Annotated in this window: 55 protein-coding genes, 5 tRNA genes and 2 pseudogenes (1 of these 62 cut by a window edge); 36 read left to right on the top strand and 26 right to left on the bottom strand. The window is 51.8% G+C overall.

The window, feature by feature from the left end:
- Positions 1-23: 23 nt before the first annotated feature.
- Entirely contained in the window at positions 24-1505 is a 1482-nt protein-coding gene (dtpD, locus tag OGX83_RS10745) for a dipeptide permease DtpD (RefSeq protein WP_125362511.1), read from the bottom strand.
- Positions 1506-1794: 289 nt separating this feature from the next.
- On the opposite strand from dtpD, the gene ybgI reads away from it, so the two are divergent.
- From ybgI to nei, 8 genes are read left to right on the top strand one after another with little or no spacing between them, the layout of a single operon-like run.
- Positions 1795-2538, top strand: coding sequence for a radiation resistance protein YbgI (ybgI, locus tag OGX83_RS10740; protein ID WP_003831390.1), 744 nt, complete (start codon positions 1795-1797; stop codon positions 2536-2538).
- A gap of 15 nt (positions 2539-2553) precedes the next feature.
- A complete protein-coding gene (gene pxpB / locus OGX83_RS10735) occupies positions 2554-3210 on the top strand; it encodes a 5-oxoprolinase subunit PxpB (protein WP_234692300.1) in 657 nt (218 codons plus the stop codon).
- The gene (gene pxpC, locus OGX83_RS10730) at positions 3204-4136 is read left to right on the top strand and encodes a 5-oxoprolinase subunit PxpC (RefSeq protein ID WP_048214672.1); all 933 of its coding nucleotides are present in this window, start codon (positions 3204-3206) and stop codon (positions 4134-4136) included. The genes pxpB and pxpC overlap by 7 nt, the downstream gene beginning before the upstream one ends.
- On the top strand, positions 4126-4860 hold the full coding sequence (gene pxpA / locus OGX83_RS10725) for a 5-oxoprolinase subunit PxpA (RefSeq protein WP_057067724.1): 735 nt from the start codon (positions 4126-4128) through the stop codon (positions 4858-4860). Before pxpC ends, pxpA begins: the two co-directional genes overlap by 11 nt.
- A 55-nt stretch (positions 4861-4915) precedes the next feature.
- The gene (locus OGX83_RS10720) at positions 4916-5638 is read left to right on the top strand and encodes a DUF969 domain-containing protein (RefSeq protein WP_003831395.1); all 723 of its coding nucleotides are present in this window, start codon (positions 4916-4918) and stop codon (positions 5636-5638) included.
- Complete coding sequence (locus OGX83_RS10715; RefSeq protein WP_032942722.1) at positions 5635-6630, top strand: DUF979 domain-containing protein; 996 nt, start codon at positions 5635-5637, stop codon at positions 6628-6630. Before OGX83_RS10720 ends, OGX83_RS10715 begins: the two co-directional genes overlap by 4 nt.
- A gap of 9 nt (positions 6631-6639) precedes the next feature.
- On the top strand, positions 6640-7284 hold the full coding sequence (gene pcp, locus OGX83_RS10710) for a pyroglutamyl-peptidase I (RefSeq protein ID WP_286588014.1): 645 nt from the start codon (positions 6640-6642) through the stop codon (positions 7282-7284).
- Positions 7285-7298: 14 nt separating this feature from the next.
- Complete coding sequence (gene nei / locus OGX83_RS10705; RefSeq protein WP_048214670.1) at positions 7299-8090, top strand: endonuclease VIII; 792 nt, start codon at positions 7299-7301, stop codon at positions 8088-8090.
- On the opposite strand, the gene OGX83_RS10700 is transcribed toward nei, so the two are convergent.
- The 6 genes and pseudogenes from OGX83_RS10700 to OGX83_RS10675 all read right to left on the bottom strand — a co-directional run bounded on the left by OGX83_RS10700 (position 8087) and on the right by OGX83_RS10675 (position 13585).
- The gene (locus OGX83_RS10700) at positions 8087-9133 is read right to left on the bottom strand and encodes an AbrB family transcriptional regulator (protein WP_008784134.1); all 1047 of its coding nucleotides are present in this window, start codon (positions 9131-9133) and stop codon (positions 8087-8089) included. The two genes, nei and OGX83_RS10700, sit on opposite strands and share 4 nt — an antisense overlap.
- 122 nt (positions 9134-9255) lie before the next feature.
- Positions 9256-9660, bottom strand: coding sequence for a DUF2251 domain-containing protein (locus OGX83_RS10695; protein WP_071445729.1), 405 nt, complete (start codon positions 9658-9660; stop codon positions 9256-9258).
- Between the two features lie 75 nt (positions 9661-9735).
- Entirely contained in the window at positions 9736-10014 is a 279-nt protein-coding gene (locus OGX83_RS10690; RefSeq protein ID WP_071445727.1) for a bacteriocin immunity protein, read from the bottom strand.
- 11 nt (positions 10015-10025) lie between these two features.
- Positions 10026-11759: a type VI secretion system tube protein TssD gene (tssD, locus tag OGX83_RS10685; protein WP_286574360.1), complete on the bottom strand. Its 1734-nt coding sequence runs from the start codon at positions 11757-11759 to the stop codon at positions 10026-10028.
- Positions 11760-11987: 228 nt separating this feature from the next.
- Entirely contained in the window at positions 11988-13271 is a 1284-nt protein-coding gene (locus tag OGX83_RS10680) for a citrate synthase (RefSeq protein ID WP_003831404.1), read from the bottom strand.
- Positions 13272-13474: 203 nt separating this feature from the next.
- Positions 13475-13585 (bottom strand): annotated as a pseudogene (locus OGX83_RS10675) (hypothetical protein).
- A gap of 383 nt (positions 13586-13968) precedes the next feature.
- On the opposite strand from OGX83_RS10675, the gene sdhC reads away from it, so the two are divergent.
- The 8 genes from sdhC to sucD all read left to right on the top strand — a co-directional run bounded on the left by sdhC (position 13969) and on the right by sucD (position 23728).
- A complete protein-coding gene (sdhC, locus tag OGX83_RS10670) occupies positions 13969-14373 on the top strand; it encodes a succinate dehydrogenase cytochrome b556 subunit (RefSeq protein ID WP_003831406.1) in 405 nt (134 codons plus the stop codon).
- Positions 14367-14714 (top strand): succinate dehydrogenase membrane anchor subunit, encoded by a 348-nt coding sequence (gene sdhD, locus OGX83_RS10665; protein ID WP_003831408.1) that lies wholly within the window; start codon positions 14367-14369, stop codon positions 14712-14714. The genes sdhC and sdhD overlap by 7 nt, the downstream gene beginning before the upstream one ends.
- Positions 14714-16480 (top strand): succinate dehydrogenase flavoprotein subunit, encoded by a 1767-nt coding sequence (gene sdhA / locus OGX83_RS10660; RefSeq protein WP_003831409.1) that lies wholly within the window; start codon positions 14714-14716, stop codon positions 16478-16480. The genes sdhD and sdhA overlap by 1 nt, the downstream gene beginning before the upstream one ends.
- Before the next feature lie 15 nt (positions 16481-16495).
- Positions 16496-17212, top strand: coding sequence for a succinate dehydrogenase iron-sulfur subunit SdhB (gene sdhB / locus OGX83_RS10655; RefSeq protein ID WP_003022921.1), 717 nt, complete (start codon positions 16496-16498; stop codon positions 17210-17212).
- Positions 17213-17562: 350 nt separating this feature from the next.
- Entirely contained in the window at positions 17563-20364 is a 2802-nt protein-coding gene (gene sucA / locus OGX83_RS10650) for a 2-oxoglutarate dehydrogenase E1 component (RefSeq protein WP_003831411.1), read from the top strand.
- Positions 20365-20378: 14 nt separating this feature from the next.
- A complete protein-coding gene (gene odhB, locus OGX83_RS10645; protein ID WP_003022925.1) occupies positions 20379-21602 on the top strand; it encodes a 2-oxoglutarate dehydrogenase complex dihydrolipoyllysine-residue succinyltransferase in 1224 nt (407 codons plus the stop codon).
- A gap of 90 nt (positions 21603-21692) precedes the next feature.
- The gene (sucC, locus tag OGX83_RS10640) at positions 21693-22859 is read left to right on the top strand and encodes an ADP-forming succinate--CoA ligase subunit beta (protein ID WP_003022927.1); all 1167 of its coding nucleotides are present in this window, start codon (positions 21693-21695) and stop codon (positions 22857-22859) included.
- Positions 22859-23728, top strand: coding sequence for a succinate--CoA ligase subunit alpha (gene sucD / locus OGX83_RS10635; RefSeq protein WP_003022929.1), 870 nt, complete (start codon positions 22859-22861; stop codon positions 23726-23728). Before sucC ends, sucD begins: the two co-directional genes overlap by 1 nt.
- 97 nt (positions 23729-23825) lie before the next feature.
- Here sucD and OGX83_RS10630 read toward each other — a convergent pair whose 3' ends face one another.
- The 8 genes from OGX83_RS10630 to otnK are packed head-to-tail and all read right to left on the bottom strand — an operon-like array spanning position 23826 to position 30580.
- Positions 23826-24479, bottom strand: coding sequence for an aspartate/glutamate racemase family protein (locus tag OGX83_RS10630; RefSeq protein WP_032942725.1), 654 nt, complete (start codon positions 24477-24479; stop codon positions 23826-23828).
- Positions 24476-24895 (bottom strand): GlcG/HbpS family heme-binding protein, encoded by a 420-nt coding sequence (locus tag OGX83_RS10625; protein ID WP_060682564.1) that lies wholly within the window; start codon positions 24893-24895, stop codon positions 24476-24478. The genes OGX83_RS10630 and OGX83_RS10625 overlap by 4 nt, the downstream gene beginning before the upstream one ends.
- Before the next feature lie 5 nt (positions 24896-24900).
- Positions 24901-26247 carry a bile acid:sodium symporter family protein gene (locus tag OGX83_RS10620; protein ID WP_286588013.1) on the bottom strand — a complete coding sequence of 449 codons (1347 nt, stop codon included), beginning with the start codon at positions 26245-26247 and terminating at the stop codon, positions 24901-24903.
- Positions 26248-26268: 21 nt separating this feature from the next.
- Complete coding sequence (locus OGX83_RS10615; RefSeq protein ID WP_234692222.1) at positions 26269-27081, bottom strand: beta-keto acid cleavage family enzyme; 813 nt, start codon at positions 27079-27081, stop codon at positions 26269-26271.
- A gap of 28 nt (positions 27082-27109) precedes the next feature.
- On the bottom strand, positions 27110-27886 hold the full coding sequence (locus tag OGX83_RS10610) for a hydroxypyruvate isomerase family protein (RefSeq protein WP_032942728.1): 777 nt from the start codon (positions 27884-27886) through the stop codon (positions 27110-27112).
- A complete protein-coding gene (locus OGX83_RS10605) occupies positions 27867-28676 on the bottom strand; it encodes a DeoR/GlpR family DNA-binding transcription regulator (protein WP_172313033.1) in 810 nt (269 codons plus the stop codon). The genes OGX83_RS10610 and OGX83_RS10605 overlap by 20 nt, the downstream gene beginning before the upstream one ends.
- Positions 28677-28682: 6 nt before the next feature.
- The gene (gene otnC / locus OGX83_RS10600) at positions 28683-29327 is read right to left on the bottom strand and encodes a 3-oxo-tetronate 4-phosphate decarboxylase (RefSeq protein ID WP_008784146.1); all 645 of its coding nucleotides are present in this window, start codon (positions 29325-29327) and stop codon (positions 28683-28685) included.
- A complete protein-coding gene (otnK, locus tag OGX83_RS10595; RefSeq protein ID WP_234692225.1) occupies positions 29324-30580 on the bottom strand; it encodes a 3-oxo-tetronate kinase in 1257 nt (418 codons plus the stop codon). Before otnK ends, otnC begins: the two co-directional genes overlap by 4 nt.
- 372 nt (positions 30581-30952) lie before the next feature.
- Between otnK and OGX83_RS10590 the strand changes: the two genes are divergently transcribed.
- Entirely contained in the window at positions 30953-31846 is an 894-nt protein-coding gene (locus tag OGX83_RS10590; protein WP_234692226.1) for a PocR ligand-binding domain-containing protein, read from the top strand.
- On the opposite strand, the gene cobA is transcribed toward OGX83_RS10590, so the two are convergent.
- Entirely contained in the window at positions 31825-32613 is a 789-nt protein-coding gene (gene cobA, locus OGX83_RS10585; RefSeq protein WP_234692227.1) for a uroporphyrinogen-III C-methyltransferase, read from the bottom strand. The genes OGX83_RS10590 and cobA overlap by 22 nt on opposite strands.
- Before the next feature lie 405 nt (positions 32614-33018).
- Between cobA and OGX83_RS10580 the strand changes: the two genes are divergently transcribed.
- On the top strand, positions 33019-33921 hold the full coding sequence (locus tag OGX83_RS10580; protein WP_003022936.1) for a LysR substrate-binding domain-containing protein: 903 nt from the start codon (positions 33019-33021) through the stop codon (positions 33919-33921).
- An 82-nt stretch (positions 33922-34003) separates the two neighbouring features.
- Here the strand turns inward: OGX83_RS10580 and cobO are convergent, their stop codons facing one another.
- From cobO to glmS, 10 genes and pseudogenes are all read right to left on the bottom strand, one after another.
- On the bottom strand, positions 34004-34606 hold the full coding sequence (gene cobO, locus OGX83_RS10575) for a cob(I)yrinic acid a,c-diamide adenosyltransferase (RefSeq protein WP_063940686.1): 603 nt from the start codon (positions 34604-34606) through the stop codon (positions 34004-34006).
- 9 nt (positions 34607-34615) lie between these two features.
- Positions 34616-36268 carry a class I fumarate hydratase gene (locus tag OGX83_RS10570; RefSeq protein ID WP_060682560.1) on the bottom strand — a complete coding sequence of 551 codons (1653 nt, stop codon included), beginning with the start codon at positions 36266-36268 and terminating at the stop codon, positions 34616-34618.
- 109 nt (positions 36269-36377) lie between these two features.
- Entirely contained in the window at positions 36378-37379 is a 1002-nt protein-coding gene (gene glsA / locus OGX83_RS10565; protein WP_286588009.1) for a glutaminase A, read from the bottom strand.
- Between the two features lie 151 nt (positions 37380-37530).
- A pseudogene (locus OGX83_RS10560) lies at positions 37531-38812 on the bottom strand (dicarboxylate/amino acid:cation symporter); the annotation flags it as partial.
- A gap of 169 nt (positions 38813-38981) precedes the next feature.
- Complete coding sequence (locus OGX83_RS10555) at positions 38982-39299, bottom strand: DUF4387 domain-containing protein (RefSeq protein ID WP_003831425.1); 318 nt, start codon at positions 39297-39299, stop codon at positions 38982-38984.
- The gene (locus OGX83_RS10550; RefSeq protein WP_003022951.1) at positions 39296-40666 is read right to left on the bottom strand and encodes an acyclic terpene utilization AtuA family protein; all 1371 of its coding nucleotides are present in this window, start codon (positions 40664-40666) and stop codon (positions 39296-39298) included. Before OGX83_RS10550 ends, OGX83_RS10555 begins: the two co-directional genes overlap by 4 nt.
- Positions 40667-40669: 3 nt before the next feature.
- A complete protein-coding gene (locus tag OGX83_RS10545) occupies positions 40670-41911 on the bottom strand; it encodes a methylaspartate ammonia-lyase (protein ID WP_032942736.1) in 1242 nt (413 codons plus the stop codon).
- Positions 41911-43356: a methylaspartate mutase subunit E gene (locus tag OGX83_RS10540; RefSeq protein ID WP_003831428.1), complete on the bottom strand. Its 1446-nt coding sequence runs from the start codon at positions 43354-43356 to the stop codon at positions 41911-41913. The genes OGX83_RS10545 and OGX83_RS10540 overlap by 1 nt, the downstream gene beginning before the upstream one ends.
- Before the next feature lie 18 nt (positions 43357-43374).
- Positions 43375-44763, bottom strand: coding sequence for a methylaspartate mutase accessory protein GlmL (gene glmL, locus OGX83_RS10535; protein ID WP_003831429.1), 1389 nt, complete (start codon positions 44761-44763; stop codon positions 43375-43377).
- A complete protein-coding gene (gene glmS / locus OGX83_RS10530; RefSeq protein ID WP_286588007.1) occupies positions 44763-45212 on the bottom strand; it encodes a methylaspartate mutase subunit S in 450 nt (149 codons plus the stop codon). Before glmS ends, glmL begins: the two co-directional genes overlap by 1 nt.
- Before the next feature lie 1216 nt (positions 45213-46428).
- Between glmS and cydA the strand changes: the two genes are divergently transcribed.
- The 18 genes from cydA to pnuC form a co-directional block, all read left to right on the top strand.
- Positions 46429-47997 (top strand): cytochrome ubiquinol oxidase subunit I, encoded by a 1569-nt coding sequence (gene cydA / locus OGX83_RS10525; protein ID WP_008784156.1) that lies wholly within the window; start codon positions 46429-46431, stop codon positions 47995-47997.
- A 15-nt stretch (positions 47998-48012) separates the two neighbouring features.
- A complete protein-coding gene (gene cydB / locus OGX83_RS10520; protein WP_003831431.1) occupies positions 48013-49152 on the top strand; it encodes a cytochrome d ubiquinol oxidase subunit II in 1140 nt (379 codons plus the stop codon).
- Between the two features lie 14 nt (positions 49153-49166).
- A complete protein-coding gene (gene cydX / locus OGX83_RS10515) occupies positions 49167-49280 on the top strand; it encodes a cytochrome bd-I oxidase subunit CydX (protein WP_003022970.1) in 114 nt (37 codons plus the stop codon).
- On the top strand, positions 49280-49573 hold the full coding sequence (ybgE, locus tag OGX83_RS10510) for a cyd operon protein YbgE (RefSeq protein WP_003831434.1): 294 nt from the start codon (positions 49280-49282) through the stop codon (positions 49571-49573). Before cydX ends, ybgE begins: the two co-directional genes overlap by 1 nt.
- A 275-nt stretch (positions 49574-49848) precedes the next feature.
- A complete protein-coding gene (ybgC, locus tag OGX83_RS10505; protein WP_003831439.1) occupies positions 49849-50253 on the top strand; it encodes a tol-pal system-associated acyl-CoA thioesterase in 405 nt (134 codons plus the stop codon).
- Positions 50250-50942 carry a Tol-Pal system protein TolQ gene (gene tolQ, locus OGX83_RS10500; protein ID WP_003022976.1) on the top strand — a complete coding sequence of 231 codons (693 nt, stop codon included), beginning with the start codon at positions 50250-50252 and terminating at the stop codon, positions 50940-50942. Before ybgC ends, tolQ begins: the two co-directional genes overlap by 4 nt.
- 3 nt (positions 50943-50945) lie before the next feature.
- A complete protein-coding gene (gene tolR / locus OGX83_RS10495; protein WP_003022978.1) occupies positions 50946-51374 on the top strand; it encodes a colicin uptake protein TolR in 429 nt (142 codons plus the stop codon).
- A gap of 64 nt (positions 51375-51438) precedes the next feature.
- Complete coding sequence (tolA, locus tag OGX83_RS10490; RefSeq protein WP_008784157.1) at positions 51439-52695, top strand: cell envelope integrity protein TolA; 1257 nt, start codon at positions 51439-51441, stop codon at positions 52693-52695.
- 128 nt (positions 52696-52823) lie between these two features.
- On the top strand, positions 52824-54116 hold the full coding sequence (tolB, locus tag OGX83_RS10485; protein WP_003022981.1) for a Tol-Pal system beta propeller repeat protein TolB: 1293 nt from the start codon (positions 52824-52826) through the stop codon (positions 54114-54116).
- A gap of 34 nt (positions 54117-54150) precedes the next feature.
- On the top strand, positions 54151-54669 hold the full coding sequence (gene pal, locus OGX83_RS10480; protein ID WP_003022983.1) for a peptidoglycan-associated lipoprotein Pal: 519 nt from the start codon (positions 54151-54153) through the stop codon (positions 54667-54669).
- A gap of 9 nt (positions 54670-54678) precedes the next feature.
- On the top strand, positions 54679-55470 hold the full coding sequence (cpoB, locus tag OGX83_RS10475; RefSeq protein WP_003831441.1) for a cell division protein CpoB: 792 nt from the start codon (positions 54679-54681) through the stop codon (positions 55468-55470).
- A gap of 165 nt (positions 55471-55635) precedes the next feature.
- A tRNA-Lys gene (locus tag OGX83_RS10470) sits at positions 55636-55711 on the top strand.
- Positions 55712-55747: 36 nt separating this feature from the next.
- A tRNA-Val gene (locus tag OGX83_RS10465) sits at positions 55748-55823 on the top strand.
- Between the two features lie 3 nt (positions 55824-55826).
- Positions 55827-55902: transfer RNA gene (locus OGX83_RS10460), tRNA-Lys, on the top strand.
- A 45-nt stretch (positions 55903-55947) separates the two neighbouring features.
- A tRNA-Lys gene (locus OGX83_RS10455) sits at positions 55948-56023 on the top strand.
- 32 nt (positions 56024-56055) lie between these two features.
- Positions 56056-56131: transfer RNA gene (locus OGX83_RS10450), tRNA-Lys, on the top strand.
- A gap of 281 nt (positions 56132-56412) precedes the next feature.
- Positions 56413-57456: a quinolinate synthase NadA gene (nadA, locus tag OGX83_RS10445; RefSeq protein ID WP_003837113.1), complete on the top strand. Its 1044-nt coding sequence runs from the start codon at positions 56413-56415 to the stop codon at positions 57454-57456.
- A 26-nt stretch (positions 57457-57482) separates the two neighbouring features.
- A protein-coding gene (pnuC, locus tag OGX83_RS10440; RefSeq protein ID WP_008784161.1) for a nicotinamide riboside transporter PnuC crosses the window boundary here: on the top strand, positions 57483-57671 show its beginning. 531 nt of this gene lie beyond the right edge of the window; only the first 189 of its 720 coding nucleotides appear in the window; the start codon lies at positions 57483-57485; its stop codon lies off the right edge, out of view.

The following is a 57671-nucleotide window of genomic DNA, read 5'->3' as shown; positions in this document are numbered from 1 at the left end:
ATTACATCATCGGGCCCCTACACTCAGGATTCTACCGCTAGTGAACGGTTTCTGAACTTAAGCGACTGGTACAGCCAAATCAGCAGCACCAGCACCACACAGGCCAGCGCGCCCCAGGTAATTTCACTAAAGACATCAATATAGGCATTGATGGAGTAGTTGATAGCGCCCGCAGCATCAAACGAGCCTTGTGAGGTCTGATCGGCGATAACACCAGCTAGGTAGTTGGCGATGGCACCGGAAAGCAGCATATAAATGCCGGTTAACACGCCGGTTACACCAGGGATCTCAATACGCGTAATTTGCGACATTGCCACCGGGTCAATAAACAGTTCGGCAAAGCCCATGACCGCCAACCCAAGTACCATCAGCGGCATGGAAGAGTGGCCGTAAGCAGCGGACCAGCGAGCGCTCAAGGTTAGAATACAGAACCCAGCGCTCATTAAGCCGAGGCCAAGGGCAAATTTACCCCAGATACGTACGGTACGATTGCCACTCACGCTTTCTTTGACTACCCACGCCAGTACGATACCGCACAGCATAACGGCAAAAGCGTTAACCGACTGGAACATCGCGGTAGGGACGGAATACCCCAGAATATCGCGGTTAACGAAGCGGTCGATATACAGGCTGATCGAACTGCCGCCCTGTTGAGCAAAGGCCCAAAACAACAGGCTGAAGAAGGTCAGCGTGACGATAAGCCCCAGCTCTTTGCGCTGTTTCTGCGTCTGCGCCTGGCGATAAATCTTCGCCAGAACTGCCAGACCAATAATGGTGGCAACAATCAGAGCGTAAACGGACCACTCTTTCCAGAACAGCACGGTAATCAGCAGCGGTGTGGTAACTAGCAGAACTAACAGCCAGGCCCAGTTTGGCAGAATAAAGGTTTTAGCACACAGAACGGCCTTGTTGACGCCGGTGGTGTGGGCGAAATGGCGATTTCCACATAAGAAAATCACCAGCCCTGCCAGCATGCCGATGGCAGCCAGCGCAAAGCCCATCGCCCAACTGTACTCTTCCTGCACGTATCCGCAGGCAATTGGTGCGATGATCGAACCGATGTTACCGGCGGCGTAGAGCAGAGAGAATCCACCGTCGCGACGCGGGTCTTCAGGTTGATATAACTCGCCCAGCAGGCAACTGATATTTGATTTAAACAGACCGTAGCCGCAGACAATTATCGCCAGAGACAAATAGAGGAACGCCGGGGCCATTTCGCTGGCACCCAATACCAGATGTCCCACCGCCATTAAAAATGCGCCGATCATCACCGCCATTCGATTGCCGAGCACTTTATCGGCCAGGTATCCCCCGAGAATAGGGGTGACATAGACCAGCGAGCAGTAGGCGCTGAACAGTTCATATGCGTGATTATCGTCGTACTTAAGCTGGTTAGTGAGATACAGGATCAGCAGCGCACGCATGCCGTAAAAACTGAAGTATTCCCAGATTTGTAGCGCGACAACGTAGTATATCGCCCGTGGTTGAGATGCTTGTTTATTCATTATTTTCTCGAAGTAAATGCCTCGCGACTGGCTGAACGTGCTGCGCGAGTGTGTTTCCTTAAAGTTGTAACTTTGATACAGATCTGATTATTTTTGCAATATGCTGTCTGATTGCATAAATATACATGAATTAGATCGCGTAGTGGTAAGCAAATCACGTTCAAAGCGGGTGTGATTGTTTCTTTATGTGTCAGTGAAATGGCTATCGACGAACGCAGGCGGGGACGCTATTTTAACCTAAGCTGTGTTGCTGATTGGGCAGGCAGAAATGATGACTACGAGGACGATGATGAAAAACACCGAACTGGAACAACTGATCAACGACAAACTAAACAGCGCTGCTATTAGCGATTATGCGCCGAATGGTTTGCAGGTTGAGGGCAAAGAGACGGTGCATAAAATCGTGACCGGTGTGACTGCAAGCCAGGCATTGCTGGACGAGGCGGTACGCCAGCAAGCGGATGCGGTTATCGTTCACCACGGTTATTTCTGGAAAGGCGAATCTCCGGTTATTCGCGGCATGAAGCGCAATCGTCTGAAAACGCTGTTAGAAAATGATATCAACCTGTATGGCTGGCACTTGCCGCTGGATGCACACCCGGAATTGGGGAATAACGCGCAGTTGGCCGCGCTGTTGGGAATCACCGTGATGGGGGAAATTGAACCGCTGGTGCCATGGGGAGAACTCTCCATGCCGGTTCCGGGGCTGGAGCTGGCATCGTGGATTGAAGCGCGTTTAGGTCGTAAACCGTTATGGTGCGGTGATACCGGGCCGGAGAAAGTTCAGCGCGTTGCCTGGTGTACCGGGGGCGGTCAAAGTTTTATTGATAGCGCAGCCCGATTTGGTGTCGACGCTTTTATTACCGGTGAAGTCTCTGAGCAAACCATTCACTCAGCCCGCGAGCAGGGGCTGCATTTTTATGCTGCCGGTCACCATGCGACCGAACGCGGCGGCATTCGCGCATTAAGCGAATGGCTGAATGAAAATACCGATCTGGACGTAACCTTTATCGATATTCCTAATCCAGCGTAATAAAGAGGGATGAAAGTGCAGCGAGCGCGTTGTTATCTGTTAGGTGAAACGGCGGTGGTTCTTGAACTGGAGCCCCCCATCACGCTGGCGACTCAGAAACGCATCTGGCGTCTGGCTCAGCGTTTAATTGACGCCCCGAATGTGCTTGAAGCTATTCCGGGAATGAACAATATCACGGTTACTCTACGCGACCCGCAAACGCTGGCGCTGGATGCGATTGAACGCCTGCAGCGCTGGTGGGAAGAGAGCGAAGCACTGGAGCCGGATTCACGTTTTATTGAAATACCTGTGACCTATGGTGGTGAGTTTGGCCCTGATCTGGCAGAGGTCGCCCGACACAGTGGATTAAGCGACAAGCAGGTCGTCGAACTTCATGCGTCAGTTGACTATGTGGTGTGGTTTATCGGTTTTCAGCCGGGATTTCCCTATCTCGGGAGCTTACCTGAACAGCTGCATACCCCCAGACGTGCGGAACCGCGTTTGCTTGTTCCGGCAGGTTCTGTCGGTATCGGTGGATCTCAAACGGGGATCTACCCGCTTGCCACACCCGGTGGATGGCAATTGATTGGGCGTACCTCCGTTTCGTTATTTGATCCAAAACGGGAGGAGCCGATTCTGTTACGGGCTGGCGATACCGTGCGTTTTGTCCCGCAGAAGGAGGGGATATGTTAAACATCATCCGCGCTGGCATGTACACCTCAGTACAGGACGGGGGACGCCATAGTTTTCGTCAATCCGGAATTAGTCACTGTGGCGCGCTGGATAAACCGGCGCTGAACGTGGCTAACCTGCTGGTGGGTAATGATGCGAATGCCGCAGCGCTGGAAATCACGCTGGGGCAACTGGTGGTGGAGTTTGAAGCCGATGGCTGGTTTGCCCTGACCGGTGCCGGATGCGAAGCGCATCTGGATCGAACTCCCGTATGGAGCGGATGGCGGTTACCAGTAAAAGCCGGGCAGCGCCTGACGCTAAAACGACCTCTTCATGGTATGCGCAGTTATCTGGCTGTAGCGGGCGGTATTGATGTTCCCGAAGTGATGGGTTCGCGTAGTACCGATCTGAAAGTGGGCATTGGTGGGTTTGAAGGGCGTCTGCTGCGTGATGGCGATCGACTGGCGATTGGCGTATCGACCCGGCAATTCAGCGGGCCACAAGGTGTAAAACAACTGATGTGGGGTAATCTCATTCGTGCACTGCCCGGCCCTGAATATCAGGAGTTTGATGAGGTATCTCAGGCCTCTTTCTGGCGCTCGCCGTGGCAGCTTAGCCCACAAAGTAACCGTATGGGGTATCGTCTTCAGGGGCAGCCGCTGACGCGCACGACCGATCGCGAGCTGCTGTCGCATGGTTTGCTCCCCGGCGTGGTGCAGGTTCCGCATAATGGTCAGCCAATCGTGCTGATGAACGATGCTCAGACGACGGGTGGCTATCCGCGCATCGCCTGTATTATCGAGGCAGATATGTATCATCTGGCGCAGATCCCGCTCGGTCAGCCGATTCATTTTGTGCAGTGTTCGCTGGAGGAAGCGCTGAAGGCGCGGTACGACCAGCAGCGTTATCTGGAACAGTTAGCATGGCGACTTAACAATGAAAATTGATCTCAATGCAGACCTCGGTGAGGGATGTGCGAACGATGCAGCGTTGCTGCAATTGGTGTCATCGGCCAACATCGCCTGTGGGTTTCACGCCGGCGATGCGCAAACTATGCTCTCAAGCGTGCGTGATGCGTTAAAAAATGGTGTGGCGGTAGGCGCGCACCCCAGCTTTCCGGATCGGGAAAATTTTGGTCGTAGCGCCATGACCCTGCCTGCACAAACGGTGTATGCACAGACGCTGTATCAAATTGGCGCGCTGGCTGCCATCACGCGGGCAGAAGGTGGCGTGATGCGCCATGTCAAACCGCATGGCATGCTCTATAACCAGGCGGCGAAAGATCCTCAATTGGCCGATGCGATTGCGAAAGCGGTTCATGCCTGCGATCCGTCGCTGGTTCTGGTCGGGCTGGCGGGAAGCGAACTGATTCGCGCTGGAGAACACTATGGCTTGATAACGCGTCAGGAGGTTTTTGCCGATCGGGGTTATCAGGCCGATGGCAGTCTGGTACCTCGCAGCCAGCCGGGCGCACTGATTGAGGATGAAGAGCAGGCGCTGGCGCAAACGTTAGAAATGGTGCAATCCGGCAGAGTAAAAAGCCAAAGTGGAACATGGGCAAGCGTAACCGCCCAGACGGTATGCATTCATGGGGATGGCGAGCACGCACTCGCTTTTGCCCGTCGCTTGCGTAGCGCCTTTAATGCATGCAATATTGAAATTGGTGCATAAGATTTACCATACAAAACAACAATATATTACACAACAACATATACGGGAATGAATTATGGGAGAGGTAATTTCTCTCTGGCCATTGACGGGGATCGCCGTCATCGTGGTCGGATTTCTTTTACGTTTTAATCCGGTATTGGTGGTTATTATTGCCGGGATCGTCACGGGACTGGCGGCGCATATGCCGATCGCCACCATCCTCGAGAAGCTGGGTGAAGGTTTTCTTAACACCCGCAACCTGCCGTTTATCCTGCTGATCCCACTGGCGGTTATTGGCCTGCTGGAACGTCACGGACTCAAAGAGCGCGCTCAGGCGTGGATTGCGAAAATCCGCAGTGCCACCAGTGGCCGTCTGCTTATTGTCTATCTGTTCATTCGTGAAGCGACCGCTGCGTTAGGGTTGACGAGCCTGGGGGGGCATCCGCAGATGGTGCGCCCGCTGCTGGCGCCAATGGCGGAAGGGGCCGCCGAGAAAAATCACGGCGAGATACCCGGCGCGGTTCGCTATCGCCTGCGCGCAATGTCAGCGGCGACCGATAACGTCGGGCTGTTTTTCGGTGAAGATATCTTTGTTGCCTTCGGCGCGATCATATTCATGCACAACTTTATGCTGGAGTCTGGTGGGATCCAGACCGAACCGCTGCATATCGCCTTGTGGGGGATCCCGACGGCAATTTGTGCTTTCCTGATCCACGGCACGCGTTTGTGGCGTCTGGATAGCTATTTGCAACGTGAAGTGGCGAAAGCGAATGCCGCAGCGAAAGGGGAAGCGAAATGAATTTTCAACAAAGCTATCTCTACTGGCTGGCAGGTGCGGTATTACTGATTGTGGCGCTGATGTCCTGGCAGGACAAAGCGAACCCGCGTCGTTTCACCACAGGCCTGTTTTGGGGCATATATGGCGTACTGTTTCTGCTTGGTGACTGGACATACTCGCTGTTTGGCGATAAACGCGCAGTGCATATTGCCGTCGGCGTTGCGGTGGTTGTGCTGGCCCTGATCGCGGGTTTTGGTGGAGTGAAGCTGGGAAGCTACCATCAACGCACGCAGCAACAGCGCGAAGAAAGCGCCAGCCGCCTGGGCAACCGCCTGTTTTTCCCGGCATTAGCGATCCCGGTGGTAACGGTCATTGGCGTACTGATGTTCAACCATATTCCGGGCTTACAGGATGCGCTATTCGGGCCGGGTAATCACGCCACGCTGGTAACGCTCTTTTCAATGACAGCGGGCTCGTTGATTGGTCTGGCGATGGCGATAAAAATGACCCATGAGCGGGTGCATCAACCGATTCAGGAGGCACGCCGTCTGCTGGACTCCATTGGCTGGGCGTTCATTTTGCCGCAGATTCTGGCTACGCTTGGGTTGCTGTTTACAGCGGCGGGTGTCGGTAGCGGCATTTCATACCTGACGCAGGAATATCTGGCGGTGGATAGTCGCTTTATCGCGGTGGCGGTGTACACCATCGGCATGGCATTGCTGACCATGGTTATGGGTAATGCGTTTGCTGCTTTCCCGATCGTGACCGCTGGGATTGGTATTCCAATCCTCGTACTGCAACACGGCGGCAACCCAGCGGTAATGGCGGCGATTGGTATGTTCTCCGGCTATTGTGGGACGCTGATGACGCCGATGGCGGCGAACTTTAATATTGTTCCTGCAGCGTTGCTGGAACTACCGGACAAAAATGCGGTGATTAAAGCGCAGGTGCCAACCGGCATACTGCTGCTGCTGGTCAACGTGTTCCTGATGTATTTCCTGATGTTCCTGTAAGGAGGAAGGATGAAAACAGTACTCATCACGGGATTTGAACCCTTTGGCGGCGAGTCAGTTAACCCTTCCTGGGAAGTGGTCTCGAGCCTCGACAATGCTATTATCGGTGGATGCCGCGTAATAGCCCGCCAACTACCGTGTGTCTTTGGCGAGTCTCTCGCTGTACTCAATGCCGCGATTGACGCGTTGTCGCCATCACTGGTGCTGGCGGTGGGGCAGGCGGGTGGTCGCACGGATATCACCGTGGAACGTGTGGCGATTAACGTTGACGATGCGCGTATTGCGGATAACCAGGGGCAACAGCCGGTCGATGTGCCGATTGTAGTCGATGGCCCGGCGGCATGGTTTAGTACGTTGCCGATTAAAGCGATGGTTGTCTCCATGCGCAACGCGGGAATTCCGGCCTCGGTTTCCCAGACTGCGGGTACTTTCGTGTGTAACCACGTGATGTATGGCCTGCTGCATAAACTACGCGACGTACCGGCGGTGAAGGGCGGCTTGATTCATATCCCTTATTTGCCGCAACAGGCTGCACAGCATCCCGGGGCGCCAAGTATGGCGACAGAAACGGTGCGCCGTGCGCTGGAGATTGCGATTGCCACCGCCTTGCAGGTGGAAAGCGATATCGCAGTGACGGGCGGTGCAACACATTAACAAAGGAAAGTATTATGCCTGAAGGCCCGGAGATCCGCCGCGCGGCGGATAACCTGGAGGCGGCAGTCAAAGGCAAACCCCTGACGGATGTCTGGTTTGCCTTTGAGCAGTTAAAACCGTATCAATCTCAACTGATTGGGCAACGTGTTACCCAGCTTGAAACGCGGGGGAAAGCATTACTGACCCATTTTTCTAATGGCCTGACGCTGTACAGTCACAATCAGCTCTATGGCGTGTGGCGAGTGGTGGATACCGGCAAAATTCCGCAAACTTCACGGGTACTGCGTGTCAGGCTGCAGACACACGACAAAACTATCCTGCTCTATAGCGCGTCTGATATCGAAATGCTGACGCCAGAACAGCTCTCCACCCATCCGTTCCTGCAACGGGTAGGGCCAGATGTACTGGATTTACGTTTAACGCCCGATGAGGTTAAAGCGCGTCTGTTATCTCCGCGTTTTCGCAATCGCCAGTTTTCTGGTCTGCTACTGGACCAGGCATTTCTGGCGGGATTAGGTAACTACCTGCGGGTAGAGATCCTCTGGCAGGTTGGGTTGACCGGGCAGCATAAAGCGTCGCAGCTTAGTGATGAGCAACTGGATAAACTGGCACATGCGCTGCTTGATATTCCGCGGCTGTCTTATACTACCCGCGGCCTGGTCGACGAGAATAAACATCACGGTGCGTTGTTTCGCTTTAAGGTCTTTCATCGGGATGGCGAAACCTGTGAGCGTTGTGGTGGAATAATCGAGAAAACGATGCTCTCTTCGCGCCCCTTTTACTGGTGCCCGGGTTGTCAGCACTAAGCGGGTTGTTTTGGTGCGTGCACCGAAATAAAACGCGCGACTGCGGGGCCAGTTAACAAAATGCTGAACAGTCGCAGGGTTTGCATCGCCATGATGAGCGCCATATCAGCGTGGCTCCCTGCGGCGATCACCGCAACAGAATCCACTCCTCCAGGACTGGTTGCCAGATAGGCAGTGAGAAAATCGATCTGCATGTAATGCGCCAGTCCCCAGGCCATGGCTGCGCAGATCGCCATCAGTGAAAAAATAGACAACAGGATCTGTGGCAGTGGTCGTAATGCCATTAAAAAGATCTGCTTGTCAAAGCCAAGACCGATTTGCCAGCCAATTGACATATAGGCTATTGCCAGTAGCCATTCCGGCAGTTCAATCACCATCACTCCGCTTGCATTCAGCATGGCACCCACCAGCATTGGCAATAGCATAACGCCAGAGGGAATACGCAGTAGGCGTCCAGCCGTGCCGGCAACGGCGGCCAGCATCAGAGTGCTGAAAAGATTGCCGCTTAGTGGCGGAAACCAGATGATTTGTTCACTGACCGTTTGGGCCTGGTCGCCCATCACCAGCCGGGTGACCAGCGCTGCCGCGCCGACCACCAACAGTACGCGCAGATACTGCATAAACGCCACCAGCCGGATGTCGGCGCCATAATCCTGGGCCATTGCGACCATTGCCGCTGCACCGCCTGGTGACGAGCCCCACGCACCGGTATTCCCCGGTAGATTACTATAGCGAACCAGCAGCCAGCCGATTATCGCGCTGCTGATAAGGGTTGCCAGCAGGATAACAATCACCATCGGCCAGTGGGCTGCAAGGGTTGTGAAGATTGAACCGGTCAGATTTTGGGCAATCATGCAGCCGAGAATCGCCTGTGCGCCAAGAAATGTGCAGCGAGGAGGATGCAGCGAGATGCCGCGCATACTGAAAATGATGCCGACGATCATCGAACCGAGCAGCAAGGGGCCCGGAAGATGGATAAAGAGAAAGAGCAGGGAAAGAAGGAGCGATAGCACAAACAACAGGCTCCACTGCAAAACAGGCATCCCATGCTCCCTTGTTTTATGCTGCATTCAATGTCTTGATATAGCATAGAGAAAAAGTCCGCTGAAAAAAATATCAGGTATCAATAAAAACGGACTAACCGGCGATCGGGTATTGATGCCTGTTATCTGAAAAAATCGTCGACAGCATCATTCCAGGCATGCCCGAAGATAGACCACTCCTGACTGATTGTAGGTGGAAAACCGCTCCGGCAGTATCCATTTTTTGATTCAAAATCAAAGACACCGTGTGGGTAACCATTTATCAGCAACACACATTTCTTACTGTCTTCTGACCAACCGATCTTCACATCTGATGGGATATGTCCATCTGACACGTCTTCTGCATTGTAAATATGTAGTGCATCTTTGATAGGATTTCCGTCTTCAGATTCATCAAGTGCATAGAAATATCCGGTTTGACCATTATCTTCAAATACAGCAGCGTATGAACCTTCAGGGGCTAAACTTTCTATTACCTGAGTTTCACCGACGATGAGTTGAGCTTGAACCGTAACTGTTATTGTCATTTTAATTTTCCTGGATGTATAAAACTACGCTGTTCTATAATCGGTATTGATGTTTAACGACTTGATTTGAAATTTTTAGGTTGATTGTTTAAATGATGAGCGTCCCTGGGACTTACGCCATCTTTTGATTTCATCAATGACGCCTTGTGGGCTGTCTTCCCTGTCATCCGGGGGATAAAAAATCAATCCATTACTTTCCGGATGGTCCACGATTTTATCGAAATGATCGACTAATGAGTCGATGTAAGATTCACGATCCATTTCTCCCTGGTAGCGCGGGTTTGCAGAGAATTCATTTAGGAAGTCTAAGAATTCGGATTCGGTGTAGTCTTCAAGGCGTTGTTTTAGTTGCATGTGTAACCTCTTTACTTATTAGAGTGATTTTTAATATGATTTTTCACAGTATTAATTCTCATGTTATCCATATCAAAGACTTCGCCACCATTAATGATAAAATCAAGATGGTGAATTTCGAATCTTTTTCTCCTTCCAACATGTTCAGTAGGGATGCTAAATGGAGCATTTCCGAGACGAATTTCTATTTGATTTCGTTCTTTAAACTGTGACATTAGCTCAGGGCACTCTGACACCGCAAGCCAGAACTCTCTTCTGAAATGGTCAAAGTTGCGAAATGTTCTTCCTCGCAGCTTATCTGCGACCTGTGCAGGTATCGGTGCGCCCAGCCCTGAACTGGCGGCTTCAAGCCAACGATTATTTCCGGATAAAATTTCACCGTGGCCGGTTGCTGTGCCGGGTTCGTCCCGGGCTGTTTTCAGGTATACATATATCGGCTGAATGCCTGAATCGGCCGGAAAGACCAGAATATAATCGTTAAAATCGGCGACATCCGGCACAAGGAACGGTGGCGTGGTGTACTCATTTTTGCCATCCGGGATGGGTGTCACCAGAATTGTTGGCTGATCAAGCGGTGGAATATCGCTTCCAGTATGTTCAGGTACATCACCCGTCGCAGGATTTTCTGGCGTCCATGTGATTAACGGCCCGTCTACGTCGTGGGCAGGCGTAAATTCATAACGATGGTGTCCATCATTCCATAGCATATTCGCGACGCGCACGTTTTCATACGGAGTACCTTCGCCGGTATGCACGCCGTAGACTTGCGACTTACCGTGAATGTCGGTTCCCCAGAAAAAACGAACCCGGGTTGTGGCTGTGCCACCTACCAGCGCCTTTTTCCGCAGTTCTTCCTCATACCAGAACTCATCACGTCCGGGAACGCGTGCGCTGCCCGTCCCCGCAGACGGAATATACAGCGCGGAAGCTAACGCTCCGATATAAGGAACGCCGCGTGCGGCGCTGAGCATGCCACCGAGTGACCACTCGCCCCACACCTGCGTCAGCCCACCTAATATCGGCAGCGTGGTCGAGGCTTCTGCGGGTTGTGCATATCCGCAACAATCATCAACGGAAGATTGTGCGAAAACCGCCATCTGACCGAAGTTTTCAGCCGATTCTTCACGGCTCCCTGCGTCTGTACAGCCTTTCTCTTTCAGACAGGATTTGGCATAGACCGGTGTGACTGCAGGAATGAGTGGTGCTGGGGGGGGAGGTCGGTTCGCAACGGGTATTATCGAACTAGCCGGCTGATTGCGGGGCGGTATAAACAAACGATTGTACTCAGCAGGCAACGCCAGGTAGTCAAACTCCGTATTGGCAATCAGGTGCTTGCAAAGAATATAGTCATACGATACCGCAATTTCTTCGGTATCCAGCTCGTTTAGGGCCACATAGGTTTGTATGCTTTTTACCGAAGCATTTCTTAATTGAATATAATAGTAGCGTTCCCATCTGCCGAATCTGTTTATTCGCCATAAATCAATTTCAATAAACAGACGTTCATTGTTATTGATGGCGTTAATAAATAGCGGTGTGCTTTTATCAATTAATTTTTCAAATCTTAGCGCCCGGGTATTAATACCAGAACCCGTATTAACTAATCCGTTAGAGAGCGAAAAAGCAAAAATCTCATCAGGATGGTTTTCCTGCCAGCGATTTCCTATCGATGCGTCTGTACCACAACCAGAAGAGATATCGCCTTGTCGCTCACCTGTTATCTTCAGATAAATAAGGTCGCCCATGCCATTTAATCCAGTGCTGTGTTTTATGAGGCCGGATTAAATAGTTAATGAATTTAAAGATCAAATAATGCTTTGGTAATTAATGCTATATTAAACAGGGTAGGAATTGCGCTCAATTAAATATATTAAAGGGCGAGTAAACGAGAGAAAGTAATATTGAAGAGGTGAATGCAATGAACAAGACGGGAACTGAAAAAAGCCACCGGAATTATCCGGTGGCCTGAACAATTAACGCTTAATATCAGACTTAAAATCGCGCTTGTCGTAGCCGGTGTACAACTGACGCGGACGCGCGATTTTCATGCCGTCGGTGTGCATTTCGTTCCAGTGTGCAATCCAGCCAACGGTACGTGCCATGGCGAAGATCACGGTGAACATGGAGGACGGAATACCCATCGCTTTCAGGATGATGCCGGAGTAGAAGTCTACGTTCGGGTAGAGTTTCTTCTCAATGAAGTACGGGTCGTTGAGCGCAATGTGCTCAAGTTCCATCGCCACTTCCAGCAGATCATCTTTGGTGCCCAGTTCTTTCAGTACTTCATGGCAGGTTTCACGCATGACAGTAGCGCGCGGGTCATAGTTTTTATAAACACGGTGACCAAAGCCCATCAGGCGGAAGGAATCATTCTTGTCTTTCGCGCGGCGAACAAATTCCGGAATGTGTTTAACAGAGCTGATTTCTTCCAGCATTTTCAGCGCAGCTTCGTTTGCGCCGCCGTGTGCCGGTCCCCACAGGGAAGCAATACCGGCCGCGATGCAGGCAAACGGGTTAGCGCCAGAAGAGCCCGCGGTACGTACGGTGGAGGTTGAGGCGTTCTGTTCGTGGTCAGCGTGCAGGATTAAGATACGGTCCATTGCGCGTTCCAGAATCGGATTCACTTCGTATTTTTCGCACGGCGTAGAGAACATCATGTTCAGGAAGTTACCGGCGTAGGAGAGATCGTTACGTGGGTATACGAACGGCTGCCCGATGGAATATTTGTAGCACATCGCTGCCATGGTTGGCATTTTGGACAGCAGGCGGAAGGCGGCGATTTCACGGTGACGTGCGTTGTTTACATCCAGCGAGTCATGATAGAACGCTGCCAGCGCTCCGGTAACACCGCACATAACGGCCATCGGGTGAGAGTCGCGGCGGAAACCGTGGAACAGACGGGTGATCTGCTCGTGGATCATGGTATGGCGAGTGACTGTGGTTTTGAACTCGTCGTACTCTTCCTGCGTCGGTTTTTCGCCGTACAGCAGGATATAACACACTTCCAGATAGTTGGACTCGGTCGCCAGTTGGTCAATCGGGAAGCCGCGATGCAGCAAAACACCTTCGTCACCGTCGATGAAAGTAATTTTGGATTCGCAGGATGCGGTAGAGGTGAAACCTGGGTCAAAAGTAAACATCCCTTTTGAGCCAAGGCTACGAATATCAATAACATCTTGACCGAGCGTACCTTTCAGCACATCCAGTTCAATAGCAGCGTCACCATTTAGAGTGAGTTTTGCTTTAGTATCAGCCATTTACGGTCTCCTTAGCGCCTTATTGCTTAAGACTGCCGGAACTTAAATTTGCCTTCGTGCATCAATAAACCGTTACCAGTTTGTTATTTGGCTCGCCGCTCTGCGAAAGAGGGGATGACCTGGGTACAGAGCTATGGGCGCTTGCAGGTAAAACGGTCTTTTCATGGCGAATAAACTGCAAATCAAGAACTTAGCAATCCGAATTATTTAACCTGTCTATCACTAATAACTGTCCTGAAGGTATTGGTCAATACTTCCACACTGTTACATAACTAAATCTCCGGTGAAAGAGTGACCCCATAACTTTTACGCATTATATGCTTTTTCTGGTGTCGTTTGTAACAACTTTGTTTAATGATTGTCAAATCAGATGATTAAAAATTAAAATAATGTTGTTATCGTGACCTATGTCACTGTTCGGGATAAAACCCGACAAACTATATGTAGGTTAATTGTAATGATTTTGTGAACGTCCTATACTGCCGCCAGGTCTCCGGAATACCCTGCAATCCCGAGCCAACCAGCGTTGTAACGTGTCGTTTTAGCATCTGGAAGCAGTGTTTTATATGACGCGTAGTTATAGTAAGGACGCTGTCTGACCCGCACGCAGACCGGAGGAAGGAAATCCCGTCGTCTTTCAGGCTACAGGTGTCTTCATCTTCTGTACCCGAAGTCTAAAGGGAATAATAAGAACAGCATGTGGGCGTTATTCATGATAAGAAATGTGAAAAAACAAAGACCTGTCAATCTGGATCTGCAAACGATCCGGTTCCCAATCACGGCGATAGCGTCCATTCTCCATCGCGTATCCGGAGTGATCACCTTTGTGGCGGTCGGGATTCTGTTGTGGTTATTGGGTACCAGCCTTTCCTCCCCTGAAGGTTTCCTCACCGCGTCATCCATTATGAATAACTTCTTTGTGGAGTTAATTCTGTGGGGGATCCTGATTGCGCTGGCATATCACGCCGTAATGGGCATTCGCCATCTGTTGATGGATTTTGGCTATATCGAAGAAACCCTCGAAGCAGGGACACGCTCCGCCAAAATTTGTTTCGTTATCATTGTCGTGCTTTCACTTCTCGCAGGAGTCCTCGTATGGTAAGCAACGCCTCCGCATTAGGACGCAACGGCGTACATGACTTCATTCTGGTCCGTGCTACCGCTATCGTTCTGACGTTATACATCATCTATATGGTCGGTTTCTTCGCCACCAGCGGCGAGCTGACGTATGAAGTCTGGACCGGTTTCTTCTCATCGGCATTCACCAAAGTCTTCACCCTGCTGGCACTCTTCTCCATCTTGATTCATGCCTGGATTGGCATGTGGCAGGTGTTGACCGACTACGTTAAACCTCTGGCTGTGCGCCTGATTCTGCAACTGGCTATCGTCGTTGCGCTGGTGGTTTACGTCATTTATGGATTTGTTGTGGTGTGGGGTGTGTAATGAAACTGCCAGTCAGAGAATTTGATGCTGTTGTGATTGGTGCCGGCGGCGCAGGTATGCGCGCGGCGCTGCAAATTTCCCAGAGCGGTCAGACCTGTGCGCTGCTCTCCAAAGTGTTCCCAACCCGTTCCCATACCGTATCAGCGCAGGGTGGCATCACCGTTGCGCTCGGTAATACCCATGAAGATAACTGGGAATGGCACATGTACGACACCGTTAAAGGGTCGGACTACATTGGTGACCAGGACGCTATTGAATATATGTGTAAAACCGGTCCGGAAGCGATTCTGGAGCTGGACCACATGGGGCTGCCGTTCTCTCGCCTCGACAATGGCACAATTTATCAACGTCCGTTTGGCGGCCAGTCGAAGAACTTCGGCGGCGAGCAGGCGGCTCGTACTGCGGCAGCGGCCGACCGTACCGGTCATGCGCTGTTGCACACGCTGTATCAGCAGAACCTGAAAAACCATACCACCATCTTCTCCGAGTGGTATGCGCTGGACCTGGTGAAAAACGCCGATGGCGCAGTTGTCGGTTGTACCGCGCTGTGTATCGAAACCGGTGAAGTGGTTTACTTCAAAGCCCGTGCGACCGTGCTGGCCACCGGCGGTGCTGGCCGTATTTATCAGTCCACTACTAATGCCCACATCAATACCGGTGACGGTGTTGGTATGGCTATCCGCGCTGGCGTGCCGGTGCAGGATATGGAGATGTGGCAGTTCCACCCAACCGGTATCGCCGGTGCAGGCGTTCTGGTAACAGAAGGCTGCCGTGGTGAAGGTGGCTACCTGCTGAACAAACATGGCGAGCGCTTCATGGAGCGTTATGCCCCGAATGCGAAAGACCTGGCGGGTCGTGACGTGGTGGCGCGTTCCATCATGATCGAAATTCGCGAAGGTCGCGGCTGCGACGGCCCGTGGGGTCCGCACGCCAAACTGAAACTCGACCACCTGGGTAAAGAAGTGCTGGAATCCCGTCTGCCGGGTATTCTCGAACTGTCCCGTACCTTTGCTCACGTTGACCCGGTCAAAGAGCCGATTCCGGTTATCCCAACCTGCCACTATATGATGGGCGGTATTCCGACCAAAGTAACTGGCCAGGCGTTGACCGTGAATGAGCAGGGCGAAGATGTGGTGATCCCTGGGCTGTTTGCCGTCGGCGAAATCGCCTGCGTATCGGTTCACGGCGCCAACCGTCTGGGCGGCAACTCGCTGCTGGACCTGGTAGTATTTGGTCGTGCGGTTGGTCTGCATCTGCAGGAGTCCATCGCTGAGCAGGGTGACCTGCTGGATGCGACCGAAGATGAAATCGACGCTTCTCTGGCGCGTCTGAACCGCTGGAACGGTAACCGTAACGGTGAAGACCCGGTGGCGATTCGCAAAGCGCTGCAAGAATGTATGCAGCATAACTTCTCGGTATTCCGCGAAGGCGATGCGATGGCGAAAGGTCTGGAAGAGCTGAAAGCGATCCGCGAACGCCTGAAAAATGCCCGTCTGGACGATACCTCCAGCGAGTTCAACACCCAGCGCGTTGAGTGTCTGGAGTTGGATAACCTGATGGAGACCGCGTACGCCACTGCAGTATCTGCAAACTTCCGTACCGAAAGCCGTGGCGCGCATAGCCGCTTCGACTTCCCGGAACGTGATGATGAAAACTGGCTGTGCCATTCCCTGTACCTGCCAGAGTCGGAATCCATGACGCGACGTCAAGTCAATATGGAACCGAAGCTGCGCCCGGCATTCCCGCCGAAGATTCGTACTTATTAATGCGGAGACAGGACAATGAAACTCGAGTTTTCAGTTTATCGCTATAACCCGGATGTTGACGACGCTCCGCGCATGCAGGATTACACCCTGGAGGCGGAAGAAGGGCGCGACATGATGCTGCTGGATGCATTGATGCAGCTGAAAGAAAAAGATCCGTCGCTGTCGTTTCGTCGCTCCTGCCGTGAAGGGGTTTGTGGCTCCGACGGTCTGAACATGAACGGCAAAAATGGACTGGCCTGTATCACTCCTATTTCTGCGCTGAATCAGCCGGGCAAAAAAATTGTCATTCGCCCGCTGCCGGGTTTACCGGTTGTGCGCGATTTGGTGGTAGACATGGGGCAATTCTACGCACAGTATGAGAAGATTAAGCCTTACTTGTTGAATAATGGGAAAAATCCGCCAGCTCGTGAGCATTTACAAATGCCAGAGCAGCGTGAGAAGCTCGATGGGCTGTATGAATGTATTTTGTGTGCATGCTGCTCAACGTCCTGCCCATCATTCTGGTGGAACCCGGACAAATTTATTGGCCCGGCAGGCCTGCTGGCAGCGTATCGCTTCTTAATTGATAGCCGCGATACCGAGACCGACAGCCGCCTGGAAGGTTTAAGTGACGCTTTCAGCGTATTCCGCTGCCATAGCATCATGAACTGCGTCAGCGTATGTCCGAAAGGACTGAACCCGACGCGCGCCATCGGCCATATTAAGTCGATGCTGCTCAAACGTAGTGCGTAAGTAGTTGTAGTGGTTGTCGGATGGCGACGTAGCGTCTTATCCGGCCTACGGGTTATGTACCTTGTAGGTCTGATAGGCGAAGCGCCATCAGGCAATGGTTGCCGGATGGCGACGTAGCGTCTTATCCGGCCTACGGGTTACGTACCTTGTAGGCCTGATTAGCGAAGCGCCATCAGGCAATTTAAGTGCAGGAAACCTCTAAAAACTGCCACATTATTAGACAGTTTTTAAAGGTTCCTTAGCGGACGCAGATGACACGACAGTCCGCAACAAGTGAACCCCGGCACGCACATCGGTGTGCGTGGTAGTATCCACGGCGAAGTAAGCATACAAATGCTTAAGGGATCACGATGCAGAACAGCGCTTTGAAAGCCTGGTTGGACTCTTCTTACCTCTCTGGTTCTAACCAGAGCTGGATAGAACAGCTCTATGAAGACTTCTTAACCGACCCTGACTCGGTAGATGCTAACTGGCGTTCGACGTTCCAGCAGTTACCTGGTACCGGAGTCAAACCGGATCAACTTCACTCAAAAACACGTGATTATTTCCGTCGACAGGCGTTGATTACCCCACGTTACTCTTCTTCTATTTCCGACCCTGATGCCAATGTGAAGCAGGTTAAAGTCCTGCAGCTCATTAACGCCTATCGTTTCCGCGGTCATCAGCATGCGAATCTTGATCCGCTGGGACTGTGGCAGCAAGAAAATGTGGCCGATCTGGACCCGTCTTTCCACGATCTGACCGATGCGGATTTCCAGGAAAGCTTTAACGTAGGTTCTTTTGCCGGCGGCAAAGACACGATGAAGCTGAGCGACCTGGTTGTTGCGCTGAAACAAACCTACTGCGGCCCAATTGGCGCCGAGTATATGCACATCACCAGCACCGAAGAAAAACGTTGGCTTCAGCAGCGTATCGAGTCTGGCCGTGCCGCATTCAGTAGCGAAGAGAAAAAACGTTTCCTCAGTGAACTGACCGCAGCAGAAGGTCTGGAACGCTACCTGGGCGCTAAGTTCCCGGGCGCGAAACGCTTCTCGCTGGAAGGCGGCGATGCGTTAATCCCAATGCTCAAAGAGATGATCCGCCACGCCGGTAACAGCGGTACCCGTGAAGTGGTACTGGGCATGGCGCACCGTGGTCGTCTGAACGTTCTGGTTAACGTACTGGGCAAACGCCCGCAGGAACTGTTCGACGAATTTGCGGGCAAACATAAAGAACACCTCGGCACCGGTGACGTGAAGTACCACATGGGCTTCTCATCAGATATCGAAACCGAAGGCGGTCTGGTGCACCTGGCGCTGGCGTTTAACCCGTCGCACCTGGAAATCGTTAGCCCGGTGGTTATCGGTTCCGTACGTGCGCGTCTGGATCGTCTGGACGAGCCGAGCAGCAATAAAGTCCTGCCAATCACCATTCACGGTGATGCGGCAGTTACCGGGCAGGGCGTGGTTCAGGAAACCCTGAACATGTCGAAAGCGCGTGGTTACGAAGTGGGCGGTACCGTTCGCATCGTTATCAACAACCAGGTGGGCTTCACTACGTCTAACCCGCTGGATGCGCGTTCTACACCGTACTGTACCGACATCGGTAAGATGGTTCAGGCGCCGATTTTCCACGTGAACGCGGATGACCCGGAAGCGGTCGCTTTCGTGACCCGCCTGGCGCTGGATTTCCGTAATACCTTTAAACGCGATGTCTTTATCGATCTGGTGTGCTACCGCCGTCACGGCCACAACGAAGCCGACGAGCCGAGCGCAACCCAGCCGCTGATGTATCAGAAAATCAAAAAGCATCCGACCCCGCGCAAAATCTACGCTGATAAGCTGGAAGCGGACAAGGTCGCCACGCTGGAAGATGCGACCGAGATGGTCAATCTGTACCGTGACGCGCTGGATGCTGGCGAATGCGTAGTGAAAGAGTGGCGTCCAATGAACATGCACTCCTTCACCTGGTCGCCGTACCTCAACCACGAATGGGATGAAAACTACCCGAACAAAGTTGAGATGAAGCGTCTGCAGGAGCTGGCAAAACGCATCAGCACCGTACCTGAAGCGGTTGAAATGCAGTCGCGTGTTGCCAAGATTTACGGCGACCGCCAGGCCATGGCCGCAGGCGAGAAGCTGTTTGACTGGGGTGGTGCAGAGAATCTGGCTTACGCCACGCTGGTTGACGAAGGCATTCCGGTCCGTCTGTCGGGTGAAGACTCCGGTCGCGGAACCTTCTTCCACCGTCACGCGGTGATTCATAACCAGGCGAACGGTTCAACCTACACGCCGCTGCAGCATGTGCATAACGGACAAGGCACCTTCCGCGTATGGGACTCCGTGCTGTCTGAAGAAGCCGTGCTGGCGTTCGAGTACGGTTATGCCACAGCAGAACCGCGCACGCTAACCATCTGGGAAGCACAGTTCGGTGACTTCGCTAACGGTGCACAGGTCGTTATCGACCAGTTCATCTCTTCCGGCGAGCAGAAATGGGGCCGTATGTGTGGTCTGGTTATGCTGCTGCCGCACGGCTATGAAGGTCAGGGTCCGGAGCACTCCTCCGCGCGTCTGGAACGTTATCTGCAACTTTGCGCTGAACAAAACATGCAGGTTTGCGTCCCGTCTACCCCGGCGCAGGTTTACCACATGCTGCGTCGTCAGGCGCTGCGCGGTATGCGTCGTCCGCTGGTGGTGATGTCACCGAAGTCGCTGCTGCGTCATCCGCTGGCGGTGTCTACGCTGGACGAACTGGCAAATGGTACTTTCCTGCCAGCCATTGGCGAAGTAGATGAACTTGATCCTAAAGGCGTGAAGCGTGTCGTGATGTGTTCTGGTAAGGTTTATTACGACCTGCTGGAGCAACGCCGCAAGAACGACCAAAAAGATGTCGCCATTGTGCGCATCGAACAGCTCTATCCGTTCCCGCATAAAGCGGTGCAGGAAGCGCTGAAACCATTTGCTCACGTACATGATTTTGTCTGGTGCCAGGAAGAGCCGCTCAACCAGGGCGCATGGTACTGCAGCCAGCATCATTTCCGTGAAGTAATTCCATTTGGGTCAGCTCTGCGTTATGCAGGTCGCCCGGCCTCTGCCTCTCCGGCAGTAGGGTATATGTCCGTTCACCAGAAGCAGCAACAAGATCTGGTAAATGACGCGCTGAACGTCGATTAAATAAAGGATAAATAATGAGTAGCGTAGATATTCTTGTTCCCGACCTGCCTGAATCCGTAGCGGATGCAACGGTTGCAACCTGGCACAAAAAACCGGGCGATGCAGTACGTCGTGATGAAGTACTGGTAGAAATCGAAACTGACAAAGTGGTACTGGAAGTACCGGCATCAGCGGACGGTATTCTTGATGCGGTTCTGGAAGATGAAGGGACAACCGTCACTTCTCGCCAGATCCTCGGTCGCCTGCGTGAAGGCAACAGCACCGGTAAAGAAACCAGTGCTAAGTCTGAAGAGAAAGATTCTACTCCGGCACAGCGCCAGCAGGCGTCTCTTGCTGAGCAGAACAACGATGCCCTGAGCCCGGCGATCCGTCGCCTGCTGGGTGAGCATAACCTCGAAGCCAGCGCTATCAACGGCACCGGTGTCGGCGGTCGTATCACCCGTGAAGATGTTGAAAAACATCTGGCGAAAGCTCCGGCTGCGAAAGCCGAAGCAAAAGCGCCGGCTGCAGCGCCTGCACCGCAGGCTCAACTGGGCGCGCGTGGCGAAAAACGTGTTCCGATGACCCGTCTGCGCAAACGCGTAGCCGAGCGTCTGCTGGAAGCGAAAAATTCTACCGCCATGCTGACCACGTTCAACGAAGTCAACATGAAGCCAATCATGGACCTGCGTAAGCAATACGGTGATGCGTTCGAGAAACGCCACGGTATCCGTCTGGGCTTTATGTCTTTCTACGTGAAAGCGGTTGTTGAAGCGCTGAAACGCTATCCGGAAGTGAACGCGTCCATCGACGGCGATGACGTGGTTTACCACAACTACTTTGATGTCAGCATGGCGGTCTCCACGCCGCGTGGCCTGGTCACGCCGGTCCTGCGTGATGTGGATCTGCTGGGTATGGCTGACATTGAGAAGAATATTAAAGAACTGGCAGTTAAAGGTCGCGACGGCAAGTTGACGGTCGAAGATCTGACGGGTGGTAACTTCACCATCACTAACGGTGGTGTGTTCGGTTCCCTGATGTCCACGCCGATCATCAACCCACCGCAGAGCGCCATCCTGGGTATGCATGCCATCAAAGATCGTCCGATGGCGGTAGACGGCAAGGTTGAAATCCTGCCGATGATGTATCTGGCGCTGTCTTATGACCACCGTCTGATCGATGGTCGTGAGTCAGTAGGCTTCCTGGTAACCATTAAAGAGTTGCTGGAAGATCCAACGCGTCTGCTGCTGGACGTGTAGTTAATAAGAGTATCACCTGCCCCGTAGGTCTGGACGCTTATCAGACCTACGGGTAAAAGATAACGATTACCTGAAGGATGGACAGAACACATGAACTTACATGAATATCAGGCAAAACAACTTTTTGCCCGCTATGGCTTACCGGCACCGGTGGGTTATGCCTGTACTACTCCGCGTGAAGCCGAAGAAGCTGCATCTAAAATCGGCGCTGGCCCGTGGGTAGTGAAATGTCAGGTTCACGCTGGTGGCCGTGGTAAAGCGGGCGGTGTGAAGGTGGTAAACAGCAAAGAAGACATTCGCGCTTTTGCTGAACACTGGCTGGGTAAACGTCTGGTCACTTACCAGACAGATGCTCATGGCCAACCGGTAAATCAGATTCTGGTTGAAGCCGCGACCGACATTGGTAAAGAACTTTACCTCGGCGCAGTTGTTGACCGTAGCTCCCGTCGCGTGGTCTTCATGGCCTCTACCGAAGGCGGCGTGGAAATCGAAAAAGTAGCGGAAGAAACCCCGCACCTGATCCACAAAGTGGCGCTCGATCCGCTGGCAGGCCCGATGCCTTACCAGGGTCGTGAGCTGGCGTTCAAACTGGGTCTGGAAGGTAAACAGGTTCAGCAGTTCACCAAGATCTTCATGGGTCTGGCGACTATCTTCCTGGAGCGCGATCTGGCGCTGATCGAAATCAACCCGCTGGTTGTGACCAAACAGGGTGATCTGATCTGCCTCGACGGCAAACTGGGCGCTGACGGCAACGCACTGTTCCGCCAGGCTGATCTGCGCGAAATGCGCGACCAGTCTCAGGAAGATCCGCGTGAAGCGCAGGCTGCACAGTGGGAACTGAACTACGTCGCACTGGACGGTAACATCGGTTGTATGGTTAACGGTGCGGGCCTGGCAATGGGCACCATGGACATCGTTAAGCTGCACGGCGGCGAACCGGCTAACTTCCTCGACGTTGGCGGCGGTGCGACCAAAGAGCGTGTAACCGAAGCGTTCAAAATTATCCTCTCTGATGACAATGTTAAAGCCGTACTGGTTAACATCTTCGGCGGTATCGTACGTTGCGATCTGATCGCTGACGGTATCATCGGCGCGGTAGCAGAAGTAGGTGTAAACGTTCCGGTCGTGGTACGTCTGGAAGGTAACAACGCTGAACTCGGCGCGAAAAAACTGGCTGATAGCGGCCTGAATATTATTGCAGCGAAAAGTCTGACGGATGCAGCTCAGCAGGTTGTTGCCGCAGTGGAGGGGAAATAATGTCAGTTTTAATTAATAAAGATACCAAGGTTATCTGCCAGGGCTTCACCGGTAGCCAGGGGACATTCCACTCCGAACAAGCGATCGCTTACGGTACGCAAATGGTCGGTGGCGTTACGCCGGGCAAAGGCGGCACCACGCATCTGGGTCTGCCAGTATTCAACACCGTACGTGAAGCGGTAGAAGCGACCGGCGCAACTGCCACCGTTATCTACGTTCCGGCGCCGTTCTGCAAAGATTCCATTCTGGAAGCAATCGATGCAGGCATCAAGCTTATCATCACCATCACCGAAGGTATCCCTACGCTGGATATGCTGACCGTGAAAGTGAAGCTGGATGAAGCTGGCGTACGCATGATCGGCCCGAACTGCCCAGGCGTTATCACTCCAGGTGAATGTAAAATCGGTATCATGCCGGGCCACATTCACAAGCCGGGTAAAGTGGGTATCGTTTCCCGTTCAGGTACCCTGACCTATGAAGCGGTTAAGCAGACCACCGACTACGGTTTCGGCCAGTCTACCTGTGTGGGCATCGGCGGCGACCCGATCCCTGGCTCTAACTTCATCGACATCCTGAAGCTGTTCCAGGAAGATCCGCAGACTGAAGCGATCGTCATGATCGGTGAGATCGGCGGTAGCGCGGAAGAAGAAGCAGCTGCTTATATTAAAGATCATGTGACCAAGCCGGTTGTGGGTTACATCGCGGGTGTGACTGCGCCGAAAGGTAAGCGTATGGGTCACGCGGGTGCGATTATCGCGGGTGGTAAAGGTACAGCGGATGAGAAATTCGCTGCGCTGGAAGCTGCAGGCGTGAAAACTGTCCGTAGCCTGGCCGATATCGGCGAAGCGCTGAAAACCGTTATTAAGTAAGAAATAAAAAAACAGCCCTGACTCTCTGCATAGTCAAGGGCTGGTCCCGTTTCGACATGGTTGGCCATCTGATGATGGCCTTTTTTTTGCCGGGAATTTACCGTTCAGCCAGCGTTTTCAACCAGCGAATTCCGCTTTCCGGTGAGGTCATTACCGGCACCGGCGGGGAAGGGAGCTGTTGTAAAACGCGCGCCATCGAAGCCTGCGCCAGCATCACGACATCCGCCTGGGTAAAGGCGCTCTGTAACCCTTCACTGACGATACGGTCATGGGTATCCATATCTCCCGCCAGCAGCGCGTGGAATGCATCCTCCATTAATACAGGCGTAATGGTTCGTGATTTACCGCTTTGCTGAACTTTACGCTGGACGTAATCCAGCGTTGGCTTCAGCGTGGTTGCCACAGTTGCCAACACGGCGATCCGCTCGCCTTTTCCAATCGCCTCTTCCACCATCGCGCAGTCAATGCGCGCGAGCTGGAGTGGAGTCATAAACTGGCATTGCTCCACCGCAGTACCAATTGAAGAGCAGGCGGTAATAAAGATATCGCAGTCCGCCTTTTCAGCAATATGCACATAGTCGGCGATGCGGGCGGCAATATTTGGTGATACGCCTCCGGCTTTCATCACCTGTTTAATCATCGACTCCTCGACCAGATGCATCACTTCCACTTCCGGCATAATGTCGGCGATCAGCTGTTGCATCATTGCAAGGGTGGCTGCACTGGTATGCAGCATGGCGACCTTTTTCATTGGGCAATCTCCTTAAGTAATATTTCTGCGACGGACAGCGCCGCATCATGATCTTCCTGCGCGGATAAACCGCCCACCGCGACGGCTCCAAGGCATTTCCCCTGGTGCAGAATCGGGATCCCGCCCGGCAGCGCCGTAAAACGCGGATCGGCAAAATAGCTAATATCCAGTTGCTCTTTTTGCAGACGCTGTAAAAATGCCTGCGTGGTGCAGCCCAGGCGGCTGCTGGTGCGCGCTTTACGCTGGGTTAACTCGATGGTTAACAGTTTGGCGTTATCCATCCGCGCAAAGCTGAGCAGTTCTCCATTGGCATCGCATACGGCCACGCTTAACGGGCGATTTGCATAACGTGTTTCGGCGAGTTCGAGCGCACAGGTTACGGCGCGCAGGGCCTGTCCCAGAGTGAGAGTTGTCATCGTGTTTATCCTTTCGACAGATTTTCGCAAGCAGGTTGAACGGGATCTTTGGCTGCTGCTACCTGCGCCTGTCTGGCGTCTTTTTTGCGCCAGTAGTTGGCGAGCAGCGAGCCGCTAACGTTACCCAGCGGTGTCATCACCGCTGAGGCGAGTCCAACCGTTGCCAGTTTGCCCATTGCGGCGGCAAGCCCTGACGCCATACCGCCGTTTTGCAGGCCGACTTCAAAGGCCACGGTACGGGCAGACTGCACGTCCATGCGGAAGATCCAGCGGCTCATCAGATAACCAATCAGGAAGCCGCCGAGGTTATGCATCAACATGGCGAAGCAGAGCAGGAAACCGACCTGCACCAGGTTGTCGCGCCCGGCGGCGGCGGCGGTGGTGGTAAAGAAAATGATCCCCATCATTGAGATGGTTGGCATGACCTTCTTCACGCCCGCCACGCGGCCATACAGCCAGTTGTAGAACAATGCCCAAACGAGGCCGCCTGCTACGAAGTTGAGGACCACCGCGTACATCTGCGCTTCGGCGCTGGCATGACCAAACAGCGCGTCCCAGCCGCCGGCAATCATATACAGCAGCCAAATTGCGCCGATCCCGGCCAGCATCTGGACAACACGGCGTCCGCGCACGCCTGCATAGGTTTTCAGATAGTCATGCAGAATTGCTGCGCCGATGGGAATTAATACGATTTTCACCACGTCCATCACCATCGCGGTGAGCTGGATATCGATCATCGAACCCGCCAGCAGATTAACCCACAGTGGAGTCATTACCGTTGCCGCCAGCGTTGAGACTGCGGCGATTGACACCGCCAGCGCGAGGTTGGCGTTGGCGATGTAAACCATCACCGTCGACGAGAGACCGCTGGGGCAAGCGCCAATCAACAAAATGCCCACCGCCACTTCAGGCGGAAAATCAAAGAGCAGGGTAATGCTCAGGCCGAGCAGGGGCATGATCACGAAATGGCAGAAGGTACCGATAAAAACTGCCCACGGCATTTTGGCGACATCAATAAAATCCTGGATCGTTAGCTTGGTGCCCATGCTGAACATGGTGGCCTGAATCACAAGGAACACGATCCATTTATGAGTGATATTGAAACCGCCCCAGACGATCAGATCCGTAGACCAGGTCATGGCGGCAACAAAACCAGCGATGATCCACAGCGTAAACTGATAGCTGCGTAAACCAGGCCAGTAGCCTGCACCGGCGGCGAATCCGACGGTGAACATCACCAGCCCCGGCTGCCACAGAGCCGTGGACTGGATGAGCGCGCCGATAATCGCCAGCACCACGCCCGCAACGCTGACGCCGAGTCCGGTTTTGTGAATAACAGTGGTCATAGTCATGTTGAAATGTCCTTGCTGTTGTTATTGCTGCCGGGGTGGAATAGATAACATGCGCCGCGCAATTTCCGGCGTAGCAACTTTTTTATCCATACTGCGAATGAGCGTAGCGAGTTTGGCTACCTGCTGATAATTATGCTGCGCTTTTTCTTCGGCGCTTAAATAATAACTATCTTCATAGCCGATTCGCACTTCACTGGCACCCATAGCGACCGCGGCAGCGATAATATCGAAATTCCTTCTGCCAAAATGAGTAATTCCCCATAAGGCGTCGCGTGGGATCATGCTACGCAGAGCAATTAATGCATCAACGGTTGCAGGCGTACTGCCGCGGTGACCAAGAACGATATTAAAGAGCATAGGTCTTTGAAAGTTTATTTTATCTTCAAGGTTCAGGATGTTATTAATCATGCCGATTTCAAAAACTTCAAACTCTGGAATAATATTGCGTTCAGTTATTTGCCGTGAACAATATTCCACGTCCGGACCGGGATTAAAATACACCGCATCACCGAGGTTAACGGAACCGACGTTCAGCGAGGCCATCTCCACGCCAGGGCAGGCCAGTGGCGCGCAGCGCTCGGCGATGGACATCGAAGAGACGCCGCCGGTAGAAGCCTGAATAATCAGGTTTGAATGGCGCATAACGCGGTCAATTGTTGCCTGAAAGTCGGTAGTATCTGGCGTCAGGCGTCCCTGTTTATCGCGAACGTGTAAATGGACGATGGACGCGCCATGTTCTACGCTGGCGAGTATTTCCTGCGCCAGTTCTTCGGGTATAACTCTGGGGCAATCCGCGGCAACGGGTGCCAGCGAAATAATAACAGTATCCGACATTTTTTCCTCCGGTACAGAGATATTAAAATTATAGGTAAGGCGTTATCCAGCGTAATGATTCCGGCCCTGATGTTGACGGTTGATATTCACAGCCAATCCAGTCCTGGTAATTCATTTTTCTTATAAAATTAAATAGCCATGCTTCATTTAACTCCCCGGTTCCTGGTTCATGGCGATAAGGAACAGAAGCGATTTGAAAATGTTTAATAAGGGTAAAATAGCGTTCGATATTTTTCGCCACGTTGCCATGAGTTTTCTGACAGTGGTAAATATCAAACTGTAAGCCGATATTCTTCTTACCAACCTCGTGAATGATAGATTCAGCCAGCGGGAAACTGTCAATAAAATAACCGGGCATATCCTGCGAATTTAATGGTTCAATCAGTACATCGATTTCCGCGTCTGCCATCACATCGCAGGCGATGCGCAGTCGATTCGTCAGGAGGTCGCGCTGGGCGTGCAGCGTCAGGTCATTGCAGCGCAAGCCGGACATAACGTGAACCCGGCGACAGCCCAGCGCCGTGGCGTAATCTCGCGCCACGTTCAGGCTGTGATGAAATTCCTGGTCTCGACCGGGCAATGCAGCGAGTCCCCGTTCACCCTGTGCCCAGTTGCCAGCCGGGGCGTTCATCAGCACCACCGGCAGAGATGTTTCCCGCTGAGCGGCCCGCAAATGCTCCAGCGGGTGCTGCCAGAGAAACAGCCCTTCTACGCCGCGAAAACCGGCTGCTTTTGCCGCCTGAAATCGACCCTCTATCGGTAAATCAGTAAATAACCAGTCGAGGTTAGCCGCTAACTTCAGCATGGCGTGCACCCTCCCGGCCATCAACCAGATGCAGCTTAACGCCCTGGCTGGCAATAGTCTGCTGCGCATTTTCCGGTAACCGGTTATCAGAAATAATGTCGGTTAACTGCTCCAGCCCACAGATGTGGAACATGCCGTATTTGCCAAACTTACTGCTGTCGCAGACCAGCACCCGACGCCGGGAGACGGTGAGTACCGCTTCTTTGACCGAGGCTTTCCCTTCACTCGGTGTCGACATGCCGCGCTCGGTATCCCACGACGATGAACTGAGAAACGCCACATCAATATTAATGGTGCGCAGAAAACTGGCGGCGCTTTTGCCAAGACATGAGCGGTTACGCTGATCCACCAGACCGCCGGTGTGATAGAGCGTAATGTGTGGCATATCCATCAGATAGTGGCTGATGGAAAAATCGTTGGTGACGACCGTCAGATTGAAACAGTGGCTGGCGGCCACCGCTTTCGCCACTTCAAACAACGACGTTCCGGCATCCAGATACAGCGTTTGTCCGGGCTCAATGAGCATTGCGGCGAGCTGGCCCATTTTGCGCTTCACATCATGATTCAACTCGGCTTTTTCCCGCCACGGCAGTTCGGATTTCAGCAGGTTATTGAGCTTCACGCCGCCGTTAATGGCGATAACTTTGCCTTCTTCTTCCAGCAACTGAATGTCGCGACGTACGGTCATATGCGACACGCTCATTAGATCTGCCAGTTCATTAAATGAGGCGGCATTCTTTTCGTGCACATAGCGGTAGATAAAATCACGTCGTTGCTCGGGGATCATCATGTCACCTCACGCTTGCCGGGAATGTTCAAGTTCGGCCACCGCCTCTTCTGAGAGCGGAACATAGCCGAGCGGTTTTAATGTCAGCCAGATGCGGGCGCTGTCTTCCAGTTCCTCGGCGTTAAACACCGCCTCACGCAGCGAGCGACCGCTTACTACCGGCCCGTGATTGGCCAGCAACGCAGCCGTATGATCTGCCGCGATTTCACTCAATGCGCTGGCAATGCCTTCATGGCCGGGCTTGAAATAAGGCAGCAGCGGTAGCTGTCCGACGCGCATCACATAGTATGGCGTTAGTGGCGGTAGACAGTTTTCTGGCGTAGAGCAAGGCAGACAGGAGAGCGCGGTCAGCCATGGAGAATGCAGGTGCACAACCGCGCCGCAGGATGGCCGATGCCGATACCACGCCAGATGCATGGGCACCTCTTTTGACGGTTTGTCGCCGCTAAGATGCACGCCGTTGGCATCCAGCCTACTTAGCGTGGCAGGATCAAGCTCACCCAGGCAGGAGTTGGTCGGGGTCACCAGATAGCCGCCATCCGGCAATTTGACGCTGAGGTTGCCGGAGCCGCCGCTGCTGTAACCACGCATAAACAAGGAACGGCCATAGTGGACGAGTAGTTCGCGTAGTTGGTGTTCACTCACCGGATTCATAATGCGTACTCCTGGGCTGTAAAAAAGAAATCTTCGTCACCAAAGTTGCCTGACTTCAGCGCCAGCGCCAGACCGGAGGAAAATACCCACGGCACGCCAGGCGCAATGGCTTTTCCAACGGACAGACGCTTCACCTGCAGTGCCTCTACCACGGTGCCGGATGTTTCTCCGCCTGCGACGATAAAGGTGTTTACACCTGCAACTTGTAGCTTTGCGCTCAGTCGGGAAAAAGCGTGTTCGATCGCCTGGCTGGCAGCCTGTTCGCCGTACTCTTGTTGAATGCGTTGGAGTATGTCTGGCGGCTGGGTGGCGTATATCATCGGCGCGAATGGGTCGTTGATATGCGTCATCGCCCAGGCACACAGTTCATCAGTGTAGCGTTCTGTATCAGACAGGCAGCGGGCCACGTCGAGTACACGAGAGGCTGCTGCGGCCTTATAGCGATTGACCTGACGATTACTCATTGCAGAACAGCTACCGGAGAACACCACCGTTTTAGCAGGTAGTGGAAAAGCGTCCAGCGGCATGGTTTGCTGAGTTCCGGTGCAGGCGGCCAGTGCGCCACCGAGCCCGGAGCCCCCGGCTAACAGAGGGCTGGCATGGAGTGCCTGCGCCAGCGTGGTGAGATCTGCTTCATCCAGCGTATCGACGATAACGTGACGCGTACCTTCAGCCTGAAGTTGGGCCAGAGCGTTAGTGACCGCTTCCACACCTTGACGCAGCGTCGTGAGGTTGATGCAACTAACCTTGCCTGGCGTTTGCGCGCTCAGCAGGCGCGGCAGGCTGGCATCGGTCATAGGATTAAGCGGATGCTTTTCCATCCCGGATTCGTTAAGCAGTACGCCATTTACAAAAAGATGGCCATGCACCACCGTGCGCCCGTTTTGCGGCAGGGCGGGGCAGTGGACGATCACGGGTGTATGCAGCTCGTTCATCAACGCATCGCTGACCGGTCCAATGTTGCCTGTTGGCGTGGAGTCGAACGTCGAACAATATTTAAAATAGATCTGGCGGACACCTGCCTTTTGTTTCAGCCAGCGGGCACAGGACAGAGATTGTGCGATGGCCTGTTCTGCGGGTAATGAGCGGCTTTTCAGCGAGATGACGATAGCGTCAACCTCTTCATTCCAGCATTGAGTGGTATCAGGCATTCCGGGCAGGAGTGCAACGCGCCACCCCTGCTGCGCCATAAAGCTTGCAATGTCCGTTGCGCCGGTGAAATCGTCGGCGATAACGCCTGTGGTGACGGCCATGGATCAACTCCGTTCAGATTGTTTGCTAATTGAACATATTATTCAGGAGGGACTTTCACATTCACATGATGATTATCACAAATAAGCACATCATTGATTCACAGTAAAAATGAGTAATCTATTGAAAATAATGGATAAAGATGTTTGGTGTTGCGGAAAGAGTCTCACAAGAGAGTGTGAAGATTCGTTAATCTTTGAGAAAGCGAAGTCAGTAGTATGCAGCGGAGTATTATCGAGGTCGCTTTAACTCTCTTGCCAATTGATCATAATCATCTGCATAAATGAGATTATTTTTTGCGGTGAGCATCATTCTTTCTCTTGATTAATTTCTGCATATTACCGGCTTTAATTTCATTAATGCCGGAGGATACCGTGTCGTTGAAAACCCAGGATGATTATCTACAACGTTTTTTCTCGATAGCAAAAGTATTCTCCAGTGCGACTGGATTAGCCACGGTTGTGGTTGATGTTAACGGAAAAACTCTCTCGGATTGCCATAACTTTAATTCGTTCTGCACATTAATGCGGGCGGATGAACGCTATTGTACGAGTTGCCAAAGGTGTGACAAATATTGTGCTTTTGAAGGATTAAAACACCTTAAACCCAGAATACTCAGCTGCCACGCAGGGCTAAGTCTGTTTTCTATGCCATTAATTCGCGAGGGGCATCTGTACGGTTTTATGCTCTGTGGGCAGGTGCGGGCAAAATATCAGGAATATAAAACCATCGTTATTGATAATAAATACTCATGGATGGATGAACCAAAAATAAAAGCTGAATGGAGTCAGGTGGCGGTAGTCGATAATAATACGCTGGTGGCATCAGCTAATTTATTAAATTTTATTGTTGATAATTTTGAGACAGAACAGCAACAACCTGATGAGTTTGTTATCCCGCCGACCAGTTACATGCGTCATTATTTTACAGAGCCTTCCCGACACGAGAAAAAGCTTCTGGCAGCGTTGCGTTATATTGATGAGAATTTATATAGTGAATTATCACTGGAATCCGTAGCAGCTCACGTTTGCTTAAGCGCAAACTATTTCAGCCGTTTTTTTAAGAAACGGCAGGGCGTTAACTTTAAAACCTGGGTGAATCAGAAAAAAATGCAAAAAGCGGGGGAGTTATTGCACGATCCCGTTCATTCAATAGACAGCATTGCCCGGAAACTCCAATACGCACAAACCAGTTACTTTTGCCGTGTTTTCCGGGCGGCGCATCAAACGTCGCCCCAGTCTTTTCGTCATGCCAGACTGTCACAGTAAAGGTTTTCTGGCAGCGTGATGGCTTCAGGGATAAAAGAGAGCCGATCGCTCAGGGTTACCACATCACCAATCACTATCAGCGCAGGGGGGAGGATGTTAGCTTCCTGCGCCTTGCTCAGTAGTGAACCGAGCGTACAGGTCAGTCGGCGTTGGTTATCCCGGGTGGCGGACATAATTAGCGCTGCAGGCGTATCTGCTGATTTTCCACCCATCAATAATTCCTCACAGATAAACGCCAGATTGGCGATACCCATGACGATAACCAGCGTACCATTCAGGTTCGCCAACTGACGCCAGTCCTGCTGTTGGTTGCCCTCCCGCGAATGACCGGTTACCACGTGAAATCCCGAGGCGAAATCGCGGTGTGTTACCGGAATCCCGGCATAGGTCAGGCCACCAATGGTTGAGCTGATACCCGGCACCACTTCAAACGGGATGCCCGTCTCGACGAGATCTTCAACTTCTTCAGCCCCGCGTCCAAAAACATACGGATCGCCGCCTTTCAGACGCACAATATTATTGTGCGTTTGGGCATACTGGACAAGCAGTGCATTGATTTCATCCTGCGGTACACAATGGAAACCCGGGTTTTTGCCGACATTGATAAGCAGACAATCAGGTAATGCCCATTCCAAAATTTTAGGATTGACCAGCCGATCGTAAATAATGACATCAGCCTGTTTAATGCACATCATTGCTTTGAGGGTAAGTAATGAAATATCACCGGGACCTGCCCCAACGAGCCAGACCTTTCCGAAAGTTTTCACATTGTGTCCTTTATCACATCGATCAAAAAAAGGCAGAAACCACATCAAGGAATGATAAAAAGCAGTCGTTTGCCCGTAAGTTATAACGTGAAATTATCCAAAATTATCGCACTGATAATATTGATTAATCTCGCAAAGTTTTTTCTGCAATAAACAAGATAACTTGAAAAATTATTAAGAACTTATTGGCACCATTTGCTTAGGTTTAACCTTATTTAAATTGTGTTTATTGCTGCTCTTGAGTATTATTGGTTAATATTTATCCGCCATCAGTGTGAGTAAATCATGGATTGGATCAATGACATTAATGGATGAAATAAAATATAACTCTCGGTGCTTATCTGGGTAGCTTGAATTATTTTTTATAAATTAAACTATTTTTGTACGCTGCATATGGAAGAGGTTATGAGAGGAAAAATACCCAAGACGGAGTTGCTGGTAACTTTTGAAGTTGTTGCGCGTCACGAAAGTTATACCCGGGCAGCTGAAGAGCTGGCTTTGACACAAAGTGCTGTTTTCCGCCAGGTAAATGCACTGGAGGATTTTCTCAATACCGCGCTATTTAATCATGCCAAAAAACGCATTTTCTTAAATGCGGCCGGCAAACACTATTTAAGTATCGTTAAAGAAACGTTAAATAAACTTGAACGAGATACGACGACGATAATGACCTGGCAGCCGACGGTACAGGTTATTGAGCTGGCGGTGAATCCGACGTTCAGCACGCACTGGCTGATCCCAAACCTGCGTGAGTTTAACAAACTTAATCCTGATATTATCGTGAACATTCATTCCCTGGCGAATATTGGTGATTTTCTCAATCGAGAGTATGACGCGGCAATCATGCGCGAAGACTTTTATTCGCCATGGTCAGGGGTTGAGTACCTGTTTGAAGAGGAAATTCTGCCGGTTTGCAGTCGCTGTTTGCTGGCCGAACCGGAACGAAAACTGGCGGTGAACGAATTACTAAACGAATTTCCGCTCTTACACCAAAGCACGCGCATCAAAGGGTGGCAGGAGTGGTTTGCGCTGTCAGATGTCAGCAGTCCGCTAGTGAATAAAGGTCCGAGATTTGATTTGTTATCGATGCTGATCGCGGCGGTCCGTTCTAATCTGGGCGTTGCGCTGCTCCCACGTTTTGCCATTCAGCACGATCTGGACAGCGGTGATATGGTCATTCCTTGCGATGTTCCAATGCGTACCGGGAATCGATTTATTATGACGTGGCGTGAAGAGAAATCGGAATCCGAGCATTTACAGATTTTCCGTAACTGGTTGCTCAGTAAGTCCGTGGTATCGGCTGCCTGAAGGTGGCTTGCGCCTTATCAGGCCTACAACGATGGGTAGGCCGGATAAGACGCGTTAGCATCGTTATCCGGCAAAAGAACGGCTACCAGTCGATCCCAACCTGTGCCTGAATACCGCGGTCAAACGCGTGTTTGACCGGGCGAATTTCACTGACCGTATCGGCCAGTTCCAGTAACAGCGTATGGCATCCGCGTCCTGTGACGATAACGCTCTGACCGGCAGGACGATTTTCGATGGCGCTGATAACCTCCTGGGTATCCAGATAGTGGTAAGCAAGCATGTAGGTGAGTTCATCCAGCACCACTAGATCGTAATGCGCATCAGCCAGCATGCGCTTACTTTCCTGCCAGACAACCGTTGCCGCCTCGATATCTGCTTGCCGATTTTGGGTTTCCCAGGTAAATCCGGTACCCATAATATGGAACTCGACGCCGAGAGGTTGCAGCGTGTTGTACTCGCCATTATCCCACTGGCCCTTAATAAACTGCGCGATGCCAACGGTTTTTCCGTGACCCACTGCGCGCGTTGCTGTGCCAAAGGCTGCGGTGGATTTTCCTTTTCCGTTGCCGGTGAAGACAATCAGGATCCCTTTCTTCTCCGTTGCCGCCGCTACGCGGGTATCAACCTGCTCTTTCAGCTTCTGCTGACGCTGACGGTGTCTGTCGTTATTGGCGCGCGCTTCCATGGAAACTCCTTAATGCCCTGCCGGACAAGTTGCGCAGCGATGCTGCTGCTCGAACTGGCTAAAGAAGTTATTGCCTTTGTCATCCACTAATACGAAGGCCGGCATATTTTTAACTTCCATCATCCATACGGCTTCCATTCCCAGTTCGGGATATTCAAGGCACTGCAGGCTTTTCACGTACTGCTGCGCCAACAGGGCTGCTGCACCGCCAATGCTGCCGAGGCTAAATCCACCGTGTTTCTGACAGGCATCAGTGACCTGCTGGCTGCGGTTACCCTTGGTGAGCATAATGAGGCTGCCGCCTTGTGCCTGGAAAGCATCGACATACCCATCCATGCGCCCGCCGGTGGTGGGCCCCATCGAGCCACAGGCCTGATTTTCCGGGGTTTTGGCGGGACCCGCGTAGTAAACGATATGCTTTTTCATGTATTCCGGCATCGGTTCGCCGTTATCCAGTCGCGCTTTGATGTTCGCGTGGGCGATATCGCGAGCGACAACAATCGGGCCGCTTAACGACAGGCGTGTACCAATGGGCAGAGCGGAAAGGTCATGCAGGATGTCACGCAGCGGACGGTTCAGATCCAGTTGTACGGTCTGAGCGCCGTTTTCTACTCGCTGTGAATCAGGAATGAATTTGCCCGGATTATGCTCGAGTTTCTCCAGCCAGATTCCGTGTTTATTAATTTTGGCCTTAATGTTACGGTCGGCAGAGCAGGAGAGGGCCATCGCGATTGGGCAAGAGCCGCCGTGGCGCGGTAAGCGAATTACGCGGATATCGTGGGCAAAGTATTTGCCGCCAAACTGCGCCCCGATGCCAAACTCGCGGCTGGCATTGAGCAACTCGGCTTCCAGCGCCGTATCACGGAACGCCTGGCCCAGCTCGTTCCCGCTGGTGGGTAGATTATCGTAATATTTGGTTGAAGCCAGTTTGGCGACTTTCAGCGCCTGGTCGGCGGATAAGCCCCCAACCACAAAAGCGATGTGATACGGCGGACAAGCGGCAGTACCCAGTGATTTCATTTTTTCGATCAGGAACGCAGTGAGTTTTTCCGGTTGTAGAATGGATTTGGTTTCCTGGTACAGCGCCGCTTTGTTAGCTGAGCCGCCACCTTTATTGACGAACAGGAAACGGTATTCGTTACCTGGGGTGGCGCTAATATCGATTTGTGCGGGCAGGTTGGTCTGGGTATTGACCTCGGTATACATATCCAGCGGGGCATTTTGCGAGTAACGCAGGTTGTTTTCGGTAAAGGTGGAATACACGCCTTTGCTTAATGCTTCTGCGTCATCGCCGCCGGTCCAGACATGTTGTCCTTTGCTGGCCACAATGGTTGCCGTCCCGGTATCCTGGCAGTTGGGCAGTACGCCTTTAGCTGAAACCTCTGCATTGCGCAGCAGCTGCAATGCGACGTACTTATCGTTACTGCTGGCCTGTGGGTCGTGCAAAATGCTGGCAATCTGTTTTAAATGTCCGGCGCGCAGGAAAAATGAAGCCTCATAAAACGCCTGCTGTGCTAACAAGGTTAACGCTTCCGGTGCAACCTTGATCACTTCCTCTCCGTCTAACTCCGTTACCGTAACGTGCTGGTTACTAAGTAATTCATACTCGGTACTATCTTTACTCTGAACAAAGAGTTCCTGCCAGACAAATGGTTTAGACATGTTTACTTCTCACCTCTTCGTGTTGTTTACCGAATGGCGCTTCGCTTATCCGGCCTACGATTAACGCATTGGTGTAGGTCGGATAAGCGAAGCGCCATCCGGCGTAAAGTTATTTGGCTAAAAAGACATTGGCTTTTGTCGCTTCGGCGACATATTCGATAGTTTTCTGGGCACGAACGCTGTTTCCGGCTTCATCAAGCGGCGGAGAATAGACCGCAATCGCATATTCGCCTGGGACAACGGCAACCATGCCGCCGCCGACGCCGCTTTTCGCCGGGATGCCAACGGTGTACAGCCATTTACCGCTACCGTCGTAAAGCCCGGCAATTGCCATTTCTGCCAGCACCTGCGGAACATATTTCTCATTCAGCAACTGTTTACCGTTGAACGGAGATTTGCCTTTGTTCGCGAGTACAGCACCCATTTTGGCCAGTTGCTCAACGGTGATATCCACCGAGCACTGGCGGGTATAAATTTCAACGGCTTCGTCAGTGTTGCCATAGAAGCTGTTATAGGATTCCATCAGTTTGGCCAGCGCCTGATTGTGCTGGTTGGTTTCCATTTCAGATTTGAAAACCGGTTCGTTCACGGTGAGAGTGGCATCGGCCCAGACGTTCAGGTTGTCGAGGATTTTGTTCCAACGATCGGTTTTGTCTTTGGCTTCGATCAGGCTAACGGTGCTCATGGCCCCGGCGTTTACCAGAGGGTTTTCAGGCGCGCCTTTGGTCAGTTCAACGGCTAAACCTGAGTTGAATGGCATTCCGGTGGCATTGGCGCCAAGTTTATCCAGCACTACCTGAGGACCGTGCAGCTCCATGGCAAGCGCCATGGTGAACACTTTACTCAGGGATTCCATTGGGAAAGGTTTGTTAACATCGCCAACCTGGTAGATCTTGCCGTCCACCGTCGCAATGGTGATGGCAAAATTTTTCGGGCTATAGGTCGCCAGAGCAGGGATGTAGTCGGCGACTTTTCCATCGTTGTTACTTTTGTACTTCTGATGAGCCTGTTCTATCAGCTTGGCGTAGTCGGGCGTGGTTTGCGCGAATGTGGTTGCGCTAAACAAGACGCTGAAAGAAAAGAGACTCACGCCGAGAATTGTTTTATTCATTATGCATTCCTGTTGGTGTGCTCATCTTGGTGCCGGATGGCGGCGTACCGCCTTATCCGGCCTACGGATGGTTAAACGTTATGTAGGCCGGATAAGCGCGAGCGCCATCCGGCAATGGCGTTGTGTCAGGACATGGCAACTTCTGACGGTTCGGTAACCGGACGTTCCTGCTCCGGGGACTTCACTGGTGCAGAGCCACGGCAACCCTGGCCGAAGTGTTCACCTTCCCAACGGCTGACAATGGCTGCTCCCATGGCGTTACTCATAACGTTCGTGGCGGAACGACCCATATCGAGGAACGGATCGACACCCATCAGCAGAATCAGACCTGCTTCTGGAATGTTGAACTGGTTCAGGGTTGCAGCGATAACCACCATTGATGCGCGCGGTACGCCTGCCATTCCTTTTGAGGTCAGCATCAGGATTAACAGCATGGTGATTTGCTCGCCCATGCTCAGTTCGATGTTGCACGCCTGGGCAATAAAGACGGTGGCAAATGAGCAATAAGCCATGGAACCGACCAGGTTAAAGGAATAACCGATAGGCAGAACGAAGCTGGCGATTTTTGACGAAACACCGAATTTTTCCAGCTTGTCCAGCGTACCCGGGAAGGCGGCTTCAGAGCTTGAAGTGGTAAAGGCCAGCAGAGCGGGTTCGAGGATTGATTTAGTTAACCGTGCGATGCAAGGCCCGACGATCATCGTAGACAGGCCAATCAGGATCGCCCACAGCATACCCAGCGTCAGGTAGAACTCACCCATGAAGATCCCGGCGCTAACCATCACACCCAGACCACGTTCGGCAATCAGACCTGAAATAGCGGCAAACACGGTCAGTGGTGCAAACAGCATGACGTAACCCGTCAGCTTCAGCATGACGTGCACCAGTGAATCCAGCACTTTCACGATAGGATCGGCTTTTTCACCAATCGCAGCGAGGCTGCAACCGAGGAAGATTGAGAACACGACGATCTGCAGAATTTCGTTACGCGCCATCGCATCGACAATACTGGTCGGTACCGCGTGTGAGATGAATACTTTCAGCGTGAATGGCTCTGACTTAACGGCGGCAACGGCTCCGACGTCATGTGGCACAAAGTTGATACCTGCGCCTGGCTGGAAGATATTAACGATAACCAGACCCAGTGCAATTGACACCAGAGAGGCGCAAATAAACAGGAAGAAGGTTTTCGAAAATATACGTCCCAGCGTTTTGGCATCGCCCATTTTGGCAATACCCACAACCAGAGTTGAAATAACCAATGGAGCGATAATCATTTTCACCATACGTAAGAATATGGTGGTGAAAATGGAAATGTCTGCTGCATAAGATTTTGCTGTTTCAGCCGCGGCCATATTATTTATGGCCACCCCGGCAATCATGCCGAGTATCAGGCCTAATATGATCATCTTCGTTAAACTAATTTTCTTCATGTGTACTCCATCGGATAAAGGCTGGTAATTGGAATTGTGTAGGGTGGCGTGCGCCTGAACCTGGACAGCAGCTCAGACGCACGCCTGTTGTGACCAACCGCATGAATAATTCGAAGCACTGTGATACAGCTGAATTCTGTGCTCCAATGGTTGTTATTGTGTTTTTTTGTTACAAGTCGAACTCAATACTTAATAATGGAGCGTGTTGCTGCGCACCATAAACATCATTGTCACCGACGTTGCCGGAAATAATATCTCGTGGCATGACGATTTTTACGGCATTCGCTGGATCGAACCAGACGATATTGTGAATAAATTCAGGCTCAACATTATATAAACCGGCAATAAGCTGCGGCGTTAATTGCTCGCAGGCTTTTACCCGCTGATAGTCTTCCCTTGTTTTAAATAAAATATCTAAAACCAGTTCGTACGGTCCGGCATTTTTGGAACGAATAACTTGTGCCAGTGAACAAATTGAGTGTTTCATGCCTGAACTCCTTCTGGCGTCACCTGTTCAATGTGGAAATCAAAACGCAGCGCATCGCTCGCTTCAATCAGGTGATAGATCGAGAACTCATACACCGGTCCACTCTGAATATCAGATGGCGAGAACGGGAAGGCGAGGTTGCCCGCAGTCGCAATGCGATTTTCATAGCCGTAGTGCAGCAGGGTAGAGCGCACCAGCGAGCAAACACTGTTAGCGATATCCTGTGTTGGCGCAACGACATCCAGTAGAATTCCCAGTTCATGGCCCGCAGTTTTCATCGGCTCATGGTTGCCCATCACACCGTTCTTACCGTAAAGGTGGAACGTCATGCGGATACTGTCGTCATTCAGTGAGAGGTTACGTGCAACGCTTGCCTGTACCTCTTCAAGAATCGTGTCAATCCCGGCAATCATAATAGGGTCACGTGTTCCGGCGATGGTCAGGCAACGGAAGCCAACCTGGCGTGCACCTTCCAGTTTCAACGCATACGGTGTTTCTTCATGCCGTGAACCGCTGACATACACTTCACCCTCGTTAACCTGGGTGAAAGTGCATGCCTTCAGGTTCAGCACACCGCCTGGCCCTGGCAGGAAGTACGGATCTGACTTCTCGTACAGAGTGTGCGCTGCTGCGGAAGTCTCGGTGAACTTACGCTTGGGATTGAACGCCTTCAGCGTAAAGCCGTTATCGTCAATGATTCCCATCGCACAATCTGAGCCGGAACCAGGGGTGGCGGCAATGGCTGCACACTCAAGGATCTTACCGCAATGAAGCGCCAGACCTTCATCAAAGCCCTGCATAATCGGCAGCGCGGCGAAGCAGGCCGGATCGTAGGCACGTCCGCCCAGGACCACCTGCGCACCGGCTTTCAGCGCACGCTGGAAAGGCTCGACGCCCATCTGCGCGACAATGTAGGTGCTCTCTTCAATGGCCTCGTGAGTCAGTTCAGGCACAAAATCGAGCGCGGTGATTTTGCCGTTATCCAGCGCCTGATGAACGATTTCTTTGTCGACATCAGACGGAATCAGCGCCATTGAGAAAGACAGTTTTTCTTCCTGCGCGATCTCATGGATTATCTGGCGACACCACTCCAGATGCGGAGCTGCACCAGAACCACCGGCTGTGCCGATCACGACAGGGATGTTGTTCTTAACGCCTGCCACAATCATATAGCGCAGATCGCGTTTCACTCCGGCCCTGTCAGTAAAGGGTTTACCTGCCCCCAGGTAGTGGGGGCCAGGATCGGAGGAACCTGCGTCAACAGCAATAAGATCCGGTGACTCTTCCATGGCTTTACGAAAACTTTCTTCCGGGAAGCCATAACCCAGGATAGCCGTAGGCGATAAGATCTTAAATGTGCGTGCCATCTCTTAATCCTTAGTTTGCAACAGCGCGATGGTGCGGTTCATTTCGTTAAACACGATGTTGAGACCTTCATCGAAACCCATACCCGGTTTGATCAGCATGCGCATTGGACGCGCGGCCAGCGCGACGTGTACGCAGGTACGAGCACTGATTTCCGTTTCGTTACAGGTACCGCCCTGATAGGCTTCCATTCCGTGTTTGTTGCAATACAGCACTGCATCAACGATGTTGTGAATACCGCCCAGGTCCGGGGTTTTAATCTGCACCATGTGGCAGCTGCCCGCGTCGGTGAAGTCCACGATATCCTGATAGGTGTTACACCATTCATCCGCAACGATTTTCACGCCAGAACCCAGACGAGTCAGCTCCTGAGTGATCTCGGTTAACATGCGGATCTGATCCGGCTTGTTACCGGCATCAACCGGGCCTTCAATGTACAGCGGCAGGCCTTGCGCTTCGGCTTCCAGGCTGGCGATGTATTCGGCGCAACGCACTGGATCCATATCGAAGATCAGACCGATGGTGCCGTAGACATCAATGTGCAGCGTTGGGTGATAGCTATCGTTGGTGCGCAGGCTCAGGATGCGGTTAGACAACCAGCGGACGTACTCACGCAGTTTTTCACCTTTAAAGCCCAGCTTCTCTTCAACGTTATTGATCAGCGCATGCGGCAGGACATCCACACCTTTGAGGATCATCTTGTCGACGGCGATATAACGGTCGTCGCCGCTCTGACCAAATAACGGAATGGCTTCCGGGACGCATGGCAGCTGCCATTCATCACAAACCACTTCGGCTTTCAGACGACCGGTAGCCAGTGCCGCCGCGTCGAGCAGCGCCTGAGACAGACCATAACGTACGGCGGTATGCAGCAGATGGCCGTCAATACGCAGTTCGTCAAAGAAACGGGCGTTGGTCAGGAACGAATCAACGTCACGACCTTCCAGTAACGGCTTGATGTGGTCGTTGAGGAACGGAATGAAGTTTTCAGCCAGGAACAGTGGGTCACGACCGCCTGCACCTGAATATTGCACCGCTGCGCAATCGCCCACAGCTACCGCGCCGTTTTCCAGAATCAGCTGTACGGAAACACATTCACCCGCCTGACGAACAGACGTAAATCCTGGCGTTACCGGATCGCCGGTATAGATAAACCCGTCATGACCGGCGCCGTTTTTGATGGCCTGCTGATCGTCAAAATAAAATGAGGAGTAGCCAGCTGTGAAAAGGGCCTGTTTAATTTTCATTATGGTCTTCCTATTAATTTACTGTGGGATACGGCGTTGATGTCATCAATGACCATCTGGAAAGAAGGCTTGCGACCTTCGAAATGTGCGCGCTCTGCAACGTAGTCGTGGTGCAGGGCGAGAATATCTTTCGGCAGCGGCACGGCACCGGCTTCAAGAATACGGATTGCGCCTGTGTTATCGCGAACAGGCAGGATCTTACCGGCGTTACAGGCGGCAGGAGCGAAAGGTACATCCAGCACGCCAGCTTCAAAGGCCAGCACCGTACCGCGTGCAATGTCGCCATTGCCCAGTTCGAAGACTTTCTTCAATACCGCGCGGACTTCGCTCTTAATCAGGTCCACTTCCTGCTCCACGGCAGCGCACTGCGGGAATTTCTGATCGCTGACCATGTTGAGCATCTGGCGTGACGCTTTCAGACCCTGGGCGTTAGCTGCCGCGGTTGGGATACCGAATGCTTCGTGCGGACTTTTGGTAATGACTTTTGTGGCACCAGACATACCGGCAACCGCTGCGCCCCAGGCGATAACGGAGAAGGCTTTTGCTTCATCTTCCGGGAATCCGCCCATCCACTGGTGGAAAACGGTGCTCAGCTCGTAATCGTCGAAGCCATGGTTATGGAAGTATTCGTGGGACAGTTCACGCAGTGCCTGAATAGCAGCGATATCCTGTGTCAGGCTACCGACCTGGCCGTAACCGACGGTAATAGACTTCACGCCCTGCTCCAGCGCCAGCAGACCTTCGATAATCGCGACTGAGTGGGACATGAACGGCGGGATCAGCGTGCCGGTCAGCGGACCAAACGGCTCACGGTTGATGCGAATGCCGTTCTCTTCGTACAGACCCATCAGACGGTCGCAGTACTGCCAGTCACGGATAGATTTTTCCAGGGTTACGCGTTTGGCGTAAGGGATGTTGTAGGAGATACCGCCGCCTTCGTAGCTGGTAAAGCCACTGGCCATGGCGATTTCTGCCAGCAGACGCGCATCCGGTGTACCGTGGCGAACCTGGATCGGTTTATCCAGCGATTCAGTCATACGACGGCAGGCAGCAACCCCGTGATTGACGACCGGTAAACCATTCAGCTTGGAAGTACCTGCTTCGATGGATTTTTGGATCCCGACAGCGGCTTCTTCATAGCGGTTCAGACGGGTATAGGCATCGATAGTACTTGGCAGGAGGTCGCACTCTTCCTGCAATGTTTTGAGCAGCGCAATATGCTCATCCATTAATGCCACACCTGCGCGCGGCTGGCTCAGAGTTTTACCTTCCTGATCGGCCTTCAGCAGGGCGAGGGAGAAACGCTTTTTCTCTGGAATTGATTGCTGGTACTTCACGCCATCTTCGAAGTTCTCAACGTCTTTGCCGGTTTCCCAGGTTTGTAACACCTGATGCCTTTCGGTCATGAATTCGTCGTGGGTCAATTTTTTATTTCGAAGTTCCATTCGTAGCTGCCTTAAGTTTTATAGGGTTAAACACTGAATGCTGGTGCGAGCAGCGGCTTGCGGGTACAGCCTGGCGACGTTTGCCAGTAGAGGGAGCAGGCCATTTGAATCGCGGTAATACTCAAACTGATTCGGTAACAGAATTCTTTTACCCTGGTCGTCCAGCTCCCTGTATTTGAGCCAGTTATGGATATCGAACTGGCTGGCGCGAGAGAGCCATCCCCCTGAACCGACGACTTTGCGTACGGTGGTGAGATCGCGACCCATCTGTAAATCCACATTACCCACGCAGGTGCAAACCTGCTTTTTAGTGCCCGCGTGGCGCTCAGCGGCATAGCCCACGCATAAACCTGCCAGCAGGGTGTCGAAATATTTCTCTTCCTCGCTGAGTGGCAGGTAATCCGGTTGCCCAACCAGGTGGCGTAGATAGCGGTAAAACGCTTCCTCGCGCTGTGGCTGTTGGGCGAAGATGACTTTCACCATATCCTGCGTGCTTTCTCCCACCACAACGGCGGAAACGCGCATTCCAAGGTCGCCTTCAACGGTACGTTTGACGAACGGTTCAGGAACACCATGCAGGACGGTATCGGGGGAGAGGGTATTCGCGCTGGCCGAATAGACATCCGTGGTGGCTCCGCCCATATCAATCAGCATGAATTCCTTCCATGCGCTGTCGTAATCGCTAATGGCTTTGACTAACTCATATACCGTCCATGGCGTCGGCATAGGCTCTTCGCCTGTTTCGCCGACGATAACGTCCAGACCTTTGCCTTTGACGATGCGTGACAAGAACACATCGCAAATCGCCTGGCGCGCGGCAAACGGATTCGGGTGATCGAGGTCCGGCAGAATGTTGTCTACCGTGGTCAGATCCTTATGTCCCAGAATCGTTTGTATTTCGTCCTGAATGTCCCGGTTTCCGGCGTAGATAATGGCGCAATCAAGCTTTGAGCCTGCCAGCGCGTGCGCATTCGCCAGGCCGTAACTTTCTTCGCCACCGTCTGTCCCGCCGGTAAACAACAGAATGTCTGGCGGTGATGATTCCAGCTCCTGGATGTCATGACGGTTCAGCTTGTACGAATAATATTGCGCGATTTTCGCTCCTGCCGAATGGGCGGTAACTTTTGCCGACTCCAGCGTAATGGAAGGCACCAGCCCCATTGCTGCAACGGCGAGCCCACCTTTCGCTGAGGAGGAGTATTTCAACTGCACTTCACCACTTTTCAGTAACGGGCGAGCATCGGCAACATTCAGCACCTGATTCAGGCTGGCAAAAAAACCGTCTGCCAGATGATGTGTGGTGGTTGGGGTCAGGACATGGTTTACCAGGGTTAATTCCTCGCCTTCATGTGCGAAGAGGGCTGCCTTGGTCCATGTCGAGCCGATATCGACAGAAACTGTTTGCATCAGATGGCCTCTTCCAGGCAACGCTGTTCGAGGCCATTGTGTTGGTGAATATCATTAGTGATAAGCGCGCAAACATCTTCCAGATCGTGGCTGGGGGCGAAGACCCGGTTAAAGCCCATCTCTTTAAACTTCACTTCCACGTAGGCGAAGTCATGTTTACCGACGACCAGGTTGCCGCCGACGTACAGCAGAATGTCGCCAAGGCCGCGTTCGATGCAGCGCTCACGTAGTCCGAGGCAGTCAATGTCGCCATGACCGTAGATAGAGGACACCACGATGGCATCGGCGCCTGTTTCAATCGCAGCATCAATATATTCATCCTGGCTCACCATCACCCCGAGGTTGATTACGTGAAAATCATGAGCAGTAAAAACGCGATCCAGAACTTTATTACCTACTGCATGGCAGTCAGCACCGATGACGCCAATAACAAGTGTAGATTTCTTCATGGGTAATCCTCTGTAGGGCTGATGGTCAATAAGTGAAATTATTTTCTAATATTTAGAACATGGATTGTGACAACCTCTTAATAGGGTTGGAGTTTCTGTGGAAGCGAAAAAGGAAGCAATTGATCTATTTTCAAAATATCCTGAGAAAAATGATTGTTATATTTGCCATCTATAAAATCCGTTAATAATCAATGTGATGGGTTATCTTTTCTTAGCTTTGTTTAATTTATTAGGGAATTGGGTAATAAATGACTTGCCATGTTTGTGATCGAAATCTTATTTTGTTATGCGCGCCATTTATGACGTGTTTTAAATAATTTCAAAAATCCCAATTACTAATTAACTTGTGAACGACATAACGGTTTTTTATTTTTTAATCTTATATGTCACAATTCATTTTTGTTAAATTTAGGATAAAAATGATAAGGAAATGTTTGTGGCATATTTAATCTTTGCCACATAAGAGAGGAGGGGTGTTAATGATAACTTTCAGTGATGATTTAAGCGAGACGTCAGCGTTCTCTCGCAGAACGACAAACGCAATGCATCGGTCATTGTGGAACGTTTTCGCTTCCAGTTGAGATAGTTACATCTCGGTGTTAATTATAAGTAAAATTTAAATGAATAATTTGTATGAAATAACAAATCCATGACTTGCTAAACAAAAAACTGTGAGCTACCCAGCATTAGTGATTCTTTATCTTCTATCAATTAAGTCATCCGGGCTGGTTAAAAGATCGTGTACATTTAAATAAATATCCTATCATTTGTAGTAACGGCAATTACTCATTGAAAAACATGTTGTTAACATCGCGTTTACTAGTAGCGTGAGTGCTAAACACTATTAACATTAAATTTGAAAATTGATTCAAATCAATGTTTAAAACTTGGAAAACAGCATCAAAAGAGGGTAAATTGCTTCAGATCAAATTGGTCTGAAAGTGGTAAATTAGCTATAAATTGATCACTATCGAAAAATGCAAATTTGTCTCGATAAAAACCTGTTTATTGTAAGGATTTTACGGCGTAATATAATTGCGGGATCAATTTGAGTGTTTTATTAACATGTTTGTAACCTTTCATCATTGTCCTTTCTTCAAATGAGAGGAAAGGGTAGCGGCGGAAGGAAGCAGATAAATTTGTATTGGGGCATGCGTGTGACCCTTTCTAACGGGGTTCACTCTCGGAGTCTTCATGCGATGAGCAAGGAGTCATGATGTTAGATATAGTCGAACTGTCGCGCTTACAGTTTGCCTTGACCGCGATGTACCACTTCCTGTTTGTGCCACTGACGCTCGGTATGGCGTTCTTGTTGGCCATCATGGAAACGGTCTACGTCCTTTCCGGCAAACAGATTTATAAAGATATGACCAAGTTCTGGGGCAAGTTGTTTGGTATCAACTTCGCTCTGGGTGTGGCTACCGGTCTGACCATGGAGTTCCAGTTCGGGACTAACTGGTCTTACTACTCCCACTATGTAGGGGATATTTTCGGTGCGCCGCTGGCGATCGAAGGTTTGATGGCCTTCTTCCTCGAATCCACCTTTGTAGGTCTGTTCTTCTTCGGCTGGGACCGTTTGGGTAAAGTCCAGCATATGTGTGTCACCTGGCTGGTGGCTCTGGGTTCTAACCTGTCCGCGTTGTGGATTCTGGTTGCGAACGGCTGGATGCAGAACCCAATCGCAGCGGATTTCAACTTCGAAACCATGCGTATGGAGATGCTGAGCTTCTCTGAACTGGTGCTCAACCCGGTAGCACAGGTGAAATTTGTTCACACTGTGGCATCTGGTTATGTATGTGGCGCGATGTTCGTTCTGGGTATCAGCTCCTACTATATGCTGCGCGGTCGTGACTTCGCGTTTGCTAAACGTTCTTTTGCTATCGCTGCCAGCTTTGGTATGGCTGCTATTCTGTCTGTTATCGTTCTGGGTGATGAATCTGGTTACGAAATGGGCGACGTGCAGAAAACCAAACTCGCTGCGATTGAAGCAGAATGGGAAACTCAGCCTGCACCGGCTTCCTTCACGCTGTTCGGTATTCCGGACCAGGATGCGCAGGAAAACCATTTTGCGATTCAGATTCCTTATGCGCTGGGCATCATTGCCACCCGCTCTGTTGATACACCGGTCATTGGTCTGAAAGACCTGATGGTGCAACACGAAGAGCGTATCCGTAACGGGATGAAAGCGTATCAGCTGCTGGAAGAACTGCGTGCTGGTACTACCGACCAGGCCGTTCGCGACCAGTTCAACAGCATGAAGAAAGACCTGGGTTATGGTCTGCTGTTGAAACGCTATACGGACAAAGTTACCGACGCGACCGAAGCGCAAATTCAGCAGGCAACGAAAGATTCTATTCCTCGCGTTGCGCCGCTGTACTTCGCTTTCCGTATCATGGTGGCATGCGGCATTCTGATGCTGGCAATTATCGCGGTGTCCTTCTGGACTGTGCTTCGTAACCGTATCGGTGAGAAAAAATGGCTGCTGCGCACCGCGCTGTATGCGATTCCTCTGCCGTGGATTGCTATTGAATCCGGTTGGTTTGTTGCAGAGTACGGTCGTCAACCGTGGGCGATTGGTGAAGTGTTACCAACAGCCGTAGCGAACTCTTCGCTGACTGCTGGCGACCTCATCTTCTCGATGCTGTTGATTTGCGGCCTGTATACCCTGTTCCTGGTGGCTGAACTGTATCTGATGTTCAAGTTCGCACGCCTTGGGCCGAGTAGCCTGAAAACCGGTCGTTATCACTACGAGCAGTCCACTGTGACTTCTCAGCCGGCACGCTAAGACAGGAGTCGTCAAATGATCGATTATGAAGTATTGCGTTTTATCTGGTGGCTGCTGGTTGGCATTCTGCTGATTGGTTTTGCGGTCACTGATGGCTTCGACATGGGGGTGGGCATGCTCACCCGTTTCCTCGGTCGTAATGATACCGAGCGTCGAATTATGATTAACTCCATTGCCCCGCACTGGGACGGTAACCAGGTTTGGCTCATCACCGCGGGTGGCGCACTGTTCGCTGCCTGGCCGATGGTGTATGCCGCTGCGTTCTCCGGTTTCTATGTGGCGATGATTCTGGTTCTGGCGTCCTTGTTCTTCCGTCCGGTCGGTTTTGACTACCGCTCTAAGATTGAAGATATGCGCTGGCGCAACATGTGGGACTGGGGCATCTTCATTGGTAGCTTCGTGCCACCGCTGGTGATTGGCGTGGCGTTCGGTAACCTGCTGCAAGGGGTTCCGTTCCACGTAGATGACTACATGCGTTTGTACTACACCGGTAACTTCTTCCAGTTGCTGAATCCGTTTGGTCTGCTGGCAGGTGTCGTGAGCGTTGGGATGATCATCACCCAGGGTGCGACCTATCTGCAGATGCGTACGGTAGGTGAACTGCATCTGCGTGCTCGTGCAACTTCACAGGTTGCGGCGCTGGTGACTCTGGTCTGCTTCGCGCTGGCCGGTGTGTGGGTGATTTATGGTATTGACGGTTATGTTGTGACCTCAGCACTGGATCATCATGCTGCCTCTAACCCGCTGACCAAAGAAGTGGCTCGTGTGGCTGGCGCATGGATGGTGAACTTTAACAATGCACCTATCCTGTGGCTGGTTCCTGCACTGGGCGTGGTTCTGCCGCTGTTGACCATCCTGACTTCTCGTATGGAGAAAGGGGCATGGGCGTTTGTCTTCTCCTCACTGACGTTAGCCTGCATCATCCTGACTGCCGGTATCGCAATGTTCCCGTTTGTGATGCCATCCAGCACCATGATGAACGCAAGTTTGACCATGTGGGATGCCACCTCCAGCCAGCGTACATTGAATCTGATGACCTGGGTCGCGGCGGTGTTTGTACCGATCATTCTGCTGTACACCAGCTGGTGTTACTGGAAGATGTTCGGTCGCATCACTAAAGAAGATATTGAAAGTAACACCCACTCTCTGTACTAAGTAAGGAGCTTAAAATGTGGTATTTCGCATGGATTTTGGGAACGCTTCTTGCCTGTGCATTTGGGATAATCACAGCGCTGGCGCTTGAGCACGTTGAATCAGGCAAAGCCGGGCAAGAAGATAGCTAATGACCAACATTATCGCGATGGTATACAACGCGATGGACAAGCGCCCCTTGCGGGCGCTTTCATTTGTGCTGGCAATCGTGTTGGCTGGCTGCATATTCTGGGATCCGTCTCGTTTCGCGGCCAAAACCAGTGAGCTTGAAATCTGGCATGGTTTCCTGCTGATGTGGGCGGTTTGCGCAGGCATTATTCACGGCGTTGGCTTCCGTCCTCGCGCCGTACATTGGCAGGGCATCTTCTGCCCGCTGATCGCGGATATTGTCCTCGTTGTTGGTCTGATTTTCTTCTTCTTTTGAATAAGAAACATCCTTAAATATTTATGGGCTTGCATAAGCCCATAATTTTTTACTCTCCGTTTACTTTCCCCCATTCCAAAGCACCATTCCCGCGCGTATAGTAGCGAAGTTTGAAAGCACTAACCTTTTGTTGCATTACCGGGATGTACAGTGAAGACAGCGCGATATACAACGACATTCTTGATGCATCGCGGCGGCAAGAACGCGAATCACCAGACGCTTACGAAGGTAAGTAACTGGTGCGAGTGGGCGAAGCCAACAAAGAGGCAGTAGGAATGAATAAGTATATGTTTCGATGGCCGGTTCGTGTCTATTATGAAGATACCGATGCCGGTGGGGTGGTTTACCACGCTAGTTACGTCGCTTTTTATGAAAGAGCACGCACAGAAATGCTTCGTCATCATCACTTCAGTCAGCAGGTCCTGTTGGCCGAACGTGTCGCCTTTGTGGTGCGCAAGATGACCCTCGAGTATTTTGCGCCTGCCCGGCTCGACGATATGCTCGAAGTTCAAACCGAAATTACGTCAATGCGTGGCACCTCATTGGTTTTCACGCAACGCATTGTCAACGCAGAGAACACCGTGCTGAATGAGGCCGAAGTTCTGATTGTTTGCGTTGATCCACTCAAAATGAAGCCTCGTGCGCTTCCCAAGTCTATTGTCGCGGAGTTTAAGCAGTGACTGACATGAATATCCTTGATTTGTTCCTGAAGGCAAGCCTTCTGGTTAAACTTATCATGTTGATTTTGATTGGTTTCTCAATCGCATCCTGGGCCATCATCATCCAACGGACCCGTATTCTTAATGCTGCTTCACGTGAAGCCGAAGCATTTGAAGACAAGTTCTGGTCCGGCATTGAATTGTCGCGCCTGTACCAGGAAAGCCAGGGGCGTCGTGATAATTTGGCGGGCTCGGAACAAATTTTCTATAGCGGATTCAAGGAATTTGCGCGTTTGCATCGGGCAAATAGCCATGCGCCGGAAGCGGTCGTAGAGGGGGCTTCCCGTGCGATGCGTATCTCGATGAACCGTGAGCTGGAAACGCTGGAAACGCATATTCCATTCCTCGGCACCGTTGGCTCCATCAGCCCGTATATCGGTCTGTTCGGTACCGTTTGGGGGATCATGCACGCATTTATCGCGCTGGGCGCGGTAAAACAGGCGACGCTGCAAATGGTCGCACCGGGTATCGCAGAAGCGTTGATTGCAACGGCTATCGGTCTGTTTGCGGCAATCCCGGCGGTTATGGCCTACAACCGTCTGAACCAGCGCGTGAACAAACTGGAACTGAATTACGACAACTTTATGGAAGAGTTCACCGCGATTCTGCACCGCCAGGCGTTTACCGTTAGCGAGAGCAACAAGGGGTAAGCCATGGCCAGAACGCGTGGACGAGGTCGTCGCGAACTCAAGTCCGAAATCAATATTGTACCGCTGCTCGACGTACTGCTGGTGCTGTTGCTGATCTTTATGGCAACCGCACCGATCATTACGCAGAGTGTGGAAGTCGACCTGCCGGATGCGACCGAGTCGCAAGCCGTCAGCAGTAACGACGAACCCCCGGTCATTATTGAAGTTTCCGGTATTGGGCAATACAGCGTGGTGGTTGAGAAAGATCGTATGGATCAACTACCACCGGAGCAGGTTATTGCGGAAGCGAAAAGCCGCCTGCAGACCAATCCGAAAACGGTCTTTTTAATCGGTGGTGCGAAAGACGTGCCTTATGATGAAATAATTAAAGCGCTGAACTTGTTACACAGTGCAGGCGTAAAATCGGTTGGCTTGATGACGCAGCCAATCTGATGACTGCGTTTTGCTGGCTTGAAAGATAGCACGTAACAGGCGAACAGTTTTTTGGGAACCGAGAGTGTCAAAGGCAACCGAACAAAACGACAAGCTCAAAAGGGCGATAATTATTTCAGCGGTGCTGCATGTCATTTTATTTGCAGCGCTGATCTGGAGTTCGTTCGATGAGCACATTGATGCTTCAGCCGGCGGCGGTGGCGGTTCGTCCATCGACGCCGTTATGGTCGATCCTGGCGCCGTTGTGCAACAGTACGACAGGCAGCAGCAACAGCAGGCAAGTGCGAAACGCGCTGAAGAGCAGCGTGAAAAGCAGGCGCAGCAGCAAGCTGAAGAACTTCGCGAGAAGCAGGCAGCTGAGCAAGAGCGACTGAAGCAGCTGGAAAAAGAACGTTTAGCCGCGCAGGAAAAAGTGCGCGAACAGGCGGAACAGCAGAAGCAAGCTGAAGCCGCCGCAGCGAAAGCGCAAGAGCAACAGAAACAGGCTGAAGAGGCTGCGGCGAAGGCTGCTGCAGACGCGAAGGCTAAAGCTGATGCCCAGGCTAAGCAAGCGGCAGATGCCGCGAAGAAAGCCGCTGCAGACGCACAGAAAAAAGCTGAGGCTGAAGCCGCTAAAGCCGCCGCTGATGCGAAGAAAGCTGCAGAAGCACAAGCAGCTAAGGCAGCTGCGGACGCTGCGAAGAAAGCACAGGCTGAGGCCGCTAAGCAAGCAGCAGCCGAGAAAGCTGCTGCTGAGAAAGCAGAAAAAGCCGCTGCCGCGAAAGCTGCCGCTGCTGAAAAAGCGGCGGCTGATAAGAAAGCCGCTGCAGAAAAAGCAGCAGCAGACAAAAAAGCTGCAGCTGAGAAAGCCGCTGCCGATAAGAAAGCTGCGGCAGATAAAGCAGCTGCTGCTAAAAAGGCTGCGGCCGAAAAAGCCGCTGCAGCCTCTGGCGTTGACGACTTGTTGGGTGACCTGAGCTCCGGTAAGAATGCACCGAAATCGGGCGGTGGAGCGAAAGGAAACGGCCAACCGGCGAAAGATAGTGGTACAAGTGGTGCCAATGGCGGTGCATCTGGCGCTGATATCAGTGCTTACGCATCTCAAATTCGCAATGCGATCCAGAGCCGTCTGTATGGTGCAGATTTGTATGCAGGTAAATCTTGCGTATTACATATCAAGTTAGCACCCGATGGTCTGTTACTGGATGTGACCGAAGAGGGCGGGGATCCGGCATTGTGTCAGGCTGCGCTGACGGCTGCGAAAACCGCAAGAATTCCTAAACCGCCTAGCCAGGCAGTTTATGAAAAAGTAAAAGATGCCAAACTGGACTTCAAACTGTAATAACGCCCCCTGAGAAATCAGGGGAAACGGTCTAAGGTTGAGACAGAGTTCTGGTAGTTTTGTGTATTTGAGTTTGTTAACATTCTGCTAAATTATCGTGGGCTTTCCGTCCAGATAAGGGAGATATGATGAAGCAGGCATTACGAGTAGCATTTGGTTTTCTGATGCTGTGGGCAGCGGTGCTGCACGCAGAAGTACGTATCGAGATCACCCAGGGGGTGGACTCGGCGCGCCCGATTGGTGTTGTCCCCTTCCAGTGGGCAGGACCGGGTGCTGCACCTGAAGATATCGGTGGTATCGTAGGTGCTGACCTGCGTAACAGCGGTAAATTTAACCCGTTAGACCGTTCTCGTCTGCCTCAGCAGCCCGGTACCGCGCAGGAAGTTCAACCTGCCGCGTGGTCTGCGCTGGGCATTGATGCCGTAGTCGTCGGCCAGGTTACGCCGAACCCGGATGGTTCTTACAGCGTTGCCTATCAGCTGGTTGACACCGGTGGCGCACCGGGTACCGTACTGGCACAGAACACCTATAAAGTGAACAAGCAGTGGCTGCGTTACGCGGGCCATACTGCAAGTGACGAAGTGTTTGAAAAACTGACCGGCATTAAAGGTGCATTCCGTACCCGTATCGCTTATGTTGTTCAGACCAACGGTGGTCAGTTCCCGTACGAATTACGTGTGTCCGACTACGATGGTTACAACCAGTTCGTGGTACACCGTTCTCCGCAGCCGCTGATGTCTCCGGCGTGGTCCCCGGACGGTTCAAAACTGGCGTACGTTACCTTCGAAAGCGGTCGTTCTGCACTGGTTATTCAGACACTGTCTAACGGCGCGGTTCGTCAGGTAGCCTCGTTCCCACGTCACAACGGTGCGCCTGCGTTTTCTCCGGATGGCAGCAAACTGGCGTTTGCCCTGTCTAAAACCGGTAGCCTGAACCTGTATGTCATGGACATTGGTTCCGGTCAGATCCGTCAGGTGACGGATGGTCGTAGCAACAACACGGAACCTACCTGGTTCCCGGACAGCCAAAACCTGGCCTTTACGTCTGACCAGGCCGGTCGTCCGCAGGTATATAAAGTTAACGTCAACGGCGGTGCTCCGCAGCGCATTACCTGGGAAGGTTCGCAAAACCAGGATGCGGATGTGAGCAGCGACGGTAAATTTATGGTAATGGTAAGCTCGGCCAACGGTCAGCAGCACATTGCCAAACAAGATCTGGTAGCGGGTGGCGTACAAGTTCTGTCGTCAACGTTCCTGGACGAAACGCCAAGTCTGGCACCTAACGGCACTATGGTAATCTACAGCTCTTCTCAGGGGATGGGATCCGTGCTGAATTTGGTTTCTACAGATGGGCGTTTCAAAGCGCGTCTTCCGGCAACTGATGGACAGGTTAAATTCCCTGCCTGGTCGCCGTATCTGTGATAATAAATAATTGATTAATAAAGGAATCATTGAAATGCAACTGAACAAAGTGCTGAAAGGGCTGATGATTGCTCTGCCTGTTATGGCTATTGCAGCGTGTTCTTCTAACAAGAACGCCAGCAATGACGGCAGCGAAGGCATGCTGGGTGCCGGCACTGGTATGGATGCAAACGGCAGCGGCAACATGTCTTCTGAAGAGCAAGCGCGTCTTCAGATGCAACAGCTGCAGCAGAACAACATCGTTTACTTCGATCTGGACAAGTACGATATCCGTTCTGACTTCGCTGCAATGCTGGATGCTCACGCTAACTTCCTGCGTAGCAACCCGTCTTACAAAGTCACCGTAGAAGGTCATGCGGACGAACGTGGTACTCCTGAGTACAACATCTCCCTGGGTGAGCGTCGTGCGAACGCCGTTAAGATGTACCTGCAGGGTAAAGGCGTTTCTGCTGACCAGATCTCCATCGTTTCTTACGGTAAAGAAAAACCTGCAGTACTGGGTCATGACGAAGCGGCTTACGCCAAAAACCGTCGCGCCGTACTGGTTTACTAAGAGAATTGCATGAGCAGTAACTTCAGACATCATCTGTTGAGTCTGTCGTTACTGGTTGGCATAGCGGCCCCCTGGGCCGCTTTTGCACAGGCGCCAATCAGTAGTGTCGGCTCTGGCTCGGTCGAAGACCGTGTCACTCAACTCGAGCGTATTTCTAACGCTCACAGTCAGCTTTTAACCCAACTCCAGCAACAACTCTCCGATAATCAGTCCGATATTGATTCCCTGCGCGGTCAAATTCAGGAAAATCAGTATCAACTGAATCAGGTTGTTGAACGCCAGAAGCAGATATTGCTGCAGATGAATAATCTTGGTAGCGGTAGTGCACCTGCGGCGCAATCTGCGGGCGGCGATCAGAGTGGGGCAGCAGCAACCCCTGCACCTGATGCGGGTGCAGCGGCAGCGTCAGGTGCTCCGGTACAAACTGGCGATGCGAATACCGATTACAATGCGGCCATTGCTCTGGTGCAGGATAAATCCCGCCAGGATGACGCGATTGAAGCATTTCAGAACTTCATTAAAAAGTACCCAGACTCAACTTACCTGCCAAATGCGAATTACTGGCTGGGTCAGTTGAATTACAACAAGGGGAAAAAAGATGATGCAGCGTTCTATTTTGCTTCAGTAGTCAAAAACTTCCCGAAATCACCAAAGGCTGCAGACGCGATGTATAAAGTCGGCGTCATCATGCAGGACAAAGGTGATAAAGAGAAAGCGAAAGCCGTTTATCAGCAGGTTATCACTAAATACCCTGGCACTGATGGCGCGAAACAAGCGCAAAAACGCCTTGGCGCGATGTAATGAACACCATGCGACCAGAAATCGTGTTAATTCTGGTCGCGTCGTGTGATTCCTAAGCAGTTGAGTTATTTACATCGAAATTTTTGTTGCGCTAAAATCTGAAATCAGTAATATATGCCGCCGTTGCCAAGGGATATCAAACAGCCCGAAAGCGGCAAAAAAAGTGGGTCGTTAGCTCAGTTGGTAGAGCAGTTGACTTTTAATCAATTGGTCGCAGGTTCGAATCCTGCACGACCCACCACTAACTTAGTTAGTAAGTAGTATCCAGCGCAGTATCGGGTGATTAGCTCAGCTGGGAGAGCACCTCCCTTACAAGGAGGGGGTCGGCGGTTCGATCCCGTCATCACCCACCACTCGGGGCGTTAGCTCAGTTGGTAGAGCAGTTGACTTTTAATCAATTGGTCGCAGGTTCGAATCCTGCACGCCCCACCAATTTATTGGTGGCACCGAGTAAAAATTTTCAGGTTATACCCGAGCGGGTCGTTAGCTCAGTTGGTAGAGCAGTTGACTTTTAATCAATTGGTCGCAGGTTCGAATCCTGCACGACCCACCATCCTGAAAGTATAAAGAAGTAAACCCCATAAGGGGGCGTTAGCTCAGTTGGTAGAGCAGTTGACTTTTAATCAATTGGTCGCAGGTTCGAATCCTGCACGCCCCACCAGTGTAAAAAGGCGCCCTAAAGGCGCCTTTTTGCTATCTGCGATTTATAAGATTCGAATCTGCTTGCCTGATGCGCTTCGCTTATCAGTCCTACAGACGACACTATTCACGTAGGCCGGATAAGACGTCAGTCGCCTTCCGGCATTCCTCACACGCAATTATTGTGACTTTCTTACGCCAATCCGCTATCTTGTTTAGCATATAAAACAAATCTAACCGAATACGGCGTGCGTCACGCTTTTAATCGGTTATTTCGTTAAGCTAGTAAAACGAGAAAGCAAGATGAGCGTGATGTTTGATCCAGAAGCAGCAATTTATCCGTTTCCGCCGAAGCCAGCCCCGTTGAGTGTGGATGAAAAGCAATTTTATCGTGAAAAAATCAAGCGCCTGCTGAAAGAGCGTGATGCCGTTATGGTCGCGCACTATTACACTGATCCCGAAATTCAGCAGTTGGCCGAAGAGACCGGTGGTTGTATTTCTGATTCTCTGGAGATGGCGCGTTTCGGCTCAAAACATTCTGCCTCTACGCTGTTAGTTGCAGGCGTGAGGTTTATGGGGGAAACCGCCAAAATCCTCAGCCCGGAAAAGACCATCCTGATGCCGACCCTACAGGCGGAATGCTCATTAGATCTGGGCTGTCCGATTGATGCGTTCAGCGCGTTTTGCGATGCGCACCCGGATCGTACCGTGGTGGTTTACGCCAATACCTCAGCCGCCGTTAAAGCACGTGCGGACTGGGTCGTCACATCCAGTATCGCGGTAGAACTTATTGAGCATCTTGATAGTTTGGGTGAAAAAATCATCTGGGCTCCGGACAGACATCTGGGCAACTACGTCCAAAAACAGACCGGTGCAGACGTTCTTTGTTGGCAGGGGGCCTGTATCGTCCACGACGAATTTAAAACTCAGGCTTTAACACGCATGAAAGGGCTTTACCCTGATGCCGCGGTGTTGGTGCACCCGGAGTCCCCTCAGTCTATCGTTGATATGGCCGATGCGGTTGGCTCAACCAGCCAGTTAATCAACGCCGCTAAATCGTTACCGCATCAACAGCTGATTGTGGCGACTGACCGGGGCATATTTTACAAAATGCAGCAGGCCGTTCCGGATAAAGAATTGCTTGAAGCGCCGACGGCTGGTGAGGGGGCAACCTGTCGCAGCTGTGCGCATTGTCCGTGGATGGCGATGAACGGCCTCAAGGCGATTGCTGAGGGCCTGGAACAAGGCGGAGCGGCTCATGAGATACATGTTGATGCTGCGCTGCGAGAAGGGGCGTTGTTGCCGTTAAACCGCATGTTGGAATTTGCGGCTACACTTCGAGCTTAATTAATTTTTTTGCTCTGGGGGAAAAGATGGACTTTTTTAGCACGCAGAACATTCTGGTACATATTCCGATTGGCGCTGGCGGTTACGATCTGTCGTGGATCGAAGCTGTGGGTACGATCGCTGGGTTGCTGTGTATTGGCCTGGCGAGCCTTGAGAAAATCAGCAATTACTTCTTCGGCCTGATAAACGTCACGCTGTTTGCGATTATCTTCTTT

The sequence above is a fragment of the Citrobacter sp. Cpo074 genome (assembly GCF_030332745.1).
GTDB classification, from domain to species: domain Bacteria; phylum Pseudomonadota; class Gammaproteobacteria; order Enterobacterales; family Enterobacteriaceae; genus Citrobacter; species Citrobacter portucalensis.
This window is presented reverse-complemented; position numbering and strand designations above follow the sequence as displayed.

Bases quoted from the DNA above. Each gene is read 5' to 3' on its own strand.
- dtpD (WP_125362511.1), bottom strand. From the start codon at position 1,505: ATGAATAAACAAGCATCTCAACCACGGGCGATATACTACGTTGTCGCG.
- ybgI (WP_003831390.1), top strand. From the start codon at position 1,795: ATGAAAAACACCGAACTGGAACAACTGATCAACGACAAACTAAACAGC.
- pxpC (WP_048214672.1), top strand. From the start codon at position 3,204: ATGTTAAACATCATCCGCGCTGGCATGTACACCTCAGTACAGGACGGG.
- pxpA (WP_057067724.1), top strand. From the start codon at position 4,126: ATGAAAATTGATCTCAATGCAGACCTCGGTGAGGGATGTGCGAACGAT.
- OGX83_RS10720 (WP_003831395.1), top strand. From the start codon at position 4,916: ATGGGAGAGGTAATTTCTCTCTGGCCATTGACGGGGATCGCCGTCATC.
- OGX83_RS10715 (WP_032942722.1), top strand. From the start codon at position 5,635: ATGAATTTTCAACAAAGCTATCTCTACTGGCTGGCAGGTGCGGTATTA.
- pcp (WP_286588014.1), top strand. From the start codon at position 6,640: ATGAAAACAGTACTCATCACGGGATTTGAACCCTTTGGCGGCGAGTCA.
- nei (WP_048214670.1), top strand. From the start codon at position 7,299: ATGCCTGAAGGCCCGGAGATCCGCCGCGCGGCGGATAACCTGGAGGCG.
- OGX83_RS10700 (WP_008784134.1), bottom strand. From the start codon at position 9,133: ATGCCTGTTTTGCAGTGGAGCCTGTTGTTTGTGCTATCGCTCCTTCTT.
- OGX83_RS10695 (WP_071445729.1), bottom strand. From the start codon at position 9,660: ATGACAATAACAGTTACGGTTCAAGCTCAACTCATCGTCGGTGAAACT.
- OGX83_RS10690 (WP_071445727.1), bottom strand. From the start codon at position 10,014: ATGCAACTAAAACAACGCCTTGAAGACTACACCGAATCCGAATTCTTA.
- tssD (WP_286574360.1), bottom strand. From the start codon at position 11,759: ATGGGCGACCTTATTTATCTGAAGATAACAGGTGAGCGACAAGGCGAT.
- OGX83_RS10680 (WP_003831404.1), bottom strand. From the start codon at position 13,271: ATGGCTGATACTAAAGCAAAACTCACTCTAAATGGTGACGCTGCTATT.
- sdhC (WP_003831406.1), top strand. From the start codon at position 13,969: ATGTGGGCGTTATTCATGATAAGAAATGTGAAAAAACAAAGACCTGTC.
- sdhD (WP_003831408.1), top strand. From the start codon at position 14,367: ATGGTAAGCAACGCCTCCGCATTAGGACGCAACGGCGTACATGACTTC.
- sdhA (WP_003831409.1), top strand. From the start codon at position 14,714: ATGAAACTGCCAGTCAGAGAATTTGATGCTGTTGTGATTGGTGCCGGC.
- sdhB (WP_003022921.1), top strand. From the start codon at position 16,496: ATGAAACTCGAGTTTTCAGTTTATCGCTATAACCCGGATGTTGACGAC.
- sucA (WP_003831411.1), top strand. From the start codon at position 17,563: ATGCAGAACAGCGCTTTGAAAGCCTGGTTGGACTCTTCTTACCTCTCT.
- odhB (WP_003022925.1), top strand. From the start codon at position 20,379: ATGAGTAGCGTAGATATTCTTGTTCCCGACCTGCCTGAATCCGTAGCG.
- sucC (WP_003022927.1), top strand. From the start codon at position 21,693: ATGAACTTACATGAATATCAGGCAAAACAACTTTTTGCCCGCTATGGC.
- sucD (WP_003022929.1), top strand. From the start codon at position 22,859: ATGTCAGTTTTAATTAATAAAGATACCAAGGTTATCTGCCAGGGCTTC.
- OGX83_RS10630 (WP_032942725.1), bottom strand. From the start codon at position 24,479: ATGAAAAAGGTCGCCATGCTGCATACCAGTGCAGCCACCCTTGCAATG.
- OGX83_RS10625 (WP_060682564.1), bottom strand. From the start codon at position 24,895: ATGACAACTCTCACTCTGGGACAGGCCCTGCGCGCCGTAACCTGTGCG.
- OGX83_RS10620 (WP_286588013.1), bottom strand. From the start codon at position 26,247: ATGACTATGACCACTGTTATTCACAAAACCGGACTCGGCGTCAGCGTT.
- OGX83_RS10615 (WP_234692222.1), bottom strand. From the start codon at position 27,081: ATGTCGGATACTGTTATTATTTCGCTGGCACCCGTTGCCGCGGATTGC.
- OGX83_RS10610 (WP_032942728.1), bottom strand. From the start codon at position 27,886: ATGCTGAAGTTAGCGGCTAACCTCGACTGGTTATTTACTGATTTACCG.
- OGX83_RS10605 (WP_172313033.1), bottom strand. From the start codon at position 28,676: ATGATGATCCCCGAGCAACGACGTGATTTTATCTACCGCTATGTGCAC.
- otnC (WP_008784146.1), bottom strand. From the start codon at position 29,327: ATGAATCCGGTGAGTGAACACCAACTACGCGAACTACTCGTCCACTAT.
- otnK (WP_234692225.1), bottom strand. From the start codon at position 30,580: ATGGCCGTCACCACAGGCGTTATCGCCGACGATTTCACCGGCGCAACG.
- OGX83_RS10580 (WP_003022936.1), top strand. From the start codon at position 33,019: ATGAGAGGAAAAATACCCAAGACGGAGTTGCTGGTAACTTTTGAAGTT.
- cobO (WP_063940686.1), bottom strand. From the start codon at position 34,606: ATGGAAGCGCGCGCCAATAACGACAGACACCGTCAGCGTCAGCAGAAG.
- OGX83_RS10570 (WP_060682560.1), bottom strand. From the start codon at position 36,268: ATGTCTAAACCATTTGTCTGGCAGGAACTCTTTGTTCAGAGTAAAGAT.
- glsA (WP_286588009.1), bottom strand. From the start codon at position 37,379: ATGAATAAAACAATTCTCGGCGTGAGTCTCTTTTCTTTCAGCGTCTTG.
- OGX83_RS10555 (WP_003831425.1), bottom strand. From the start codon at position 39,299: ATGAAACACTCAATTTGTTCACTGGCACAAGTTATTCGTTCCAAAAAT.
- OGX83_RS10550 (WP_003022951.1), bottom strand. From the start codon at position 40,666: ATGGCACGCACATTTAAGATCTTATCGCCTACGGCTATCCTGGGTTAT.
- OGX83_RS10545 (WP_032942736.1), bottom strand. From the start codon at position 41,911: ATGAAAATTAAACAGGCCCTTTTCACAGCTGGCTACTCCTCATTTTAT.
- OGX83_RS10540 (WP_003831428.1), bottom strand. From the start codon at position 43,356: ATGGAACTTCGAAATAAAAAATTGACCCACGACGAATTCATGACCGAA.
- glmL (WP_003831429.1), bottom strand. From the start codon at position 44,763: ATGCAAACAGTTTCTGTCGATATCGGCTCGACATGGACCAAGGCAGCC.
- glmS (WP_286588007.1), bottom strand. From the start codon at position 45,212: ATGAAGAAATCTACACTTGTTATTGGCGTCATCGGTGCTGACTGCCAT.
- cydA (WP_008784156.1), top strand. From the start codon at position 46,429: ATGTTAGATATAGTCGAACTGTCGCGCTTACAGTTTGCCTTGACCGCG.
- cydB (WP_003831431.1), top strand. From the start codon at position 48,013: ATGATCGATTATGAAGTATTGCGTTTTATCTGGTGGCTGCTGGTTGGC.
- cydX (WP_003022970.1), top strand. From the start codon at position 49,167: ATGTGGTATTTCGCATGGATTTTGGGAACGCTTCTTGCCTGTGCATTT.
- ybgE (WP_003831434.1), top strand. From the start codon at position 49,280: ATGACCAACATTATCGCGATGGTATACAACGCGATGGACAAGCGCCCC.
- ybgC (WP_003831439.1), top strand. From the start codon at position 49,849: ATGAATAAGTATATGTTTCGATGGCCGGTTCGTGTCTATTATGAAGAT.
- tolR (WP_003022978.1), top strand. From the start codon at position 50,946: ATGGCCAGAACGCGTGGACGAGGTCGTCGCGAACTCAAGTCCGAAATC.
- tolB (WP_003022981.1), top strand. From the start codon at position 52,824: ATGAAGCAGGCATTACGAGTAGCATTTGGTTTTCTGATGCTGTGGGCA.
- pal (WP_003022983.1), top strand. From the start codon at position 54,151: ATGCAACTGAACAAAGTGCTGAAAGGGCTGATGATTGCTCTGCCTGTT.
- cpoB (WP_003831441.1), top strand. From the start codon at position 54,679: ATGAGCAGTAACTTCAGACATCATCTGTTGAGTCTGTCGTTACTGGTT.
- nadA (WP_003837113.1), top strand. From the start codon at position 56,413: ATGAGCGTGATGTTTGATCCAGAAGCAGCAATTTATCCGTTTCCGCCG.